Here is a 57,671-nt window from a genome sequence, read left to right on the forward strand (position 1 = left end):
GCGGTTGCTAACCAATTTAAAGTGTCTCGTGAAGACCAAGATGCATTTGCTTACAACTCACATATGAAGGCATTGAAAGCTTTAGCTGAAAATAGATTTCAAGACCAAATTGTTCCTATAAATGTGGAGCAAGTTTATATTGATGCAAACGGAAAAAAAGCAACGAAATCTTACACTGTAACTAAAGATGAAGGTCCTCGTACTGGAACTAGTCTTGAAGCTTTAGCTAATTTAAAGCCTGTTTTTGCTGCAGGTGGAAGCGTAACCGCAGGAAACTCATCACAAATGAGTGATGGTGCTGCTTTTGTAATGGTTATGAGTGAAGATATGATTAAAGAATTAAATCTGGAGCCTATTGCCCGTTTGGTAAGTTATGCCGCTGCTGGAGTAGAGCCCCGCATTATGGGTATTGGTCCTGTAAAAGCGATTCCAAAGGCATTAAATTTTGCGGGATTACAACAAAAAGATTTAGAACTTATCGAATTAAACGAAGCTTTTGCATCACAATCACTAGCCGTAATAAGAGAATTAAACCTCAATCCAGATATTGTAAATGTGAATGGAGGCGCTATTGCCTTAGGACATCCACTGGGTTGTACAGGTGCTAAATTATCGGTACAGCTATTTGATGAAATGCGCAAACGTAACATGAAAGGTAAATATGGCGCTGTTACCATGTGTGTGGGTACTGGACAAGGTGCTTGTGGCATTTTTGAATTTCTTAACTAAGCGTAAAGAAAAAAAGACTGTTAAGAATGGCTTTTAGAAAACGGCATAATTATAAAAATTTAAAAATTTGGCAACTTAGACTTGAAATAACTAATGATATTTCAGATACTTTAATAGAGTTCCCAAAACATGAACATTATGATTTGTCTTCACAAATGAGTCGATGTTCCGTTTCAATCCCTAGTAATATAGCAGAAGGTTCAGCTAAAACAGATAAATCTTTTAGTAATTATCTAGATATCGCTTTAGGATCTTCCTTTAAATCAGGAACACAATTATTGGTAGCAAATCACATAAAATATATTAATGCTGATATCTTAAAAAACTTGAAAATAAAATAGAAGAGTTTCAAAGAATGACCATGGGTTTTCAAAATGGTCTAAACAATAATAGCTAAAAGTCTATTATCTATATTCTTTTATCTCTTTTCTAAAACAAACAATTATGGAAGAAAAAAATATTTTGAGAGGCGGTCAATTTTTAGTTGTAGAATCAAAATGTGAAGACATTTTCACCCCCGAAGATTTCTCGGAGGAACAATCGATGATGAAAGAAGCTGTTACTGAGTTTGTTGACAGAGAAATATGGCCAAATAAAGCGCGCTTTGAAGCCAAAGATTATGCCTTAACAGAATCTTGCATGCGAAAAGCTGGCGAGATGGGGTTCTTAGGTGTTTCTGTTCCTGTTGAATACGGCGGTATGGGAATGGGGTTTATAGATACCATGTTAGTGTGTGACTATATTTCTGGTGCCACAGGATCTTTTAGTACCGCTTTTGGCGCACACACTGGTATTGGTACCATGCCAATAACACTATACGGAACCGAAGAACAAAAACAAAAATATGTGCCAAAATTAGCTACTGGTGAGTGGTTTGGCTCGTATTGTTTAACAGAGCCTAGCGCAGGTAGTGATGCTAATTCTGGAAAAACAAAAGCTGTTTTATCTGCTGATGGTAAATCATATAGCATCACAGGACAAAAAATGTGGATTTCTAATGCAGGATTTTGTAGCCTAATGATTGTATTTGCACGTATTGAAGACGATAAAAACATTACAGGTTTTATTGTTGAATACGATAAAAACAACCCTAATGGCATTACTATGGGTGAAGAAGAACACAAACTAGGCATTCGTGCATCTTCAACTAGGCAAGTGTTTTTTAATGATACCGTTGTTCCTGTTGAAAATATGCTCTCTACTAGGGGCAACGGATTTAAAATAGCTATGAACGCCTTAAATGTGGGTAGAATTAAACTAGCTGCAGCTTGTTTAGATGCTCAACGTCGTACTATTACAGAATCTGTTAAATACGCCAATGAACGTATTCAGTTTAAAACACCTATTTCCAGTTTTGGGGCTATCCGTCAAAAAATAGCAGAAATGGCAACCAACTGTTGGGTTGGAGAAGCCGCAAGTTATCGCGCTGCAAAAAATATTGAAGACCGTATTGTTCTTCGCAAAAGTAATGGGAAAGACACCCACCAAGAAGCAGAACTTAAAGGTGTTGAGGAATATGCCATTGAATGTTCTATTTTGAAAGTAGCTGTTTCTGAATTCACTCAAAAATGTACAGACGAAGGTATTCAAATTTTTGGAGGTATGGGCTTCTCTGAAGAAACACCTATTGAATCGGCTTGGAGAGATGCGCGTATTGCTAGAATTTACGAAGGCACCAATGAAATTAATCGCATGCTAAGTATTGGCATGCTTATTAAAAAAGCCATGAAGGGCCATGTAGACTTATTGGGTCCAGCAACTGCTGTCGCTAATGAACTAACAGGTATCCCATCATTTGACACACCTGATTTTTCAGAATTATTTTCAGAAGAAAAAAGCATCATAGCCAATCTTAAAAAATTATTTTTAATGGTAGCTGGTGCTGCACTACAAAAATATGGCGAAGAAATTGAAAAGCATCAACAACTTATGTTAGCGGCCTCCGATATTTTAATTCAAATATATCTAGCTGAATCTGCTATCTTACGGGCAGAAAAAATCGCTAAGAAAGAAGGTGAAGCAAAAGCTAAAGAACATATCGCCATGGCAAAATTAAATTTATTCCATGCTATAGATGTTATTGAAACAGCAGGTAAACACTCCATAATTTCATTCTCAACTGGAGATGAACAACGTATGATGCTTATGGGATTAAAGCGTTACATTAAATATGTAAATATGCCAAACATTATCGAATTAAGGAATATTATAGCTAATAAAGTTATTAAAGAAAATAAATATTGCTTTTAAGAGCAATCAATTACAGTGACTAACTCAATTCTTAAAGCGTTTCAAAGATATATTTTTGAAACGTTTTTTAATTTTAAGTATTTTAGTAAAAAATAATAAATGAAGAAATCAAGTCTTATCGTTCTGCTTTTTATAACCATTTCAATTTATGCACAAGAAAAACAAGTACTTGACCTACATTGAAAAACATTGCTTGGATAGCAGGAAATTGGAAAGGTGAAGCATTTGGTGGATTAATCGAAGATAATTGGAGCGAACCTTCAGGTGATTCTATGATGGCAACCTTCAAATTAACAGTAAATAACAAAGTTGCTTTTTATGAAACAGAAATAATTAGAGAAGTAAATAACACATTAATTCTTCAATTAAAACATTTTAACAACAATTTAAAGGAATGGGAGACTAAAGATGAACAGTCGATTTCCATTAAAAGAAATTACAGTTAACAAAGTGGTTTTTGAAGGCATGGTTTTTGAAAAAATAAATGCCAATGAAATAAATATTTATGTAGACACCCATAAAGAAAATGGTACTATTGAAACTGTAAAATTCAATTATAAAAAATAACTTTTAAATCGAAAATATATTTTAAAATTCAGAAACAATCTTATGACACATCGTTTTTTAATAACCTTTCTACTCTTTTGTTTTTCACTCATTTCTGTAAAAGCGCAATTACTTTCAGAAAAAAACAATTTCACAAGGCAAGATAGCTTAAGAGGTAGCATTACCCCAGAGCGTGCTTGGTGGGATTTAACTTATTACCATTTAGATATTAAAGTAAATCCGGACGAAAAGTATATTTCTGGAAAAAACACCATTCAGTATAAAGTACTTGAAAGCAAATCGGTAATGCAAATTGATTTACAGCCACCTTTAAAAATCACGAAAGTAATTCAGAATAATAAAGAATTAGATGTAAAGCATGATGGCAATGCCCATTTTATAACCTTAGTAGACAGTCAAAACCCAAACGAAATAAATAGCATTGACGTCTATTATGAAGGCCATCCAAGAGAAGCGGTTAAAGCTCCTTGGGATGGTGGAATTTCTTGGAAAAAAGATACAAACGGCAATCATTTTATAGCCTCTTCTTGCCAAGGTTTGGGTGCCAGTGTTTGGTGGCCCTGTAAAGACCACATGTACGATGAAGTAGACAGTATGCTTATTAGCGTCAATGTGCCTGATAATCTAATAAATGTTTCTAACGGTAGGCTAAGAAGCATAGAGCAAATTGAAGATACCAAAACTTACTCATGGATAATAAAAAACCCTATCAATAATTACGGTGTTAACATCAATATAGGCGATTATGTGAATTTTTCAGAAGTCTATGATGGCGAAGGAGGTAATTTAGACATGAACTATTATGTACTAAGAGACAATCTTGAGAAAGCGAAAGAACATTTTAAAGATGCACCTAAAATGATGAAAGCTTTCGAGCATTGGTTTGGTCAATATCCATTTTATGCAGATAGTTTTAAATTAGTTGAAGTACCTTATTTAGGCATGGAGCATCAAAGTTCAGTCACCTATGGAAACCAATACAAAAAGGGGTATTTAGGGAATGATTGGTCTGGAACCGGATGGGGATTAAAGTTTGATTATATTATAATTCATGAGGCCGGACATGAATGGTTTGCAAACAACATCACTTATAAAGATGCGGCAGATATGTGGATTCATGAGAGCTTCACCTGTTATTCAGAAAGTTTATTTTTAGATTATCACTATGGCAACAAAGCTGCTTCGGAATATGTTATTGGGCTTCGTAAAAATATTGAAAATGACCGACCCATCATTGGTTTTTATAATGTGAATAAGGAAGGTTCTAGCGATATGTATTTTAAAGGAGCCAATATACTTCACACATTAAGACAGCTTATTGAAGATGATGAAAAATGGCGCCAAATATTACGAGGTTTGAACAGAACATTCTACCATCAAACCGTTACCACAAAACAAATTGAAGATTATATTTCAAAAGAAACAGGTATCGATTTAACTGAATTTTTTAATCAATATTTAAGAACCATTAAAATACCAACTTTAGAATATAAAATCGAGAACAAGGAACTAAAATACAGATGGACAAACATAATTGATAAGTTTGATATGCCCATTCAAGTAACTATAAATGGTAAAGAAGAATGGTTATTTCCAAAAGCCGACTGGAAAACTAAATCTTTAGATATTAAAAACACTTCTTTTGAAATAAATCCCGATTTTTATGTTAATTCTAAAAAACTTTAATTCGTTTGGAATTACCCGAGCTATATTTTAAAACAGATAAAGAATGGCGCGATTGGTTGCACAAAAACCACCAATATTACAAAGGTGCTTACCTCATCTTCTATAAAGTAGAGCACGAAAACGATTCTATGCGCTGGGAAGAAGCTGTAAAAGTAGCCCTGTGTTATGGTTGGATAGATTCTACTGTAAAAAGTTTGGGCAATGGGAAACGCAGACAATATTTTACACCAAGAAATGAAAAAAGTGTTTGGAGCGCTTTAAACAAAAAGCATTTAGAGGATTTAATTTCTGAAAACTTAATGCATGAAAGTGGTTTAAAAATTATTGAAATTGCCAAACAAAACGGTAGTTGGGAAGCCCTTGATGCTGTTGAAAATGGCATTATTCCAGAAGATTTACAAACTGAATTTGAGAAAAACCCAAAAGCTTTTGAAAACTACCAAAACTTTGCACCTTCTTACAGAAAAAGTTATTTATACTGGCTAAACCAAGCAAAACGAGAAGGAACAAGACAAAAGCGCATAACTGAAATTATTCAATTATGCGCTAATAATATTAAAAGTAGAGACAGTCGCTAAACCAAAAAAAAACATCATTCTAATTTGTATAAATATTTGACTCCATAGATTGTTGGTTAATGGAATTATCAAATATTTTAAGTATACGTTTTGCAATACCCGTCCAACCAAAATTACGACGTGCAAAACGAGCTCCTTCAACCGATAGTTCGTTTCTCATTTTTGGGTACAACAAAGGCATGGACAACATGGCTCCAAATTCTATGGGGCGATGCGGGTCGGCGAATAATGCTTGATTACCAAAATCAATTAAATCATATAAACCACCATGTACTGTCACCACACTTGGCGTACCACAGGCCATGGCTTCAATGGCTACCATTCCAAAAGGTTCGTACCTTGATGGCATCGCAAAAATATTAGCCGATCTATAAACGTTTGCTAAATCTTCATCTGCAATATAATTTTTCCATTTTATTTTATCTAAAACCCCTAACTCACCTGCTAAAGTTTTAAGCTTTTCAATACCTTGTTGGTCTTGTTCAGAATCGCCTCCAATGGCAGCTACCAAACGTGCTTCCGGGCAAAGCTCCAATACGGTAGGCAACGATTGCAAGAGTAAATCATATCCTTTATTATGCGCCATCCTACCAAGAGAAAGAATATCATTTGGATGTATATCGTACTTGGAGCGCACCTTATCATTTTCTTTAGAAGGTACGGGATAAAAACGATTTTCATCAATCCCAGGTGGTATCATACCACAGTTTCTAGGTAAAACATCATACTGCTTTGTAAGCAAATCTACTTGTGGTAAGGTTGTAGCTATTACAAAGTTGCACATTTGATAAACAAAATATTCTTTTCGAATACGTTCTTTAAAACGATAAGTTTTTTCCATTTCCTTTTCATCCATATCACTACCCATAGTGTGGCGTTTCCACCACCCAAGAGAATGTGGTGTATGTACATGGGAAATACCTAATTCTTCTGCAATTTTTTGTCCTGCCCAACCAGCATCCCAATAGTGGGTATAAACAATATCGTATTTCTTATTTTCTTTTTTTATAGCTGCTAAGGTATTAGTAACAAACTTCTTTAAATGATCGTGCATATCTTCTTTACGGATAAACTCTTTTCCTCCGAAAGGAATACGCCATACACTATAATTATCATCTACAATATCATATTCTGGCTGATCTTCAAATTGACGCGTTACTAAATCTACTTTTTTTCCAAGTCTACTAAAACGTTCTGCGAGTTCTAAAACATAAACAACTTGTCCTCCTGTATCTGGTTTTCCTAATTCGGCATTGGCTCCTACGTACCCGTGTAACGAGATCATTAAAATTGATTTCATGATTTTTAATTTTATATTATTTGTTAATTATTTTTAAGTCATGACAAGCTGAAATATATTGAGCGGCAGACCAAGCTTGGTATGCTTTTCCCATAGGTTTACCAGTAGTTCCATGTGCCCATTCTGTAAACTCCCATTCTTCATTAACACCTTCTTTATTTAATAAAGCCAGTTTATGTAATTCTACAGTAGCAACATCTTTAAACCCTAATTTATTTATAAACTTCACCCAAAATCCGCCAACAAAAGGCCAAATACCCCCATTGTGATAATGGTTGGGCAAATTAAGAAGGTTTACTGTGTAATACGGACGCCAATCAGGGTCTCCCGGACTTACAACAGGATAAACATTAGCCACAGGAAATGGGTCGTTAACACCTACACCTAACATAAACCTAAATGTTTGGTGGGCTTTTTCAGAATCGACCGCACCATGTAGGAATGCTAAAATATTCCCTAAAGTATCGCAACGCCAACTAAAGTCGAAAGGGGTTGTTTGCGCTATTAAATAAGATGTATCGCCTAAAGTAAATTGACGCTCTGCAAAGGAAACTCCCGAAAATAATTTCTGTTGTGTTGAAGGCCAAAAATTTTGAATAATCTCTTTTTTAATTACTTGAGACCATCTAATGTTCTCTCCTGCTTGCTCATAATCTCCTAACATTTCTAACATACGCCCAAAGCACACATTGGCTCGATACCACAAAATTTCATCATAAAGTATGTTATAGCTTCTTCCGAACAAATCTGTCCAATCACCTGCTTCTGGAATTTCAAGTAATGCATCATTGTTACTATCATGCGCCCCTAACCATCGCATAGTTTCTTTTATGTCTGCAATATGATCTCTAAGAAACTCCATATCCTTGGTAACATTTACATACTCATAAAATGCAATAACCACCCAAATACCACTATCTATGGAACAGATACCTCCTACTCCTGAGTAATCGGGCACATTGTCTTTTATGCGAACATTAGATGGAATTTGCCCATTACGCGAAATATGTTCAAATAAGGTTAAAAGTGTTTGACGTTGACATTTATGAATTTCTTCATCATGAATAAGAGGCAGCGACCCAATAACAGTTATAGCGCCATCTCTTGCCCATACACTGTGGTAGTTTTCATCGGTTCCATTTGGTATGTTATCTTTTATAGAACAAGCTGAAAACCCTAAAGGTGTAATATTTTTTCTTAAGGCTTCAATAGCTTTTTCATAACCTTCTTTAATTAAGGCTATCTTCTCGCCTTCATCTTCAGTTGCTATATTGTTTAGTTCTTGTTTAATAAAAAAGTCTTCTGCATGATCCTCAACACTACACACAAATGCCTCTTTTGGCAGCACGCCATAGTATACTAATCCCTCAACAACACCATCGCCATAGTCACATTCGGAATGATATACTTGTCTGTGCTTTGTAAATTTATAAAGCTCTTCATGAGCATTGGCCACCACAATTCCTTTCATATCTTCCATCTCGAACATAGCCGAATCGTTTCCGCTATCACCTGCAACCAAGGCATCTGATGTGTCGATATTCAGTTTTCTCAGTAACCATTGTAAAGCATTTCCTTTATTTGCCCATTTGGGCAAAATATCAAGATATTGTTCTCCAGAGTAAACAACATTTATGTGCATATTGGCGTCAATAAAATCCTGCTCAATATTATCTATAAGTTCTTGGGTTGCATTATGAAAAAAATAGCTTCGTTTGTAGGCGTGCTGAAACTTTGTAGGCTGATCACTAATAGGGTGGTTTATATTTTGAATAACATCTTCTACAGCCTTTAAATCCCAACCATCATCAAGTACATCATTAAACTCTTTAACAACAGACTTATCTTTACAGTTATAAATATGGGTTCCTACGCCAGAAATAATGTAATCTGGTTCGGGAAGAATGTTTTTATTAATTAAATTTAGAACGTCATCAATTAAACGTCCCGTATTGTAGGTTAGAATAATATTGTTTTGAGGTTTGTGTTCTTTCCATATTTTCGAAAAATTACTTTTGTGTGTATGAAAATCTATTAGAGTGTTATCAATATCAAAAGAAAGAAGCTTTATGTTGTATTGAATACTATCTTTAGTTTTATCCATAAATTTTTTGGTTTTTTATTAGAATTAAAGTATTGATTTCCCATAATTTACAATTTTTAAAAATAATACAAAAGAAATTACATACTATTATTATCAATATTCCTGATGTAACAAACAGACAAGTTATCAATAGGAATTTAAAAAATTAAACACTATGTTTTTATAGATTCAACAAAAACACAAACAAGCACTTTTCCAAATTAAAAAAAAACAACAGGTTTTCGATACTGCTTTAAAATCTTTAAATCCATGATTTTATAAAAAAAAAGAGAAGCGACTCGCCTCTCCTTTTCATTTATATATTTCATCTATATACCCCCAATGAAACTTCCATATGGGTCTTTAAATTGGGTACCTTCTAAAAAGCGGTGCTTGCTCAATAACTTGAATTCCACCAACGCCCAAAGCACAAATTCTTTTACAAAATAAGTATCGTCCTTACTCAAATTAGGTTGATATTTCCCTAACAAATCATCTAAAGGAGAAATGGCATCCAACATGTTTTTATATTCTTTATCTCGAATATCATCCAACAGTTCAAATCCATCTGTTTGGTTAAAAAACCAAGAGACAATATCATCGTAAGGACTTTCATCTGCTTGTTTTTTTAATTTTTCAATTTTAGGAAAAAACAGAGGGAACAACCTTTTTACAGCTTCTCCTATTAAATTATAAGCCACTATGGCAGCACCTTCCTGTTCGCCTTCGTAAACCAGCTCCACTTTTCCTGTAACCGACGGTATGATACCTACAAAGTCACTTAAACGTAATAAAGTGTGCTCATCACCAGTTTTTAAAGCACGTAATTCGGCGGTACTAAGTAAATTTTCTAGAGCGGTGATACTTAAACGGGCACTTACACCACTTTTTACATCAACAAAAACACTTTCCCTAGCTTCAAAAACAATTTGCTCCAATAGGTCTTTTGCCAAATCCGGGACTTGAATATTTTGTTTTTGCGATTCAACAATTTTTGCTTCTTGTTGCGTTATTAACCTAGCAGTTTTTATATCGGTAGGATAATGTGTTAAAATTTGCGATCCAATTCTATCCTTTAAAGGTGTTACGATACTTCCCCTATTGGTGTAATCTTCAGGATTTGCAGTAAATATAAATTGTATATCCAAAGGCAACCTAAGTTTGAATCCTCTAATTTGAACATCACCTTCTTGAAGGATATTAAAGAGAGCTACCTGAATCCTTGCTTGTAAATCGGGAAGTTCATTAATAACAAAAATGCAACGGTTAGCACGTGGAATCATACCGTAATGAATTACACGATCATCTGCATAACTTAATTTTAAATTGGCTGCTTTAATAGGGTCTACATCCCCAATAATATCGGCAACTGTTACATCGGGAGTTGCCAGTTTTTCAGCAAAACGATTGCTTCGGTGTAACCATGAAATTGGTGTAACATCTCCTTTTTCATAAATTAATTCCTTGGCATAACGTGAAATGGGTTTAAGTGGGTCGTCGTTAATTTCGGAACCTTCAATATATGGAATATATTCATCCAACAAATTAATCATCAAACGGGCCAGCCTTGTTTTTGCTTGACCCCGCAAACCTAAAAGATTGACGTTATGTCGCGATAAAATAGCACGTTCTAATTCTGGAATTACAGTATTTTCATACCCGTGTACACCTTCGAACGTGGTTTCTTTATTCTTTATTTTTTGAACAAGGTTATCTCTTAACTCATCTTTAATAGATTTGAATTGATAACCTGATTTTTTCAAGTCTCCTAGTGTCTTTATATTCTCTATTTTCATATTTTATTTAATTTGAAAAATTATACGTATGTTAACTTTTAATTTTTCACTTATAACTTATTTCACCCTCTAATTCTCTTTTTTCTATTGGTTTCGTAATCTTCAAAAATCATTTCACCTAATCCTTTGATACCTGTATAAAATGCTTTTCCTTGGTTTGCAAAAGTAAATTCTCGAACAAATTGCATTAAATACGAATCTTTTGCAATCATAAATGTGGTAATGGGGATGTGTAAACGTCGTGCTTGTTGTGCCATGGCATAGCATTTATTTACAATATGCCTATCCAATCCGTTACTGTTTTTATAATATTCGCCATCTGGCAATCGCAAACAACTTGGCTTACCATCTGTAATCATAAAAATTTGTTTGTTAGTGTTACGCTTTCTGCGCAGTAAATCCATTGCCAATTGTAAGCCTGCAACGGTATTGGTATGATATGGGCCTACTTTTAAATACGGTAAATCCTTTATTTCAATTTGCCAAGCATCATTACCAAAAACTAAAATATCTAAGGTGTCTTTAGGGTAGCGCGTTGTGATTAGTTCTGCCAATGCCATGGATACTTTTTTAGCTGGTGTAATGCGGTCTTCACCATAAAGTACCATACTATGGCTAATATCAATCATTAAAACGGTACTCATTTGCGATTTATGGAGTGTTTCCTCTACCACCAAATCTTCTTCTGATAGACTAAAATCGCTAATGCCGTGATTAATTTGCGCATTCTTCAAACTCTCGGTCATTGAAACTTTATCCAATGCATCACCAAACTGATAATTTCTAAAATCGCCCGTATGTTCATCTCCTATTCCTGGACTTTTACTCTTGTGGTTGCCTTGACCGCTACGTTTTATTTTTCCAAAAATATGGTCAAGTGCTTGTTGGCGAATGGCTCGTTCAGTTTTTGCTGTGATTGCCGTACCACCATTTCCGTCAGGGTCTATCTGTTCTTTTATGTAGCCCTTTTTCTTGAGATCTTCAATAAAATCGTCAATGGTATATTCTGAAGTGGTGAGTTTATATTCTTTATCCAATTCACGCAACCAATCAATGGCTTCGTCAAAATCACCAGAAGTGTGGGTAATAAGCTCTTTAAAAATATCAAAAAGTTTATCGAATAGTGCCTGTTGTGGAGCTTCGTATTTTTTAAAAACAAAACCTTTTCTTGAAGTAGTATATTTTGTCATAGCTGTATAAAAATACTGTTTTTTTATACAAAAATGAAGATACAGTAATTAGATTTATCTATACTTTAACATGAATAGCTTATAGATATTATTCTACACGTTTTAACCCTTCTAAATTTTCAATTCGTATTTGTTTTCCAACAACTGAAATTAAGTCTTCTTTTTTAAATTGAGATAAAACACGAATTGCAGACTCGGTTGCAGTACCAACAATGTTTGCAAAATCTTCGCGAGATAACAATATACTTAAGGTTCTATCTGAATTTACTCCAAAACTATCGTGGATATAAACTAAGGCCTCTGCTAAACGTTGCCTTACCGTTTTTTGAGCCATATTTACAATAATATTATCTGCTTCTTTTAAATCATGAGCCATTTCCTTTAAAACATCAAATGAAAATTTTGAGTTATTTTGTAAATCGTTAATTATTTGGCTTTTAGGAATAAAACAAACTTCCATATCGTTTAAAGCTATTGCCTGTAAATTCGAGGCTTCATCGGCAATAAGAGAACGTTGCCCCAATAATTGCCCTTTAACAACCATTTTAACTATTTGGTCTTTTCCATTTTCACTTAGTTTAGATAGTTTACAAATACCTTCTTTTACACAATAAACACCGTTAATTGTCTCCCCTTCATCAAAAATAACTTCTCCTTTTTTAAAAAACCTTGAAGTTTTACATCCTGAAATTCTAACAAGTTCTTCTTTACTTAAAGATTTAAGCGCATTAAATTGTTTAATAATACATTGTTCACACTTTCCCATTATTTTCGATTGAAAGGTTAAAAAAATAATTGAAGCTCTTTAAAAATATAGATTTAATGCAACACCAAAAAAGGTATATTCCTATAATAGCTAATGTTATTAACCGCAGGATGAAATAATATTTGCTGAAAATAATTTAGATTTTTAGCCAGCATCGTTATTAAATGAATCCCTTTATCATCTACAAATTGCTGAACCGCATTTTCAATGTATTTGTCTATTACAAAATGAAAACTATGCTCGTAGTTCGTAAAATAATCCGTTAAATATTCTTTGTTTCTTTGCTGATCTTCATTAAGTTCCAAACTATGTTTATTAACATACAATACGTTAACCTCTGCCTTATTTGCTTCAATAATATCTAATACAGGCTGTAGCGTTTCTGTGCGGTAAAAGATTGAAAAATCGGTTGGAAACGCCAGCTTTTTTAGTGCCCTATATTGAGAGTTTTCTGGAACTACAAGCGTTGCACATTTTACTTTTGTAATAACGTTACCTGTGTTACTACCAATGGAACGTTTGTTAAAACCCGAAGTTCCTTTAGCTCCCATTACAATAAAATCAATGCCATTTAGAACAACTTGTTCTCTAATAGAATTGATAATATAATTACTATCTGAAATAGTAAAAAACTTGTGTGTTGGATTTTTTGGTAATTGGTCATGAATCCGTTTTACGGTTTCTTGTAATAATTTTTTGATGGGTTTTGTTAAAATTTCTGAAGTACTACTTTTTTTATTTACATAAGCGCTTTCTTCAGTACCTAATGTACTGCTTGTATTAACGTGTAATAAATAAAAATTACATGACGATTTACTAAAAAAGTGCGATGCATATTGGATGGCATTCCACGCATTTTCAGAAAAATCTGTTGGTATTAAAATATTCTTCATGCTTTGTGTCTTCAAAAAACAAAAGTAAAAGCATGACAACTAATGAAATATGACCAAAATCATAATTTGCCTTTATTTCAACAAAATTAGCTTATTTGCTTAAGTTTATCGATGTCTAGAATTCTTATATTCCGACCCTCAATTTCAATAAGCCCCAAATCTTTAAAGCTTGAAAGCGTTCTAATTAAACTTTCTAAAGCAATGCCTGCTACACTAGCTAAATCGCTTCTTGAAATTCTAATGGCATCCTCAGGTTTGCGATTAAGCTTTTCGGCGAATTTTAATATCGTGGTTGCCGTTCTTTTTTTAACTGAACTGTATGCCATTTGCAGTAATTGATCCTTTACCGTACTAAGATCGTCGGTTAATAATTGTATCAATTCCAAGGTTACTTTATGGTTGCTGTTCAGTACATTTTTAAGTTCGTTTTTAGAAAGTGCTATCAGTTTTGAATCTTGTACAGCAGTAGCCGTTTCTTGATATGGCGTATTTTGTGTAAAGGAAGTGTAGCCAAACAAGTCGTCTTCTTTATAAAGTGCCGTTGTTAAATCTTTACCCTGTTCATCTAACTTATGACACTTTATTAAGCCCCCAGAAATTAAATATATGTGGTTAGAATGTTGTCCTTCTTCATAAACCACATCACCTTTAGCATAGTTTACTTCATCCCCATTATCATCAAAAAAATTCTTAAGGTCGTTAAGTGTTCGAAGTTCTTCATTTTCATCAGCAACCTCTAAAACGGTGCTTCTTTCTATTAAAATTGCTGCTTTGGCTAAACGGCTTTCTATGGCGCTTATAAGCTCATCCTCTTCAAAGGGCTTAGTGATATAATCATCTGCACCTAGATCCATACCTTTCCGAACATCTTTACGTTCGGTTTTTGCCGATAAAAATATAAAAGGAATGTGTTGTGTTTTTTCGTTTTTAGCCAAAGCTTCTAATACACCGTAGCCATCTAATTCAGGCATCATAATATCACAAACAATAATATCTGGCAAACTAGCTTTGGCTTTTTCCAATCCCGCTTTACCATTAGACGCGGTTACAACTTGGTATTCTGATAGTTCTAATAATTCAGCTGTGTTTTCTCTTAAAATAACATCATCTTCTATCAATAATATTCTTTTCATTATTCTGCTTTATTAGGTATTACAAATGTAAACATGCTTCCTTTGTTTTCTTCACTTTCAAAAGTTATAAAGCCTCCTAAATTCTCTAAATGGCTTTTTACAATATTCAACCCAATACCTGTTCCTTGAGTAAGAAGTGCATTTTCTGCTCTAAAATAGCGATTAAATATCATTTTTTGATCTTTTGCCGGTACCCCTATTCCGTTATCCTTAATTGTAAAAGTAGTATGCTTAATGTCTTGTTCTATTTGAATATCCACCAAAGTGTTTTCAGATGAATATTTAATGGCATTATGCACTAAATTAGACAACGCCAACTCTACAATTTTTTCATCTTGAAACATGGAGTAGTCATCAATATTTTCAGGATAGTTTATTTTTTGTCCTTCTTTTAAAAGCATATTGGCATTGTAAACCACTTCATTAACCACCTTGCTTATTTTAAATGTGCTGAACTTATAACTAATTTTGCCGGTTTCTAATTTCTCAATGGATAAAAAATCGTTCAAAATATTATTCAGGTAATGTACTTTATCAGTAATTGTTTTTACGTGTTTATCACGTTTTTCCTGTTGTTCTGCCAACTTATATTTTCCCAACAACATAGCCGAAGTTAAAATACCACTTAAAGGTGTTTTAAATTCATGAGACACTAGCGATAAAAATTTTGTTTTTAATTCATTAAGTTCCTTTTCTTTTTTAAGGGCATCTTTGGTTTCATTTTGAGCTTCAATACGTTTTTTAATTTCGGTATCGCGTTCTAAATTTACAGTTTTTAATGCTTCAACCGTATTACTCAACTCTTTGGTACGCTCCACAACTTTTTTTTCCAATTGGGTATTAAGCTCTTGTAATTGAAGTTCCTGTTCTTTACGTATAGAAATATCTATAACCAAAGCCATCACATACGACTCGCCATTAATTTCCAAGGGATTCAAACCTGCTTCAACCGGAAACACACTACCATTCTTATGAGCTCCATACAAATCTCGACCACGTCCCATTTGTCTACTTTTCTTTTGCTCCATAAAACCGTCTACATGCGTACTATGGGTAGCCCGGTATTTTTGCGGTATTAAAATAGTAAGATCTTGGTTTACAATTTCCGTTTTACTATAACCAAACATGCATTCGGCCGAAGCATTGGTAGCTACAATTTTTTGATGACTGTCTACTACAATAACACCTTCTGATACAGCTTCAAAAAGCACCTTAAACACATCTTTATCGTTCTGAAACATTAAAACAAAAGCTTTTTAGAATTGATTGAATGTATACAAAAACCAGCGATTAGCAAACGCTTAAAGAAGCTATATTGAATTACCTTAAATAGATGGGATGTACACATACTTAAAATTGAAGTTTGGTAAAAATAAAGAAAACATGACAAATATCATACTTAAAAAGCACTTCAATTCAAACCTTTGCATTAGGTATAATCGAGCAAATAAAAATGGGTAAAAGTACATGCTATCATTGTGGTTTAGATGCCACATTGGCCAATATTACGTTTGATGAAAAACTATTTTGTTGTAATGGTTGCAAAACGGTATACGAAATTTTCTCTGTAAATGATCTAACCTGTTATTACGATTTAGAAACCGCACCTGGTGCCACACCTAAAGACATAGAAGGCAAATACAACTTTTTAGAAAATTCTAAAATTATTGAGCAGCTTCTAGAGTTTAATGAGAATAACACACAAATAATTACACTTTACATTCCCCATATTCATTGCAGCTCCTGTATTTGGATTTTAGAAAACCTCAACAAATTAAGCCCTTCAATAAGCACTTCTATTGTAAATTTTGGAAAAAAAACAGTTCGGGTTAATTTTAATGCCAAAACACTGTCGTTAAAAAACCTAGTAACTTTATTAAGCAGTATTGGCCACGAACCTTATATAAGTTTAGACGATTACAGCATTGGAAAAAAACATATTGATAGGTCGTTAATATACAAACTGGGTATTGCCGGTTTTGCTTTTGGCAACGTTATGTTTTTATCCTTTCCAGAATACTTTGAAGTGGGCGAATTTTGGCTAGAGCAATTTAAACCTTTGTTTAGATGGCTTATGTTTACGTTTTCTGTTCCGGTAGTTTTTTATTCGGCTCAAGATTATTTTATTTCAGCATATAAAGGACTTCGTTCTAAAATTTTAAATATTGATGTGCCAATAGCACTAGGGGTTTCTGTTTTATTCTTTAGAAGTACTTTTGAAATTATTTTCGATGCCGGTTCTGGTTTTTTCGATAGTTTAACAGGACTTATTTTCTTTTTATTACTCGGAAAATTTTTTCAACAAAAAACCTATTCCTTTTTATCGTTTGAACGCGATTACAAATCATATTTTCCTATTGGAATTACCAAAATCAACACCAACGGAAAAGAAGAATCAGTTCAAATTTATGATATTGAAAAAGGTGACCGTCTTTTAATTAGAAACGAAGAACTAATTCCTGTTGATTGCATTTTGACAAAAGGCAATGCACGTATTGATTATAGCTTTGTTACAGGCGAATCCAAAACGGTTTCAAAACAATCGGGCGACAAACTATTTGCAGGTGGTAAACAATTGCACGGCAGTATTGAGGTTGATGTTCTAAAATCTGTTGAACAAAGTTATTTAACCCAGCTTTGGAGTAATGATGTGTTTAAAAAAGACAAATCGATGGCTTTTACAAATATTACCAACCAAATTAGCAAACGCTTTACCATAAGCATTTTAATAATTGCTTTATTGGCAACCACCTTTTGGCTAGTCGCCGATCCTACAAAAGCCACAAACGTTTTTACTTCAGTATTAATCATTGCATGCCCTTGTGCTTTAGCGTTAGCTGCCCCTTTTACTTTCGGTAACGTGCTTCGTATTCTTGGGAAGAAAAAATTCTATCTAAAAAACGCAAGTGTTATTGAACAGCTTGCTAAAATAAACACCATTATTTTCGACAAAACCGGAACCATTACCGTCAACAAAGAAAGCGCCATTACTTATGAAGGCTTAGAACTTTCAAAAGAGGAAACATTGCTTTTAAAAAGCACATTACGGGGCTCTAACCATCCGCTAAGCAGGTCATTATACTCGATTTTAAATGAACACAACATTCTAACCTTAGATGCTTTTGAAGAACATTTAGGAAAAGGTATTGAAGCCACTTACAATAACTACCAAATAAAAGTTGGGTCGGCTCCTTTTGTAGGTTTAACTTCCGAAACAGCTTTACTAAATACAACAGTCCACGTTAGTACAAATAATCAATATAAAGGAAGATTTACATTTTATAATGACTACCGAAAAGGACTTCCCAACCTATTCAATTCATTAAAAATAGAATATGACTTAGTGATTCTTTCCGGAGATAATGAAGGCGAAAAAGAAAACCTTACTAAGTTACTTCCAACAAAGACAAAATTACTTTTTAACCAAAAACCAAAAGACAAACTAGAATACATAAAACACCTCCAACATGAAGGCTCCAATGTTTTAATGATTGGAGATGGGCTGAATGATGCAGGGGCCTTAGCGCAAAGTAACGTTGGTATTGCTATTTCAGAAAATGTCAATGTGTTTTCTCCTGCTTGCGATGCCATTTTAGACGCTTCAAAACTCAACCAATTACATAATTATATAAAAGTTTCAAAAACTGCCATAAAAATCATCAAATGGAGTTTTGGGCTTTCATTCATATACAACTGTATTGGGCTTTACTTTGCTGTTTCTGGGCAACTATCACCTGTAGTTGCAGCCATTTTAATGCCATTAAGCTCCATTAGTATTGTAGCGTTTACAACACTTGCAACCAATTTATCCAAAAGAAAATTAGAATAAACTCGATACATGACAAATGTCATATTTTAAGTTACACCATGAAAGTAATTTTGGACCATAACTTCAAGTAGGTATGAGTGTTATTTATGTTTTATTAACCATAAGCATTATTGTTGCTATTTGCTTTTTTGCGGCCTTCATTATAGCTCTAAAAAAAGGACAATTTGATGATAGTTACACTCCTTCAGTGCGTATGCTTTTTGAAGACGAACTTATTAAAGAAAACACCAAAAAATCAATACTAACCAAAAAAGATTAACCACAATTCTATGGAAATGCAACAATTTCACTACGATAATAAAATCGTTAAAAACTTTATTTATGCCACCACGCTTTGGGGTGTTGTAGGCATGACGGTAGGATTACTATTGGCATTCATGTTTTTGTTCCCAAATTTAACAGATGGTATTTCATGGCTTAGTTTTGGCAGGTTACGCCCCTTACATACTAATGCTGTAATTTTTGCATTTGTTGGAAATGCTATTTTTGCAGGAGTTTACTACTCTACCCAACGATTACTTAAAGCCAGAATGTTTAGCGATACGCTAAGTAAAATAAATTTCTGGGGATGGCAATTTATTATCATCGCTGCCGCTATTTCACTTCCTTTAGGCTATACCTCATCCAAAGAATACGCTGAACTCGAATGGCCAATTGACATCGCTATTGCAGTAGTATGGGTCGTTTTTGGTTGGAACTTAATTGGTACTATTTTAAAAAGAAGACAACGCCACCTATATGTTGCAATTTGGTTTTACATTGCCACGTTTGTAACCGTTGCTGTACTTCATATTTTTAATAGTTTAGAACTGCCTGTTAGCGGTTTAAAAAGCTACTCGGTATACGCCGGCGTTCAAGATGCTTTGGTACAATGGTGGTACGGACATAATGCTGTTGCCTTCTTTTTAACAACACCTTTTTTAGGTTTAATGTATTATTTTGTACCCAAAGCAGCTAACAGACCCGTTTACTCCTATAGACTATCTATTGTTCACTTTTGGTCTTTAATCTTTATATATATTTGGGCTGGTCCACACCATTTATTATACACTGCTCTACCTGAGTGGGCACAGAATCTAGGCGTTGCATTTTCTGTTATGCTGCTAATGCCTTCTTGGGGCGGTATGATAAACGGTCTATTAACCCTACGTGGTGCCTGGGACAAAGTACGTATAGATCCTGTATTAAAATTTATGGTAGTAGCCATAACAGGGTACGGCATGGCTACTTTTGAAGGCCCCACATTATCGCTAAAAAATGTAAATGCCATCGCACATTTTACCGATTGGATTATTGCACACGTACACGTTGGAGCTTTAGCATGGAACGGCTTCTTAACATTTGGTATGATTTACTATTTAGTACCTAAACTTTTCAAAACAAAATTATATTCAACAGCATTAGCTAATTTGCACTTCTGGATTGGTACACTGGGCATCATAATGTATGCCTTACCAATGTATGTTGCGGGATTTATACAAGCCAGTATGTGGAAACAGTTTAATCCAGATGGCACATTAACTTACGGAAACTTTTTAGAAACCGTTACCGAAATTATACCAATGTATTGGATGCGTGCTATTGGAGGTACATTATTCATTATAGGAACGCTCGTAATGGTATACAATATTATTGCAACCATTAAACAAGGCAGCACTGTTGAAAATGAATTGGCTGAAGCCCCTGCTTTAGAGCGTGTATCTAAAAAACGTACAGCTGGTGAAGGATGGCATACTTGGCTAGAACGCAAACCAATTCAATTAACTATTGGTGCTACTATTGCTATTTTAATTGGTGGTATTATTCAAATTGTACCAACTATTATGGTAAAATCTAATATCCCAACCATTGCCAGTGTAAAACCATACACACCATTAGAACTTGAAGGACGAGACATTTATATTAGAGAAGGATGTGTGGGCTGCCATTCACAAATGATTCGTCCGTTTAGAAGTGAGGTTGAACGCTATGGCGACTACTCCAAGGCAGGTGAATACGTTTACGACCACCCATTTTTATGGGGAAGCAAACGTACTGGTCCAGATTTACATAGAATTGGTGGAAAATACTCTGACAATTGGCACTTTAATCACATGTACGACCCACAAAGTACTTCGTCAGGCTCAATTATGCCCCGTTACCAATGGTTGATTAAGAACGAATTGGACAAATCTCAAACTGAAGCAAAAATGAAAGCCATGGTATCTCTTGGAGTTCCTTATTCCGAAAAAGAAATTGCCAATGCCAAAAAAACGATGTTAGCACAAGGAACTAAAATTGAAGAAAACCTTTATGCCGACCCTGACTTTGCAAAGAACTACGAAACCGACAAAAAATATGCCCAAGAAAATGGAGAAGCTTTTATTGAAATGAAAAACAGGGAAATTGTTGCCATTATAGCTTATTTGCAACGTTTAGGAACCGATATTAAAGTAGAAACAGCTCAAAATTAACCATCAAAAGAACAATCATGTTAAAGTTTGTAAAAAATTATATGGATAGTATCTCAGGAATAGAGGTATACCCCATCATATCATTATTAATATTTTTCACATTTTTTGTAGTGCTTTTTTGTTGGGTATTTACAGCAAAAAAAGAATATATAAAAACAGTTAGTAACCTACCATTAGACAACCAAAACAACGATATATTATGAGACATTTAATTCCATCCTGGGTACGTGTTCCTGTTGTATTTTTTCTAATTTTCGGATTTACAGAATTCATTATCGATTCCGGCGAAAAACCAGCATTTATAGAATACCCTGTTGTGTTATTATTTCTTTTACTAGTATTAATTATCTTAACTTCCATTGAAGTAATAATAAGTGCTTTAGAAAATGTTATGCTTCACAAACTTGACAAAGAAGCGAAAGCACGTTTTTTAGCAAAAAAAGAAAATACCTATAAATTTATTTGGATTAAAAAGACCTACAAAAAGCTTTTAGGGTCTAAACCAATTGAAGAAGAAGGTGAAATCATTCTAGACCATAACTACGATGGCATAAAAGAATTAGACAACAACTTACCACCTTGGTGGCTTTACGGGTTTTACATCTCTATAATATTTGGAGCAGTTTATCTATTAAGATACCATGTGTTCAATGGTGCAAATCAATACACTGAATTAGAAACCGAATTAGCTAATGCACAAAGCGCTATCGAAGCCTACAAAAAAAACGCTAAAGACTTGGTAGATGCCAACACCGTTACATTACTTACTGACACATCCGATTTAAGCGCAGGAAAAACCATTTTCGAAACTAATTGTGTCGCCTGTCACATGGCAGATGGCGGTGGAGGCATTGGCCCTAACCTAACTGATCAACATTGGATTTTAGGTGGAGGTATAAAAAATGTATTTCAAACTGTTTCTGAAGGTGGACGTTCTGGCAAAGGCATGATTGCATGGAAAACACAATTAAAACCAGCTCAAATTGCACAAGTAGCCAGCTATGTATTAAGTTTTCAAGGCACTACACCTGCAAACCCAAAAGACCCAGAAGGCGATATCTGGACCAATACTACAAATAGCACACAAACAAAAGAAAAAGAAACTAACATTTCACAAACAGATCGTTAAAAACTATCAACTAATTTCAGCATGAACCCAGAACTGAAGCAACCCTTTTACTTTTCTTCTTGGTTCTATTTTTAAAGTAAAACAAATGGAAACCCAAGAAAACGAAGTTTTTAGAGATTCTATCAGTACAATTACAGAAGAAGGTAAGCGTGCTTGGGTATTCCCTAAAAAACCAAGTGGCTCTTTTTATAAATACCGAAAATTAGTAAGCTATTTTCTATTGGCGTTTTTATTCTTGTCGCCATTTATAAAAATTAACGGCAACCAGTTTTTATTGTTTAATGTGGTTGAACGCCGCTTTAATATTTTCGGATTTCCTTTTTGGCCACAAGATTTCTACCTGTTTGTTATATCAATGCTAATAGGGATAGTATTCATCACACTATTTACGGTAGCATTTGGTCGGATTTTTTGCGGATGGATTTGTCCCCAAACCATTTTTATGGAAATGATTTTTAGACGTCTTGAATATTGGATTGAAGGAGACAGAGGCAAACAAATCCGTTTGGCAAAACAAGCTTGGAATACAGAAAAAACCAAAAAAAAAGGACTCAAATTTATAATTTTCTTATTCATTTCTTTCCTTATCGCCAACGTGTTTTTGGCATATTTAATAGGTAGCGACAAACTAATAAAATATATAACAGATGGACCTTTAAAACATAAAAACACTTTAATTTCTTTATTGATTTTCACAGCTGTTTTTTATTTTGTATTTGCTTGGTTTAGAGAACAGGTTTGCATAATTGCCTGTCCTTACGGCCGCTTACAAGGTGTTTTATTAGACAACCAATCGATTGTTGTTGCATACGACCACAAACGAGGTGAATCTGAAAATGGCAGAAAGAAATATAAAAAAAATGAAGACAGACAAGCCTTAGGGTTTGGCGACTGTATAGATTGTTTACAGTGCGTACATGTTTGCCCAACGGGTATAGACATTAGAAACGGCACCCAACTAGAGTGCATTAACTGTACTGCTTGCATTGATGAGTGCGACCATATTATGAAAAGTATTAAATTACCTAAAGGCTTAATTAGATACGCAAGCGAAGACAATATTGAAAAGAAAATACCTTTTAAATTAACCGCAAGGATGAAAGGCTATATTGCAGTCCTTACTATTTTAACCGGATTACTTGTAGGAATGCTTTTTTTAAGAAATGATATTGAGGCAACACTTTTAAGACTGCCCGGACAATTATACGAGCACAAAGAAAACAACATTATCAGCAATGTTTTTACTTATAATTTAGTTAACAAGACAACCGAAGATATTGACAATATAAGTTTAAAATTACTATCACACAAAGGCACTTTAAAGTTAGTCGCTACCAGCAATAGCTTTACGGTTCCAAAGGGCGGTATCACAAAAGGAACACTATTTATTGAAATAGATAATTTGGCACTAACAGGTGATAGAAACAAAATAAGAATTGGTATTTACCAAAACGGTAAACTCATTGAAACCACTACGGCTAATTTTCTGGGACCAAGAAGCTACCGATGAAAAGGATAAAGTATCATGCCAGAAGCAAAAAAATCGATAAATTAACATATTAGGCATTATCAGTGGGTTCAAATTAAATCAATGAAACCATAAATAAATTGCACTTAATACATTATTAGGGCTACTTAAAAAAACGCTTCCCTTAAGGGAAGAATAAAAATTATAAATTATGAAAATAAACTGGGGCACAGGCATAGTGATAGCATTTATAGGCTTTATAAGCTTTATCATGTTTTTTATCATAACCATGAACGTAGATAGCAAGTATGACTACGATTTGGTAACCGAGGATTATTATGGAGAAGAATTGACCTATCAAAATGATATTGACAAATTAAATAACTCCAAGAACCTAAACCACGATATTACATATAAAAAAACAGCTGAGGGATTAGCTATTCATTTCCCAAGTGAGGTAGACTTAAAAAAAATCACGGGTAAAGTGTTCCTATACAGACCATCTAACAAACAATTGGACTTTGAAACTAATATTTCATTGTCCGAACCTTTTTTGCTCATACCTGACAAACGTTTGGTAGGTGGTCGTTGGAACATTAAAGTAGATTGGAAATATAACAACCAATTATATTTATATAAAGAAACCATAAATTATTGATATGCTTATTTCTGCATTTGTTTTAGGTCTATTAGGTAGTTTTCATTGCATTGGCATGTGCGGACCAATCGCTTTTATGTTACCAGTAGATAGAACAAATACTTTTAAAAAAATTTCTGAAATTGCTATTTATCATTTAGGAAGACTACTAGCATACAGTTCAATAGGCTTAATTTTTGGACTTATCGGCAAAAGCTTTTATCTATTCGGCTTTCAGCAGCAACTATCGATTATTACTGGAGTTTTTATGATTGTTTTTATAATAATCCCGCAATATACATTAAACAAATACAACCTTTCTAAACCCATTTACAAACTTATAGGCAAAGTTAAATCTGCTTTAGGAGTGGCATTAAAGAAAAAGACCTCAGATACTTTTTTAACAATTGGTTTTCTTAATGGATTATTGCCTTGCGGTTTGGTTTACGTGGCTGTATTTGCGGCCATTGCAAGTGGAAATGCCTTGAATGGAAGTATCTATATGGCCACATTTGGATTAGGGACAATTCCATTAATGACTACCGCTATTTACTTTAGTCAGTTTTTAAAAGGGAATATTAGACAAAACATACAGAAAGCTATTCCCATTTTTATAATAGTAATTGGAATATTATTTATTTTACGTGGCTTAGGATTGGGCATTCCCTTTATTTCTCCTTCCCCAATACACGACACAATTTCAAGCCAAATAAACTGCCATTATTTTTTCAATTCTAAACAAACTTAAAAAATTCACCCTTAATAATTTAAGTGTTTTTTCATATTGGCTTAAAACCAATTTCATTGATAATCAGCAATTTTCTAAAAAAAAATAAATAAAATAAAAGCTATACTCTTGTTTTTAATAGTAATACTATTATATTTGCAATTAAATTAAATATTTATGCATACTTTACTGTCTAATTTAAAAATTGCTGTTCCAGAAAAAATTTATGTAAAAGATCCCGAATCTTCTACTCTTGGAAAAAGGATTATTGAACATAGCATTCTTTTAATTGATGAAATAGGATTTGACACTTTTACTTTTAAAAAGTTAGGTGATAAAATAGGTTCGAACGAAAGCTCTATTTATCGCTATTTTGAAAGTAAGCATAAATTATTATTGTACTTGTCTTCTTGGTACTGGGCTCGCATCGAGTATCAATTAGTTTTTGAAACACACAGTATTCCTAACCCCAAAGAAAAGCTAATAAAAGCCATAGAGATTGTTTCAAGAACAGGAGAAAGAGATTCAAATTTCAGCCATATTGATGCCATCGTTCTAAACAACATTATTATTAACGAAAACTCAAAATCTTTTCTAACAAAAGAAGTTGACAAAGAGAACAGAGAGGGATATTTTGTTATTTACAAACGTATTGTACAACGGTTACGCGATATGATACAAAATGCTCAACCAAACTATGCATACGCTTCTTCTCTAGCAAGCACTGTAATAGAAGGTAGCTTACACCAATATTTTTTAAAAGACCATTTCCCTTCAATAACCGATTGTAAATCCAATACCAAACCCTCGGATTTCTTCACAAACCTAACCTTAAACACCTTAAAAATATAACTATGGAACAACCAAACATGTCTCCTTGGCAACGCTTTATGGGGTTACTACAACTTGAAAAAAGGGATATTCTTCAAGTGTTTTACTACGCCATTTTTTCTGGTATCGTAGCACTTTCGCTACCTTTAGGTATTCAAGCTATTATCAATTTAATACAAGGTGCACAAATTTCCACATCATGGTTTGTATTGGTTACATTAGTAACGATTGGTGTTGCGTTTTCAGGAGCTTTACAGCTGATGCAATTGCGTATTATTGAAACTATTCAACAACGTATTTTTACGCGTGCATCATTTGAGCTGAGTTACCGTTTTCCAAAAATCAAGATGACCGAACTCCGCAATTATTATCCACCAGAATTGGCGAACCGTTTTTTTGATACTTTAACCATCCAAAAAGGACTATCAAAAATACTTATAGACATTCCAACAGCTATTTTACAAATTATATTTGCACTCATTTTACTATCATTTTACCATCCATTCTTTATCATATTTGGTGTTTTACTCTTAGTGTTAATATTTATCGTATTTAAGTTCACTGCAAAAAAAGGATTGGAAACCAGCCTCCAAGAATCAAAAAACAAATACAAAGTTGCCCATTGGATACAAGAAATAGCCAGAAGCGTAGTTAGTTTTAAATTATCAGGAAACACAAATTTAGCGCTAAGTAAAAATGATGATTTAGTTTGTAAATACCTAGAATCCAGAGAAAGCCATTTTAATATTTTAGCTGCTCAATTTATTCAAATGATAAGTTTTAAAGTTATTGTAACCGCAAGTTTATTACTTATTGGAGGCGCCTTAGTCCTCAATCAAGAAATGAACATCGGACAATTTGTAGCCGCTGAAATTATCATTTTATTGGTTATTGCTTCTGTAGAAAAATTAATTCTTGGACTAGAGCCTTTCTACGACGTGCTCACATCTATAGAAAAACTAGGCCAAATAGTAGACAAAGAATTGGAAGAGCAAGCAGGTGAAAAACCAATATTTAAAGATTTTGTCAATTTAGAATTAAACGAAGTCTCTTATCGGGTACCCGATAAAGACAGTCCAATTATATATAATATTTCACTTAATGTAAAGCCAGATAGTAGAATTTTGATTCTTGGAGAAAGCGGTTCTGGAAAATCTACACTGCTACGCCTTATCTCTGGCATTACAGAACCCACTGCAGGACACATTTATATTAATAACCTATCAATAAGAAGCTTAAACTTAAATCACTACCGTTCCCAATTGGGCCTATCCCTAACAGAAGAAACGCCGTTTGAAGGATCAATAAAAGACAATTTAACTTTTGGAAACCAAAGCATATCAGATGAAGAAATTTTCGATACTCTGAACAAAGTAGGTTTGACTGAGTTTATAAAAGAACAATCTAAAGGACTAAAAACGGTATTACATCCCGATGGAAAACAAATGTCGCATACAGTTTCTAAAAAAATTATTCTGGCCAGAGCCATTTTAAAAAAACCAAAAGTGCTTATTTTAGAAGATGCACTAGACCGATTTAACCCAACCGAAACCAATGCCATCATAAACTACTTAACACACAAAGACAGGCCATGGGCTTTAATTGTTGTAAGTGGCAACGATGCATGGAAACCAAAAAGCACACAAATACTAACACTAGAAAAAGGAGAAATTAAAAACACCTACCATGCTTAATATATCACACAATAAATTAAACAGGAAAGTATCCCTTTTGAACTACAAATCAACAGAGAAAATCTTCAACAAAACATACTACAAACTATTCAATAAATTTCTATTGATAGCTGCCGCCATTATATTTATTGTAATGTTTCTTCCTTGGACACAAAACATTAGCGGTCAAGGACAAGTTACCACTCTAAAACCAAACCAGCGTCCTCAAACCATCCAGTCTCAAATACCTGGACGCATTGAGGAATGGTTTGTTCAAGAAGGCGATTTTGTAAAAAAAGGCGATACTATTTTAAGAATTTCAGAAATAAAAAGCGAGTATTTTGATGACAAATTAGTAGAAAGAACAAATGAGCAAATTGAAGCAAAATCGTCGTCTGTAGACGCCTATCAAGGCAAAGTAGAAGCACTAAATAGACAAGTAGCAGCACTGCATAATGAGCAAAGTTTAAAACTCCAGCAAACACAGAACAAGTTGATCCAAGCTCGATTAAAAGTAAAAAGTGACAGCATCGATTTACAAGCTGCTAAAACGAACATCGAAATTGCAGAACGTCAGTTTAAACGAATTCAAACCTTAGAAGAAGAAGGTTTAAAAGCCATTAAAGATGTTGAAGAAAAACGCTTAAAACTTCAAGAAACCCAAGCTAAATTGATTTCTCAAGAAAACAAATACCTAACAAGTAAAAATGAATTTATAAATGCTCAAATAGAACTATCTAGAATCAATGCTGAGTATACTGATAAAATTTCTAAATCAGAAAGCGATATGTTTACAGCAAAATCTAGTGGTTTTGAAGCGAAGGCACAAGTCACAAAATTAGAAAATGCTTATACAAATTATAAAATAAGAAATAGTTTATTGTATGTAACAGCACCCCAAAATGGCTATATAAACAAAGCACTAACAGGTGGTATAGGTATTACCTTTAAAGAAGGTGAGGCTTTAGTAGGCATTATGCCCGAACAATTTGATTTGGCCGTAGAAACTTTTGTAAAACCTTTAGACCTACCACTTTTACATATTGGAGAAAAAGTACGTATTCAGTTTGATGGTTGGCCAGCCATTGTATTTAGCGGGTGGCCCAACGCAAGTTACGGTACTTACGGTGCTAAAGTGGTTGCCATAGAAAACTTTATTAGTGACAATGGTAAATATAGGGTTCTTTTAGCACCAGATGCTAACGACCACGAATGGCCTAAAGCAATACGTGTTGGTTCAGGGGCACATACTATTGCACTATTAGAAAATGTTCCCATTTGGTATGAATTGTGGCGACAAATTAACAGCTTCCCTCCCAACTATTACCAACCACAAGACAAATATGGAACTTCAACAAAAAAAGATAAAAAATGAGAGTTTTTTTATTGAACATATATCTTTTTACTAGCCTTTTTTCGTTTGCTTCTGCACAAGACAGTACTTCGGTAATTAGCCTATCTGAATATTTGGGGTATGTAAAATCTTTTCACCCTATTGTAAAACAGGCCAACCTAATTATTAACGAAAGTGAAGCTAAGTTAATGAAAGCCCGTGGTGCTTTTGACCCCAAAATAGAAGTAGATTATGATAGAAAAAAGTTTAAAAATACCGAGTACTATGATAAACTTAATGCTTCCTTTAAAATACCCACTTGGTATGGCATTGAACTAAAAGCCAATTTTGAGGAAAATGATGGTCTATATTTGAACCCAGAAGCTACAATTCCCGAAGACGGATTATATAGCGCAGGTGTTTCCGTGTCGTTAGCTCAAGGCTTTTTGACCAATAAGCGGATGACAATACTAAAACAAAGTAAGTTATATGTAAAACAAGCCAAAACAGACAAACAACTACTTACAAACAATATTCTATATGAAGCAACCATAACCTACTTTAATTGGCTTAGAACCTATAAAGAAAAAAAGGTTTATGAAAGTTTTCTTGAAAATGCTCAAATACGATTTAACGGTATAAAAAAGAATTATGAAGTAGGCGAAATGTCGGCCATAGATACATTAGAAGCCCGAATTACGCTAAGCGACCGAAAATTGAACCTTGAAAAATATCGTATAAAATATATTAAGGCTACTTTGGAGCTATCAAACTATTTATGGCTAGACAACAATACCCCTGTTGAAATTAAAGACCATATTACACCAGACACCAACACCTTTATAATCATTGACGAAACGCTTAACACATCAGCTCTGAATATTGAAAATTTAAACTTGGAAACCCATCCAAAACTTCAATCCTTAGATTATAAATTCCAAAGTTTAACACTAGAAAAACGATTACAACTTAACAATTTACTCCCAACAGTTGATTTACAATACAACTTTTTATCTCAAACCCCTGAAGTAACACAATCGTTTAGCACTTCAGCATACAAAAGTGGATTAAATATTAGTTTTCCTTTATTTTTAAGAAAAGAACGTGCCGATTTAAAACTTGCAAAACTAAAATTACAAGACACTGAATTTGAGATAAAAGCTACCAAAGTAACACTAAAAAACAAAATTTATGCTATTAACAGAGAGTTAGAATCATTCAATATTCAAAGCACATTTACAGCCTCCATAGTAAATGACTACAAAACCATGCTCAATGCTGAAGAACGTAAATTATTTCTGGGGGAAAGCTCCTTGTTTTTGGTAAATTCTAGAGAATCAAAACTCATAGATGCCAAACTTAAAGCTATTGAGCTTGAAAACAACTACCTGAATACCAAGGCCAATTTGTTCAATGTGCTATCTCCTACTATTGAATAAAAAGAGAATCACTGTTACACTAAACAATCACTAAAAAAACACCCTATAAATACCCCTAAATTTTAAAAGTCATTACTGGTAGGTTGGCGTGATTTGCGACGTCTTCTCCAATACTACCTTCAAAAAAATGTGCCAATCCTTTTTTACCATGTGTTGGCATGGCAATAATATCGGCACCCACTTTTAAGGCAAAGGTAATAACGCCATCCTCAACAGTATAATCGGACACATAATGAACCGCTTCCATTCTATCTAAATTTCTATCGGCTTTAGTAAAAAAATTAACCACAAGTTTTTCTATTTCAATAGAACTTTTAAAACGTTCATTGGGTAAATTCACATTAACCATAAGCATTTTCATATTCATTGCCTCAAACATTTTAACCGCCTTCCTATAAGCCTCAATGGATTCTTCTGAGAAATCGGAAGCAAAAACTACCGTTTCAAAATTAATATCCCTTAGTTTATTTTTTACGACTAACACAGGTATTTCAGCATTTCTTACCACACGCTCTGTATTAGAACCAACAAAAAATTCTTTAACACCACTAACACCATGAGACCCCATAACAATAAGGTCGGCATCGTTTTTCTGGGCTACATCATTAACTTCACTAAAAACTTTAAAGTGCTTAATTACAGGTGTTACTTTCACCTCTTTTAAATAATCTTTCTTTAAAAAAGTTTCAAATCTCTGTTCGGATAACTTGAAAAAATATGCTGCTTTTTCATATTGTAGCCCTTCTGATGCCGTTAACATAAGATCGGACATTTCTAGCATATGCAATACCAAAACCTCAGCGCCATACCTCTTAGCAAGTTTTGCCGCTGTATTTAGCGCATATTCTGAGTGTTCAGAAAAATCTACTGGTACAATAATTTTTTTCATCTGATTTCGTTTTTAAATTAAACAGTCATAGAAAACAACTGTGTATCAGGCTGTTTTCTTTGTAAATACAAATCGAAAGCCATACATATATTTCTAACAAACGGCTGTCCTTTTGCTGTTACTTCTATACTATTTGGATCTATAAAAAGCAGTCCATCTCTCTCCATTTCCTGTAATCGCGATTGCACTTCTGTAAGTGAGTCAAAATAAAGCGAATTATTAGACCAACATGTTTCAAACTGGCACATTAAGTTAAGAATATGTTTTCGTATTATCAAATCTTCTTCATTTAGAATATGCCCTCGGTAAACAGGCAAAATATTTTCAGCTAACAAATGGTAATAAGCCTCAATACTTTTTTCGTTTTGTGCAAACCCATACCAACTATCACTAATTGCGGATGCACCTAAGCCTATCATAGTTTGAGTTTTTGATGCTGTATAACCCATAAAATTTCTATGCAACTTACCATTTTGCATCGATTTATAAAGTGAATCGGTCTGTAAAGCGAAATGATCCATGCCAATTTCGTGGTAACCCACTTCACCAAGCAATTGTTTACCTAAATCATATTGTTGCCTTTTCAATGCTCCCGAAGGTAAATCGGAATCATTAAACCCACGTTGTCCGTTTCCTTTTAACCAAGGTACATGGGCGTAACTATAAAAAGCCAACCTATCGGGCAACAACGCTTTGGTTTTTAAAATGGTTTCTTTTACATGCTCTAGAGTTTGAAATGGCAATCCAAAAATAATATCATGACCAACAGAGGTGTAACCTACTTCTCTTGCCATTTCAGTAGCACGTTTTACGTTTTCAAAAGGCTGAATTCTATGGATGGTTTTTTGCACCGTTTCATTATAATCTTGCACACCATAACTTACCCGTCTAAAACCTATATTGTAAAGTGTTTCTAAATGTGCTTTTGTGGTATTATTTGGGTGGCCTTCAAAACTAAACTCAGAATCATCGGAAACTAAAGCTAGTTTTACAATGCCTTTTATAAGTCGGGTTAAACTTTCAGGACTAAAAAAAGTAGGTGTACCACCACCAAGGTGCAACTCTTTTATAATTGGTTTTTCATCAAACAAATCCAAATACAAATGCCATTCTTTTAAAACCGCATCTATATAAGGTGTTTCTACGCTATGCTGCTTGGTTATACGTTTATTGCATCCGCAAAACGTACACAAGCTTTCACAATAAGGTAAATGGATGTATAAGCTAATACCTTCTCCTGCATTACTTTCCTTAAAAGACTTAATTAATGATGCTTTCCATTTTTTTAATGAAAACGTATCTTGATTCCAATACGGAACGGTTGGATAACTTGTATAGCGTGGTCCCGCTATATTATATTTATTTACTAACGAACTTAACATATCTAACATTTATAACTCAAAAGTAGTGAGACACTACTGTTAAAAAAATGATATATATCATATATGAAATATGCAATTTGTATATTAGTACTTTAAATTTCCTGTAAATTAAAATTATAAAAAATGAAAAAATTAAGCATTCTATTAATCACCTTAGCTGTAAGTATTATTTCTTGTAAAAACGAAAAAAAAACCACCGAATCAACTGAAGTTGAAACTATAGAAAAACAAGTAGCAGAACCTAAAAGTGTTACTGTAGAACTATCTGCTAAAAGCGAAAGTAGCGTTAGTGGAACCGTAATTTTTACGGAAAAAGAAGGCAAAGTAAGCATGTTAGCTACTGTAAACGGACTAGAACCGGGTGAGCATGCCATACATATACACGAATCGTCTGATTGTTCTTCACCTGACGGAAAATCTACCGGCGGTCATTGGAACCCAACAAACCAACCACATGGGAAATGGGGTATTGAAACTGGTTACCACAAAGGTGATATAGGAAACTTTACTGCCGATGAAAATGGCGATGCTAGCATTTCGATTTCAACCAATGAATGGTGCATTGGTTGTGATGATGAAACCAAAAACATTATAGGTAAAGGTATCATTGTACATGCTGGTGTAGACGACTTTACAACCCAACCGACTGGTGACGCTGGTGGTCGTGTAAGTTGTGGCGGTATCATTCAATAAAACAAAAAAATATTTCTTTATAAAAGCTACTTTAAAACAGTAGCTTTTATCTTTTTAATTTATTACATTCGAGAACTTAAAATCCTGTATGCAATTAGAAATTCTAATAGAAAAATTTAAACAGAAAGACGAAAAGGCTTTTGAAACGTTATACAGCATGTATAGTGATAGTATGCAAGGTGTTATATATAATATTGTTCGTGATTCTGATATAGCTGAAGAAATTATGCAAGATGTTTTTATAAAAGCTTGGCATAATGCTAGTACGTATTCCGCCGAAAAAGGACGTTTTTTTACATGGATTTTAAACATTGCCAGAAATGCCGCCATAGATAAAACACGTTCAAAATCCTTTAAAAACTCTAAACAAAACCTTGATGCTACTTTTTTCGTAGATATACTTGAAACCAATGAAAGTTTAGACAATAAAACCGATTCCATTGGTATTGCAAAATTTGTGGGCAAGCTGGCAAAAAAATGTATAGAAGTTATTGAACTCTTATATTTTAAAGGCTATACACAAACAGAAGCTTCTGAAGCGCTTGATATGCCTATTGGCACTATTAAAACAAGAAACAGAAACTGTATACAAGAATTAAGAAACATGGTATTAAATTAAAATGGATATTAAAGCATACATAGAATCTGGAGTTTTAGAGCTATACGTAGCGGGTTCTCTTTCTGAAAAAGAAAATCAGGAAGTGTATGAACTTATGCAACAACATCCTGAAATATTACAAGAAGTTTTAAACATTGAAGCTGCCATTATCAAACTTACAGCAGCAGCAGCCACCAATAAAAACACAAACTCGTTACAAACTATAAAAAACAAGTTAGGTTTTAATAATAATGATGAACCAAAAGTAATTTCTATTGCTAAACCTAAATACAACTGGATAACCTACACAGGTTGGGCTGCCTCTATTATTTTAGCCGTTGGTTTATTTTGGACTTCGAACCAAAACAACCAATTAAAATCTGATATACAAATATCCAAAACCCAGCAATCTTTATTGGAAACTCAAATAGCCAATTCCAAAAACAGTTTGGAGGAAGCTAATACTTTAATTAGCGTTTTACGTGATGATAATATTGCAAAAATACCTTTAGCTGGACAAGGCAATTTTGCAAGCACTTATGCTAAAGTGTATTGGGACAAAAACACGCAACGTATTTTCTTAGATGCTCAAGGGTTACCAGACCCTCCAGAAGGAAAGGTGTACCAAGTATGGTCGTTAAAATTAAGCCCATTAACACCTACAAGTTTAGGAACTATCGATAATTTCACATCAGATAGCAACAAGATTTTTGAAATTGAAAATGCTAACGACAGTGAGGCCTTCGGTATTACTTTAGAGCCTGCAGGTGGTAGCAAAACACCAACCATGGAACAACTTTATACACTTGGAGTGGTTTAATGGTAAAAAAAGATTCGGTTTTTATTATAAATAACCTGTTGGGTGTATTTATTTTCAAAGCCAATTTTATACTTAATTGTCACATTAAGCTTGTCGCAATGCAACTTTTATAAAGTCTTCGACAAGCTCAGACTGACATTTAGATTCAAATTGGCTGTAAAGTTGAAAGTAAAAAAATATTCCAATAAAATTTTCATTAATACACCCAACGGGTTAATAAACAATCTTATTCCTCAGCGCCTTGGTGTTTTGAATAGCTTTTCCATTTCTCAATACATTGAACCATATCGTCTGGAATCGGTGTATCAAAACTCATAAACTTTCCGGTTTTAGGGTGCACAAACCCCAATGTTTTGGCGTGTAGTGCTTGCCTGGGTAGTACTTTAAAGCAATTATCTACAAACTGTTTGTATTTTGTAAAGGTGGTTCCTTTTAATACTTTTTCGCCACCATAACGTTCATCGTTAAATAACGTATGACCAATGTGTTTCATATGAACACGTATTTGGTGTGTACGTCCTGTTTCAAGTTTACAAGATACCAAGGTAACATACCCCAAACGCTCCATAACTTTATAGTGGGTTACGGCTGGTTTTCCTTTATCGGCATCGTCACCAAGAAATACGGTATTTTGTAAACGGTTTTTCGGGTGACGACCAATATTGCCTTCAACCGTGCCTTCCTCCTCTTCTATATTTCCCCAAACAATAGCCACATACTCGCGCTCACTTGTTTTTTCAGCAAATTGAAGCGATAAATGCGTCATAGCTTGTTCGGTTTTCGCAATAACCAAAAGTCCGCTCGTATCTTTATCAATTCTATGAACCAAACCTGGGCGTTCACTAGAGTTGTTAGGTAAATTTTCGAATCGATAAATCAACGCATTTATTAACGTACCCGAATAATTTCCGTGTCCGGGATGTACCACCATACCTGCTGGTTTGTTTACAACCAATAATTCATCATCTTCATATACAATATCAAGCGGAATATCTTCACCAACCAATAAGTTTTCATGTGGAGGATGTGTAAATAACACCCTGATTTTATCAAAAGGTTTTACTTTGTAATTCGATTTTACCGCTATTCCGTTTACAAAAATGCTTCCGTTTTTTGCAGCTGCTTGAATTTTGTTACGTGTAGCATTTTCTACAAAATTCATTAAATACTTATCAATTCGCAATGGCTTTTGTCCTTTTTCTACATCAAAAGCATGATGTTCATAAAGGTCACTTTCATCATCAATATAATCGGGGGTATAATCTTCCATTGGAATTTATTAACCGCAGTAAACCACAGTAGTTGTTGTTGTTATTTAAAAATTTAAATCGGAAGCGGGAGCAGCATCTTCAGATTGGTTGTCAGGCAAACTATCTCCTTCTTCAGTTGACTCAGATCCGGGTCTATTACCATTTCCAAGCACCAAATCTATAGCAGTTGTTTTTGGCAGCTTATCTCCCGATTTTATTTGCTTTCCTTTATAGGTCATATCCAAAACCAAATCTTTAGCAATATTATTTACATAGGTAAGCTTACCTACTTTAAAACCAACCGCTTCCAACGTTGGTTTTGCTTGTCTAAAGGTACGTTCTTTTAAATCTGGAACAGTAATTTTTCGATATCCCGAAGGATTTACGGTTATATATATTTTTCGGTCTTCTTTTACTTTAGTCCCAGCTACAGGCGCTTGATCTATAACCGAAAATTTAGGATAATCAGGATTGTAATTTGCCGAATCTTGAACTTGCATTTCTAAATTATTTTCATCTAACTCTATTGATGCAACGCTTAAAGATTTCCCTTTTAAATCGGGAACGGTTTCAAATTCACCATGGTTTGTTGTAAAGCTTAACCACCTTAAAATGATAAAACTCACTACAACCACAGCACCAACAGCTAATAATAATTGTTTAAAAAACACTTTACTGGTTAGAAATTTAATAACGCTCATGTATAAAATTTTCGGTTAGGCAAATATATAAAAACAGAACTGTTTTTTCTTTTGCAATTTAAGTGATATTTTAGCTTAACTAATAATAGATACGTTTTATTGTGGTTTTTAGACTGACACCTTAATTATTTCAACACAGATGAAAAAAAATATTGCGATCATCATGGGCGGTTATTCAAGCGAATACCAAATTTCATTAAAAAGCGGACAAGTGGTTTTTGAAACTTTAGATGCTTCAAAATATAACGCTTACAGAATTCATGTTTTCAAAGAAAAATGGGTGTATGTTGATAGCAATAATACTGAATTTCCTATTGATAAAAATGATTTTTCGGTTACTTTAAATAACAAAAAAATCACTTTTGATTGTGTATTTAATGCCATTCATGGGTCGCCCGGTGAAGATGGGTTTATGCAAGCATATTTTAAGTTACTCAACATCCCGCAAACAAGTTGCGACATGTATCAAGCTGCACTAACCTTTAATAAGCGCGATTGTTTAAGTGTTTTAAAACCGTATGGTATTAAAACTGCTGAATCGTTTTACATAAATTTAGGCGACACTATTAATGAAGATAGCATTGTCTCCAAAGTAGGTTTACCTTGCTTTGTTAAAGCCAATAAAGCCGGCAGTAGTTTTGGAGTTACCAAAGTGCACAAAAAAGAAGATATAAAAAACGCTATCGAAGTGGCCTTTAAAGAAGATGATGAAATTATAGTTGAATCGTTTTTAGATGGCACCGAAGTATCTATAGGTGTTATAAACTTTAAAGGTGAAACCAAAGTATTGCCCATTACCGAAATTGTAAGCGAGAACGATTTTTTTGATTATGAAGCTAAATATTTAGGCAAATCGCAAGAAATAACACCTGCCCGATTAACAAAAGATGAAGAAACCAAAGTCACAGCTATTGCCAAAAAAGTGTATGAAGTTTTAAAAATGAAAGGTTTTAGCAGAAGCGAATATATTTTTAAAAATGGCGAACCGCATTTATTGGAAGTTAATACTGTACCCGGATTAACATTAGCTAGTATCTTACCCCAACAAGCGAAAGCTGCCGGAATAACCTTGGTTGAGTTATTTGATAATGCTATTGAAGAAGCTTTAAAATAAAAAGTGTATTTTTAAATTATGAAACGAGCCATATTCCCAGGATCTTTTGACCCATTAACTTTAGGACATTACGATATTATAAAACGTGGTGTGACTCTTTTTGATGAAGTGATTGTGGCAATTGGTGTGAACTCAGACAAAAAATACATGTTCGCTCTTGATGAACGAACTGCATTTATAGAAAAAGCTTTTGCAGATGAACCAAAAGTAAAAGTAGTGACTTACAAAGGATTAACCGTAGATTTTTGCAAAGAAATTGATGCCAAATTTATTTTACGTGGGTTACGCAATCCTGCCGATTTTGAGTTTGAAAAAGCCATTGCACATGCCAATAGGCGCTTAGCTACTATTGAAACGGTGTTTCTATTAACAGCTGCAAGAACGTCCTATATATCATCTTCAATAGTTCGAGATGTAATTAAAAATAATGGAGATTACACTAAGTTTGTGCCGGATAGTGTTAAGATTAAATAGGCATTAGGCATTAGGCAAAAGTTTTTTTTGAACTTTCAACTTTTCAACTTTATACTTTCTAACACAACTAAAACTTATACTCCTTTAATGGTTTTGGGAATTTTTCTGGGTTTTCGGCTAAATAATAACGTGGATCATCAACAGCTTCTACAATAACTTCTCTAAATTTAGGACTCGCTTTATAAAGCAATATTTTACAATCTTCGCTTAAATGTTTCAGTTTTATTGTTTTCCCTTCAGCTTCGTACTTATTCACCAAATTAAAAATAGCTTCCAACGCCGAATGATCGCTTATTCGAGATTCAACAAAATCAATTTCTACATTTTCAGGATCATTTTTTACATCAAACTTATCATTAAAAGCTAGAATAGAACCAAAAAATAAAGGGCCCCAAATTTCGTAGGTTTTGGTTTTTCCATCTTCAGAAAAACGTTTTCTTGCTCTAATTTTTTTGGCATTTTCCCAAGCAAAAACCAATGCCGAAATAATAACACCTACAAATACAGCGATGGCTAAATCGTAAATTACGGTTACCGCCGATACTGTAATCAATACAAAAGCATCCGCCATTGGTATTTTTCTAAGAATTCTAAAACTAGACCATGCAAAAGTTTCAATCACCATCATAAACATCACACCTATTAAAGCGGCAATAGGCACTTGTTCAATATATTTATCGGTAAACAAAATAAAGGTTAACAAAGTTACTGCCATCATAATTCCAGATAATCTACCACGGCCACCAGCATTAATATTGATAACCGTTTGCCCAATCATACCACAACCACCAGTTCCACCAAACAAGCCGCTTACTATATTGCCTGCTCCTTGAGCAACACATTCTCGGTTTCCATTTCCCCTAGTTTCGGTTAATTCATCCACTAAATTCATAGTCATTAACGATTCAATTAAACCAACTGAAGCTGCTAAAAATGCATATGGCAATATAAATTTTAAAGTATCTAAATTGAACGGTAAATATTGCCACAATTCTAAATTAGGTGTTGGAAACTCGCCTTTTAATCCAGTTCCGCCACCTTCAACAATATAAGACCCAACGGTACTCACATCTAAACCACCAAACACCACAATACCTGTTGTTACAAGAATAGCCGTTAAAGCCGCTGGAATTTTGGTTGTTATTTTAGGCAATAACCAAATAATACCCATGGTAAACAAAACCAACCCAAGCATAACGTACAGCTCAGAACCTTGCATGGGGATATTGATATATTCTTTAACGCCTTCATCTGAAACTTCTAACTTTTTATGAGAAAACATACGCACTTGCGCTAGAAAAATAACGATTGCCAATCCATTCACAAAACCCATCATCACAGAATGCGGAATTAATCTAACAAAACGTCCTAATTTGAATAAACCTGCACTAATTTGAAATACCCCCATTAACACAACTGCTGCCAATAAATAGAAATACCCCATGTTTTCAACAGGCGTATCGAATAGCATGCCCTTGGCATGACCTTCCGAAATTAAATGCACAAAAATGACTGCAACAGCGCCTGCTGCTCCCGAAATTAAACCAGGTCTTCCTCCAAAAATTGCCGTAATCAAACCTATTATAAAAGCACCTGAAAGGGCTACTAAAGGATCTATTTGAGCCACAAAAGCAAATGCTACTACTTCAGGAATCATAGCTAACGATGTTGTAATACCTGCCAATACATCATCTTTCGCATTTGGTATTATCTTCCTTACAAATTCTGTCATGGGTTGTTTTTTGAAAGGCAAAATTAATACTAATAAATAAGTATATCCAACACAAACCTAATTTTAACCTCAGAATCTAACTAAAACGTTTGAGAAACCGATTGAATTTTAATTACTTGATAGAATACAGCCAACTTAAAGCCTCTTCTCTTTTATGAAATAATAGAATATTCCAGTTGTTGTTTTCATTCATCTTAATTAAAGTTTCAGTGGACATTAAACCTCCGCTAGTACCTACAACTACAGCCATAGCATTTATTTCCTTTAAATTCACAATCATTTTTTGGGCCTTAAAATTATAACTGTATGAATTTAATTTGTTAATTAATAACGAAAAAGGAACTTCTAAATAATTAAGCAAAAAATCATGATACTCATCTACCATAACTTCATCCATTTCTACACCGTCATTAACAATAACTTCTGCTATATTACTTTCTATAATTGAGATTGTACCAAATGATAACTTATAGGTTTTCATGTAATTTTTTTATTTTTGAGAGATTAAAAAATTACAACACTTCTTTAGATGATTTTAATAGCAATTAAGAAACAAGAATGATTGTTTCTTCAATTTACGCATTTTTTAAATTTAATAAAACTAAATTAACGACTTGATATTTGCATAAGAATTGTTAAGCGCTTCAAAAACTGCTTCTTGACTAAGCCACTCAACCTTAGTAATGCCTTCTTCTTCTTGGGCGTACAATACCCCTTCAAAAGTGGTTTTCATTTCAAACCAGTAGGTAACTTTTATTCTATGATTTCCGTTTCGTTTAAAAATATGATAAGTCGTTTCTAAAGGTTTGGTGATTTCTAATCCAGCAACGCCAGTTTCCTCCATAACTTCTCGCAAAGCGGTTTTTTCAATAGATTCGTTACCTTCTATTTTTCCTTTAGGCAAATCCCATTTATCATTTCGATATATAAATAATATATCGTTGTTATTATTATATACTTTTCCACCACCTGCAACCACATTTGGCAGCTTCTTTAAAAACTTTTTCAAAAGCTTTTCTGCATTTTTATGAATAAGTCGAACTTCTTCTAATTTAGTAGTATTTAGTTCTTTTATAACCTTTCCAATATTAACTGTATCAAGTAGATAGTTTTTAAAATTAGTCTCTTGCTCAACAATAGTTGTTAAAATAATAGGTTTGTCTCCAACAAAAACTTTATACATTCCTTAGTTAATAATTACAATTTTTGTAAAAATATCATTTTTAGTTACAAACTATGCATTGTTAAAAAAAATATTTTTTATTCAATGCCTATCCAACATGTAAAACTAAATTTATGTTTATTTTTGCTCCTATGATTTTTAATAAAGATACCGCTAGAAAAACTGCTGAAGTTTTATTGCAAGTTAATGCAATAAAACTTAGTCCTAAGGAGCCTTTTACTTGGGCTTCTGGATGGAAATCACCTATTTATTGCGATAATCGCATCGTATTATCATTTCCTCCCATTCGAAATTACATTCGTGAAACCATGGCGAAGCAAATTGAAAAACAATACGGGAAGCCCGATGTAATTGCTGGTGTAGCCACAGGCGCAATAGGAATTGGCATGTTGGTAGCCGAATATATGGGACTACCATTTATTTATGTGAGACCAGATGCTAAAGGACACGGCCGCAAAAACCAAATTGAAGGGTTTATAGAACACGGACAAAATGTAGTGGTGGTCGAAGATTTAATAAGCACTGGCGGCAGTAGTTTAAATGCTGTAAAGGCTTTAAAAGAAGCTCGTGTTAACGTAAAAGGGATGATAGCTATTTTTACTTATGGTTTTGATGTCTCAGTTAAAAATTTTGAAACAGAAAACATTAAACTACAAACCTTAAGTGATTACAACAGTTTACTTGAGCAGGCACTTAAAACAAATTATATTTCAGAGAAAGAATTAAAAACTTTATTGGAATGGAACACCAATCCTAGTGAATGGAACGCTAATTGATATATAACCGTGAGGTTGATTAATTGAATACCATTACTACAACTTAACGACTTACAACAAACAACAAAATGAATTTAGAATCTCCAAAAATAAGCGTTAGCAAATCTCCAGAACATGTTTTTGATTTTTTATCCGATGTTAAAAATTTTGAATCGTTGATGCCAGAAAACATTAGCAAATTTGAAGTTTTAAGTGAAGACTCCTTTGTATTTGCTCTAAAAGGTATGCCTGAAATAATTTTAAAAAAGAAAGAAGTGGTGCCCCCTAATAAAATAGTTTTAGGTGCCGCTGGTGGAAAAATAGATTTTTCGCTTATTTGCAATATAACCAAGCTAAACGAAACTTCAAGTGAAGTTCAATTACAGTTCTCGGGCGACTTTAACCCAATGATGGCTATGATGATAAAAGGTCCTATCAGCAAATTTATAGAAACACTCGCTACAAGTATTCCTAAAGCCATTTAATATAAAAGCGTAATTGTTTTTAAATCGAATTCCTTTATAACTTCATCTTCAAGTAATATTTGAAGGTTACCAAAATCGGAAACCCCCTTTATAAAACCAGAAAACACCAAACCTTCGGCATCTTGAAATGTTGAAGGTTTATTTTTTCTAAAAAGAGACAACTCATATTTTGCTTTTAAAACATCTACCTGTCCTTTCTTCAAAATATTAAAATAATGTTTTAAATTGTTAATAATAACGTTTGTTACTTCATCTAAGTTAAAAATATGTCCTGAAACCAGCCTTAATGAAGATGCTTTAGGCAAATTATCAAATTCAACTTGGTTTACATTTAGCCCAATGCCAATAATAGAACTGCTAAAATTATTTTGTTTAACCACATTTTCTATTAAAATACCACATACTTTCTTGTTTTCTGACAAAATGTCATTAGGCCATTTCACACTTAATTTAGGAATAGAAAAAAATCTTAAGGTCCTCAATATTGCCAATGAAATTACTATACTTATGTAAAAAGGATGTTTTAAATTATATTCCGAAATATCCTTATAAACACTGAATGTAAGGTTTTTAGACGACTGCGAACTCCAAATTGTCCCCATTTGTCCTCTTCCATTTGTTTGCTTCTTAGCCACTACCGCTGTATAATCGGCAACACACTCATTAGCACAAAGTGTTTTTAGATAACTATTTGTAGAATCGGTGGCATTAAGTTTGATTATATGCATTAAAGGTTATTATTAATCAATAAAATCTTATGATAATTTTAAACCATAAAGAACTAAAAAAATAATAACTTTGCAAAAATTTAAAAAATTTTAATGGCGAAAGAAAATATAAGTGCAGACCAATTAATATCAGTTATAATTAGTGGCATTGAAGACGTTAAAGGGAAGGAAATAAACATTCTTGATTTAAGAGAGATTGAAAATACGGTTTGCGATTATTTCATAATTTGCGAAGGAACTTCAAACACGCAAGTTAACGCTATAGTTAATTCTGTTCAGAAAAAAGTAAGCAAAGAACTTAAAGATCACCCTTGGCACATAGAAGGCATGGATAATGCCGAATGGGTACTTATGGATTATGTTAATGTTGTGGTACATGTGTTTCAAAAACAAATAAGACAGTATTACGACATTGAAAGTCTTTGGGGCGATGCAAAAACAACAGTTATACAAACTAGTTACTAAAATTAAGGATGGCAAACGATAAAAAAAATATAAATGACAACAAGCCAAAATTCAGTCCGTATTGGATTTATGGCATACTAATAGCCTTATTTTTAGGGTTTCAATTGTTTAGTAACAACTCTTATCAAGATGGAAGTGCTACAACACCTTCAGAATTTTTTAAGTTTTTAGAAAATGGCGATGTTGCTCAAGTTGATATTATAAAAAACACACGAGTAGCCAAAGTTTATTTAACTTCAGATGCTGAAACTAAAGAGGTACATAAAAAATCGAAGCCTACATCATTTCTACCATCGGCAACAAAGTTACCAAACTATAAATTTGAGTTTGGCGATCTTCAAAATTTTGAAAACCAGTTAAATGAAGTTGCTAAAGATTTACCTAGTAAACCTGTTATAAAATTTGATACTGAAACCGATAATTGGGGAAACCTCTTAATGAGCATATTGCCATTTATTTTACTTATAGGCGTGTGGATCTTTATTATGCGACGCATGTCTGGTGGCGCTGGAGGCGGTGGAGGCGGTCAAATTTTCAACATAGGAAAATCGAAAGCAAAACTTTTTGACCAAAACACAGAAGTTAAAACTACTTTTAAAGATGTTGCCGGTTTAGAAGGTGCCAAAGAAGAAGTTCAAGAAATAGTTGATTTCCTTAAGTTTCCAGAAAAATACACATCTTTAGGTGGAAAAATACCAAAAGGAGCCTTGCTTGTAGGCCCTCCAGGAACAGGAAAAACCTTATTAGCTAGAGCCGTTGCTGGTGAAGCTAAAGTGCCTTTCTTTTCACTATCTGGATCAGATTTTGTTGAAATGTTTGTGGGTGTAGGTGCTTCTCGTGTTCGAGATTTATTCAAACAAGCAAAAGAAAAATCGCCTTCAATCATATTTATTGATGAGATTGATGCCATTGGGCGTGCTAGAGGAAAAAACGCTATGTCTGGAAGTAATGATGAACGTGAAAACACCTTAAATCAATTACTAACAGAAATGGATGGTTTTGGCACAAATACGAATGTTATTGTGCTTGCTGCAACCAACAGAGCTGATATTTTGGATACCGCTTTAATGCGTGCAGGCCGTTTTGACAGACAAATTTATGTTGATTTACCAGATGTTCGAGAGCGAAAAGAGATTTTTGAAGTGCATTTAAGACCTCTTAAAAAAACAAAAGATCTAGACCTTGATTTTTTATCAAAACAAACTCCAGGATTCTCTGGTGCAGATATTGCAAATGTTTGTAACGAAGCCGCTTTAATAGCTGCAAGGAAAGGTAAAAAATCTGTTGACAAGCAAGATTTTCTTGATGCCGTAGATAGAATTATTGGTGGTTTAGAAAAGAAAAATAAAATTATTACTCCAAGCGAAAAAAGAGCTGTGGCATTCCACGAAGCTGGACATGCAGTGGTTAGTTGGATGTTGGAACATGCTGCTCCATTGGTTAAAGTAACTATTGTGCCACGTGGGCGTTCTTTAGGTGCTGCATGGTATTTGCCAGAGGAACGTTTAATTGTTCATCCAGAGCAAATGCTAGACGAAATGTGTGCTGCTTTAGGTGGGCGTGCTGCCGAAAAAGTTATTTTCAATAAAATATCTACAGGTGCATTAAGCGATTTAGAAAAAGTAACAAAGCAAGCAAGAGCAATGGTTACTATTTACGGGCTAAGTGATAAAATTGGCAACTTAACTTATTACGATTCTTCTGGACAAAACGAATATGGCTTTACAAAACCGTATAGCGAACAAACGGCCGAATTAATTGATAAAGAGATTTCTGATATTATTGAAACACAATATAACCGCGCTATAAAATTACTTGAAGATAATAGAGATAAACTTACTGAACTTGCAGAAGTTCTTCTTGAAAAAGAAGTGATTTTTAAAGACAACTTAGAAAAAATATTTGGTGAACGAACCTTTGAAAAAGAAGACGTTGAAAATCAATAAAAACGAATTGTCAACTATATTGACTAGATAAATAGTAAAAATCTTAAATTAGACACGTGTTTAATTTAAGATTTTTTATATTTGATAACCTCAAAATGAATTATATTAATAGCAGCTTACTAAATGAGCCTTTTTAGAAAAATTTTCGGACTGAAACCAGATCAATCAGATGAAGGTACAAAGTCTACTGAAAGAGGCAAATATATGCCTGAAATAAAACTACCAATAGACGAAAAGTTTACTATAAACTTTAAAGGCAATGGTGGAAAGTTTTTGTATTGTGAAAATTTAAATGAAATATTTCAGAATTTACAGCACATTATTGAGGAAAACAATTGGGATGACAAGGAAACACTGATATTAGACGAAAACATAAAAGATAAATTTAAAAATTCAAATTTAAAGCCTACTAATAAAATTAGCGATTCCACTCTTTTCTTAACTACTTGCGAGAATTTAATAGCAAATGATGGCTCGTTACTTATTTCCTCAAAACAAATTTTTGAAAAAAAATTACCCGAATTGCCTACAAACTTTATTGTTTTTGCAACAACAAGTCAAATTGTTGAAAATATTGGTGAGGGTTTAAGAGGCATTAAATCTAAAAACAAACAAAAAATCCCAACAAACATTACAACTATAAAGCATTTTAAATCTAACGACGAAAAAGATTTTTTAAGTTATGGTAGTAGTGCCAAAAACCTATACCTACTCCTTTTAGAAGACTTATAAGATGAAACGAGCATGTTAAAAAGTTTATCCCCAAAAAGAATGATTAATAGCGAACAGCATGTGTCCATAAAAAGGCAATAAATATACACATGAAAGAAATTCTTATTCGATCACTTTCTGGCTTACTTTATGTTCTGCTTTTAATACTATGTGTAAGCCACCAACAATCTTTAATTGCTTTGTTCTTTGTTTTTGGTATCATTTGTTTAACCGAATTTAAAAAGCTTATTCAGCTTAAAAGCATCATACCCTATTTTATTTTTGGTATCCTATATGCTTTTTTTGTGTATTGGCAATTCATTTTAAACACAAGCATGGGCATTGACGAAGCGATTCAAATATTAATGGTGCTAACCATATTTATTGAATTGTTTTTAATTAAAGACTTATTTTCAGAAAAAACAACGCCACTATTTAGTTCTAAACGTTTTATACTAACTACCTTTTACATTTCAAGTGCCTTTGTTTTTTTGGTTTTAATAGCCGATTATCATAAAAGTTACAATCCGAACATTCTATTAGGAGCTTTTATTTTAGTATGGGTTAACGATTCTTTTGCCTATTTGGTTGGCAAAAATTTTGGCAAGCAAAAGCTATTTGAAAAGATTTCACCAAAAAAAACTGTAGAGGGTTTTCTAGGTGGTTTATTTTTTTCATGCATAGCAAGCTATTTTATTGCTACCTTTACACAAACTTTAGATTTTACAAGTTGGCTTGTTTTAAGTATTATAGTATCTGTATTTGGAACTTTAGGCGACTTAATCGAATCTAAGTTTAAAAGACATGCAAACGTAAAGGACAGTGGTGCCATTATGCCTGGTCATGGAGGTCTGTTAGACCGATTGGACAGTATTATATTTGCAGCACCCTTTATATATTTATTTTTAAGAATTTTACACTATGTTTCATAAAGAAGGACATAAAATTATATTTCTGACATTTGTATTTGTTGTTGGCTGCTCTTTATTAGCTGATAGCTTTATACCCTTAGATTGGTTAAGAACCATTGTTTTAATTGTATTATTAGCGTTTTTAATAATTATTCTTCAATTTTTTAGAAACCCAAAACGACGTACTGCTTTAAACAACAAACAAGTTGTATCTCCTGTTGATGGTAAAGTAGTTGTTATTGAAGAAGTTTTTGAAAAAGAATATTTTAACGACAAACGCTTGCAGGTAAGTATTTTTATGTCTCCAATAAATGTTCATGTTACACGTTATCCTATTGGTGGTAATGTGATATTTAGCAAATACCATCCTGGTAAATTTTTAGTAGCATGGCATCCTAAGGCAAGTGAAGAAAACGAACGTACAACCGTTGTTGTAGAAAACGAAACTTATGGCAAAGTGTTATACAGGCAAATAGCTGGAGCCTTAGCAAAGCGTATAGTAAACTATGCTAAAATAAACGACAAGGCAACCCAAGGCGGAGAGTCTGGATTTATAAAATTTGGTTCTAGAGTTGATTTATTTTTACCACTTGATACAAAAATAAAAGTACAACTTAACCAAAAAGTTCGTGGAGGCGAAAGTATTATTGCAGAAACAAATGACTAATGAAGAATTAGAAATAGAATTTCAAGATGCGGTTGAACGCGTAAATGCATACACCGAACCTTTCCCTGCCGATGTACTTTTGAACCTGTATGCTTACTACAAAAAAGCAACAAATAATTATGGTCGTCCAGGTAGTAAAAAAGCCATTATAAATGCTTTTAAAACCAATGCCTTATTTCAGGTAAAAGACATTTCTCCAAACGAAGCAAAACGCTTGTACATTGACTTAGTGAATAAGTACTTTTTGTACGGAAAATAAAAAGTTCACTTTCTTAAATACTATTACATACGTTCAGGAACCTGTATTCCTAAAACACTGAATGCATTTTTAATTGTTTGTGCCACTTTATTTGATAACTGTACTCTAAACACTTTTTCATTTTCATTATCTGCACCTAAAATGGATACATTTTGATAGAATGAATTAAATTCTTTCACCAAATCATAGGTATAGTTAGCTACCAATGCAGGACTGTGTTGTGATGCTGCGTTTTGAATAACCTCAGGAAATAATTCCAATTGCTTTAAAAGCTCTTTTTCTTTAGGATGTAAAGACCTTTCGACTGCGCTCAAAGTCACATTCCAATCAAAATCTGCCTTTCTTAGTATAGCTTGAATTCTCGCATATGTGTACTGTATAAACGGCCCTGTATTCCCTTGAAAATCAATAGATTCTTTTGGGTCAAACAAAATGCGCTTTTTAGGGTCTACTTTTAGAATGTAATATTTTAAAGCACCTAAACCAATGGTTTTATAAAGTGATTGTTTTTCTTCTGTAGTATAACCATCAAGTTTCCCTAATTCTTCTGAAATTTCACCAGCAGTTGAAGCCATTTCATCAACTAAATCATCGGCATCTACCACAGTACCTTCTCTACTTTTCATTTTTCCACTAGGTAAATCGACCATACCATAACTTAAATGATATAGATTTTTAGCCCATTCAAACCCCAGTTTTTTCAAAATTAGAAACAATACTTGAAAATGATAGTCTTGCTCGTTACCAACGGTGTAAACCATACCGCCCACATCAGGAAAATCTTTAATACGTTGTATAGCTGTACCAATATCTTGCGTCATATATACTGCTGTTCCATCGGAGCGTTGTACTATTTTTTTATCTAATCCATCTTCTGTTAAATCGCACCAAACAGATCCGTCTGCTTCTTTTACAAAAACACCCGATTTCAAACCTTCAGCAACAAACTCCTTTCCTAATAAATAGGTATCACTTTCATAATATAAAGTATCAAAATCAACTCCTAAATTTTTATAAGATTCGTTAAAACCTTCATATACCCAACCGTTCATCATTTTCCAAAGTGAAACAACTTCTTCATCACCAGCTTCCCATTTTTGAAGCATATTTTGGGCTTCCAATAAAAGTGGTGCATTTTTTTTAGAATCATCTTCGGTTTTACCAGAAGCTACTAGTGCTTCAATCTCTTTCTTATATTCTTGGTCAAACTTTACATAATAATTACCAACCAACTTATCGCCTTTTAAACCGGTGCTATCTGGTGTTTCACCGTTACCAAAACGTTTCCAAGCCAACATACTTTTGCAAATATGGATTCCTCGGTCGTTAATAATTTGTGTTTTGTAAACTTTTTTACCAGATGCTTTTAAAATTTCGGCAACACTATAGCCCAAAAGATTATTTCTAACGTGCCCTAAATGCAGTGGTTTATTAGTGTTTGGCGACGAATATTCAACCATAATAGCGTTAGCAACTTCCTTTGGATACACAAAACCATAGGTTTCTTCATTTTTTATGCTATTAAAAAAGTTAATATAATAGGCATCACTTATTTCAACATTTAAAAAACCCTTTACAACATTAAACCCTTTTACTTCTTCAAGGTGTTCTACCAAATAATTACCAATAGTTTCACCTATTTGAACAGGGTTGCCTTTAATAAAGCGTAACATGGGGAATATCACTATGGTAATATCACCAGCAAATTCTTTTCTGGTGGCTTGAAATTCTACCGATTCTAATTGAATATTAAATGATGCTAAAACGGCTTGTTTAACTTGGTTTGATAAAGTCTCTTGAAGGCTCATTAATCTTACTGTTTTTAAGTGACCAAAGATAAAACTTTTATTAAAGGATTATTGCAAAATTTGATTTAATAAAAACTAACAAAATAGTTTACCATGCTTATTTAAGTTTACTTTTTTTTGAATTTCAAACAAAATACCTATTTATAAAGCTTAAAAAAATTCAATAAAATATGCGTGTATTTTGTCGACAAAAGCGCTCTTTTTCTATGATTTTTGCCGTTAATCTATTCGTCGGATTTTTGTCATTTTGAGCATTATCCTTTTATCTAATTTATTGGTAGAAAAACGCAGAAATTAGATTTTAAAGATGCTTTTTCCAACTTTTGCTACGTAAAGCTATTAACATCCATTTAATGGATTTTTTTTAACCAACAAAAAACATTACAGCTTAATAGGTAATACTTATTTCCCTCAAATAAGACATACTTAATAATAAGTTTTATTACTTGTTGTAATATAATGTATAGTATGAGGAAAATAATTACTCTAATTATTCTTTTATCTGTATTCTTAGGTTTCTCTCAAACCAAAGAATTAGATAGTCTTTCCATACAACTTGCTTTTGAAACTCAAGATTCTTTAAAAATAAAGACTTCTTTAAAGCTTATCAAATCGCTTTATGAAATTAACGATTATGATAGAGCTTTAAAATATATTATTGAAAGCGAGAAACTTTCAACCAACCTAAATTACACTAAAGGAATTGCCGAAACAACTTATTTTAAGTCGCTTATTTACGCACAAAAAGGAGACTATATTAATGCGGTAAGTGGGTATGAAAAATCTAAAATTCTATTTAAACATTTAAAGGATACACTTGGCATTGCTAAAGTTAATAACAGTATCGGCTTAATTGAAATTAAACGAGGTAATTACTCAAAAGGTTTGCAATATTCGTTGGCAGCCATTAAAGAATTAGAAAAACAAAACCTTAAAAAAGACCTTAGTTTGGCTTATAGTAATTTGGCCAAAGCATACCAAAAAATAAATGCTGTTGATAGAGCTATTGAGTTTAACTTAAAAGCTGTAGATGTTCAAAAACAATTAAGTGACAATATTGCACTTACACAATCTTACAACCAATTAGCCGAGCTATATTCATCTAAGAATGAAAACAGAAAAGCCATTGAATATTACCTAAAAGTTTTAAACGGGAAAAACACAAGTGCTGACTCATTACAAGGTATTATTTATCCAAAACTGGGTGCCGAATACTTAAAATTCAACGATTACGAAAAAGCTTCACGATACTTAATTCAGGGATTAAATATTAACAGAAAGTCTAACAATCAAGATGGTGTTTTATTGGCTTTAAACAGTCTTGGAGAATTAAATTTACAAACCAACCGATTGGTTTTAGCCGAACAGCATCTTTATGAGGCAGGTGTTATCGCCAAAAACGTTAATAACAAACCAGAGTTACTTAAATATTATAAGTTAATGATGGTTTTAGACTCTACAAAAAACAAATTTGATAGAGCGTTTATGTGGCAACGCCACTATTATAACTTAAAAAGAAGCCTTAATAAAGATGATATAAAGAATTCAGATTCTGTTCAATTAGATTTCAACCCAAATTTTGAAAAAGATTTAGCAAACAACACTTCAACAGAAGCTATTAATGGTACCTTTTATGAATCTAAAGCAGAGTTTGATAAGTTTCAGTTAATTTTTTACGGCCTTTTGGCTGCTCTTGCTATTGTTTCAACCTTTTTAATATTAATTTATTTAAAAAGAAGCACTAACATAAAGTACACCCAAGAATTAGAAGAAAAAAACCTAAAAATTGAATTACAGAACGAAGCCTTTTTAGAGCAAACAAAACATCTTGAAAACGTTAATAATGTAAAAGACAAACTGTTTTCAATTGTATCTCACGATTTAAAAGATTCGCTTTCTTCAATAAATGGTTTTATTGATTTATTAAAAGACGGTTCGTTATCTAGAGAAGAATTCGATAATTTAATTCCAGAATTGAGTGAAAATGCCAACAATGCATCCCTGCTTTTATTCAACTTGCTTAACTGGTCTAAATCGCAAATGCAATCTTTAGAACCTAAACCAACCCTGTTTGATATACAAGAAGTTTTTGAAGATAAAGTTAGGCTGATTGAACAACGTATGGAAAACAAAGGCATCGAATTAATTGACCATTCCTTACGAGATTTTGCCTATGCCGATAAAAGCATGTTCGAAATTGTTGTACAAAACTTGCTTGCCAATGCTTTAAAATTCTGTAAAAGTGGCGATACCATTACTATTTCAAACCATATAAGCAATGGTAGTTGTATTGTTAGTATTGCCGATACTGGAATAGGCATTTCTAAACAGAACATAGAAAAACTATTCAAAAACAGCTCATTTACAACCGTAGGCACTAATAACGAAAAAGGCACTGGTTTAGGCCTATCAATCTGTAAAGAATTGGTAGAACTAAACAACGGTAAAATTTGGGTAGAAAGCACCCTAAACGTTGGTAGTACATTCTATATTCAGTTACCAAAATCTAGACCATCATAATATTTATTCTGGCGTTACCCTAAAGGGTCGGGCTATTCGTTACAATCTTTTTGCTCGTACCTCACAAAAAGGATTTTCTCTACTATCCCTAACGCAAAAAAAACGAGTTTCAATTCAACTTTAAGCTTTTGGCAAAAAAACTTCCGCCATCATACAACGGGCACTACCGCCACCGCAAGCTTCAATAATATCTAAAGAGCTAGAAAGTATATTAGTATGCTTTTTAAGTCTTTCTATTTGACTTTCTGATAAAGAATCATAAGCTGCTTGACTCATTACTAAATACAATTCATCATTAACTCCTTTAACTTGCAACATATTACCCGCAAAATTATTTAACTGTGCCTCGGTAATATCTATTATCTCCTTACCATCTTCTTTTAAATGGCCTATTACATTTCTGAGTTCCTTTTTGTCGTCAATACTACTTAAGCAAATAACGGCAAAAGTTTCGCCAATACACATCATCACGTTTGTGTGGTAAATGGCTTTTCGTCCCCCATTTACGGTTTGGCTGGCATTGAAAATTACCGGCATGTATTCAAAATCTTCGCAAAACTCAATAAACAAATCTTCATCGGCTCTGGGCGATAAGGCACAGTACGCTTTGCGATTTACCCTATCTAAAACGACACTTCCCGTACCTTCAAGAAATACACCTTCTTCCTCAGCGTCTGTATAATCAATAATATTATTAATAACAAAGCCACCATGCTCAACTGCTTCCAGAATATTCTCACTACGCTCTAAGCGCCTATTCTCTGCAAACATTGGATACAAACCAACATCGCCATTTTCGTGAAATGACACCCAATTATTAGGAAAAATAGAATCGGGTGTATCAAACTCATCGGTATCGTTAACAACTATAACATTAACACCAATGCCCCTAAGCTTTTCAACATACCTATCAAACTCCTGTTGTGCTTTGGTACTAACGTTTTGTGATAGCACATTATCCATTACTTTTTGGTAATAATTATTAACTGCCGTTTGCTCGTTCATCCTAAAGTTTATAGGACGAATCATTAAAATAGTATTTGTGGTTTGTTGCATAACATAATTTATATTACAAAAATATGATTATTTGTGTGATAAAAACAAATTACAATTATTACTCTTATGCAAAAAAAGTGATAACTTCGTTAATAGCCAATATACTGTTATATCATTATATATAAGCATTATATAGAGTCATTTTTATCTAAAAACTTAAAATGAAAAAATCGATTTTACTAATTTTAATGTGTCTTACCTTATTAACCACACATGCCCAAGTTAATACTGAATTTTGGCGGGTTGACAACCTTTCTTTAATTGGTGGAAATAATATACAGGTAATTGGCAACCCTAAGATAATAAATACAGAAATAGGTGATGCTGTTGAATTTAATGGTATTAATGATGGCTTAATTGTAAACAACCATCCTGTATCTGGGGCAACGGCATTTACTATAGAAATTATTTTCAAACCTTACTCTGGTGGAGCTATTGAGCAACGTTTTCTTCATTTACAGCAAGATGATAATAATAGAATACTTATAGAGTTACGAAATAACAATAATGCAAACTGGAGTCTTGACACTTTTATAAAGTCTGGAAGTTCCAGTCAAGCATTATTAGATTACGCTTTTGTTCACAACTTGAATGAATGGGTTCACGCAGCTTTAGTGTTTAAAGACGGCAGAATGGCACATTATATTAATGGAGAAAAAGAGCTGGAAGGAACTGTAAATTATCAAGTTGTAAACTCTGGACAGACCTCATTAGGAGTTAGAATGAATCAGGTATCATGGTTTAAAGGAGTGATACATACCGTAAAAGTAACTCATGAAGCACTTAATCCTGAAGGTTTTATGGAAATAGGAGAAAATTTAAGCGTTGAAAATATAGAAGACAATCAACCTATAATTGAAATAGTCCCTAATCCTATGGAATCTTATGGTTTGCTGAAATACAAATTAGCAGAATCTTCAAACATTTCAATTAAATTGATTAATATCTATGGGGCAGAAATAGCGAATGTTTTTGAAGGTTTCAAAAGTGCAGGCACACATGAATTAGAAATTACTCGTAACAATATAAATACCGGGATGTATTTTGTTGTGATTAATTATATGAACAAGAACTTTGCGCAAAAAATGATTGTCACTAATTAATTTTAAATTAATCCCTAATTAAAGGCATTGTAGTACAACGCAATAAACCTTCCTGTTTTGAAATTTCAGAATAAGGCACTTCTTCAACAATAAACCCTTGTTTATTTAACCAGGTATTTAATCGCGTAAAGGTTTTTTCAGAAATAATAACATCTTCAGAAATAGAAAAAATATTACTGTTCATATTGTACATTTCTTCTTTGTTAATTTCAAAAACATTCTCTTTTCCAAAGAAATTCACTAACCAATTATACTCTCGCTCAATAAGAAATCCGTTTTTATGAATAATAGCTTTCCCTTTTCCAATAGGCTGAAAACAGCAATCTAAATGCAGTGCGTTTTCGCGGGCATTTGTGTTGGATTTTCTAAGTTCAAACGACTTCACCGTTTTATTTGGGAACAATTCCTGAATGGCAATAACCGCATCCATATTAGTACGTGCCGTAATTAATTCTGGATAATCTTCTCCCGAATAGGTTCCTATAAAAATATAATCGTTCCAAGGCATAACATCGCCGCCTTCTACATGGCATTCTGGAGGCAATACAATTCTATTTTTTCTATCCACTTGATTCCAAACATACCTAATAGCTTCAACTTCAGCTTCTCTGTTTGGTAAAATATTGGCTCTAATAATCTTATCTTCTATAACAAAAGCAATATCACGTGAAAATATTTGATTACAATCTTTTATAACGTGGGGTCTAAAAACCTGAACATCGTACTTTTTAAAAACAGCAGCCACAGCATCCATTTCTAGAATCATATCGGCTTCTTTAGGATACGTTCCAGCTAATACGTGCTCGATACTTTTTGGGTCATAGCAATCCTCAACACTTGGTGGTGATCCATTACTTTCGGCTGTTCCTAAAATAACAGCTCTTAACCTAGAGGTTTCGTTTTTTACATTCAGTTTTAGCATGTTGTAAATATAAAAAAGCTTCATAATGTTTAGTTATGAAGCTTCATTTATTTTTACACTTGAAAGTTTATCTTTTTTCTATTGGCACAAAAGATCTTTCGGTAGCACCAGTATAAACTTGTCTTGGTCTTCCAATTGGCTCTTTGCGTAAACGCATTTCACGCCATTGTGCTATCCAACCCGGTAAACGTCCTAAAGCGAACATTACCGTAAACATATCTGTTGGTATGCCCATACCTCTATAAATAATACCTGAATAGAAATCTACATTAGGATATAATTTTCTATCTACAAAATATTTATCTTCTAAAGCTTCTTTTTCAAGTCCTTTAGCTATATCTAAAATAGGGTCTTCAACACCTAAATTCCCTAATACTTCATCGGCAGCTCTTTTAATGATTTTAGCACGCGGATCGAAGTTTTTGTATACACGGTGACCAAAGCCCATTAAACGGAACGGATCTTCTTTGTCTTTAGCTTTAGCCATGTACTTTTTAGTATCACCCCCATCTTCTTTAATTGCTTCCAACATTTCCAACACTGCTTGGTTAGCACCTCCATGGAGTGGACCCCAAAGAGCAGAAATACCTGCAGAAATAGACGCGAATAAACCAGCATGCGATGACCCTACAATTCTAACCGTAGATGTTGAACAGTTTTGTTCGTGATCTGCATGTAAAATTAGGAGCTTATCTAAGGCGTCTACTAATATTTTATTTTGAACATATTCACTATTAGGCTGTCTGAACATCATTTTCAAAATATTTTCTACATAGCCTAAATTTTTATCACCGTAATCTAGTGGTAAACCTTCCTTTTTACGAAGTGTCCAAGCAACTAATACTGGGAATTTACCTAATAAACGCACTACAGATTTATACATATCAGCCTCAGAATCAACATTTACTGAAGATGGGTTAAATGCTGTTAATGCACTGGTTAATGACGATATAACCCCCATAGGGTGAGCTGACTTAGGGAAAGCATCTAGAATCTTTTTTACATCTTCATCTACTACAGATTGCGCTTTTATATCATTATGAAATTTTTCGTTTTGCTCTTTTGTTGGAAGTTCTCCAAAAATCAAAAGGTAAGCTACTTCTAAAAAATCTGCTTTTTCAGCTAATTCTTCAATAGAATAACCTCTATATCTTAAAATACCTTTTTCTCCATCTAAAAACGTAATAGCACTTTCGCAAGAACCTGTGTTTTTATAACCAGGATCCATAGTAATAACACCTCCTGATGCATTCCTAAAACTAGAAATATCAATAGCTAATTCTTTTTCTGTTCCTTCTATTACGGGAAGTTCTATTTTTTTTCCGTTTACTTCAATGGTAGCAGTATTCGCCATAAATGTGAGTGATTTTTTTAATTCTTAAATTGGATTGCTAATTTACAAAATATCCCTTTATTAATATATGTGTTGAAAGCAAAGATTTAATCAATTAACAAATTGTTTGAAATTAATGCAAAAAAAAAAGCGATTATTAAAATAATAACCGCTTTTTAAAAAAAATTAATTTTCTTATTTTATTTTGAATGCTTTCTCTTGAGGAAAATAAGCCATTTCTCCCAATTGTTCTTCAATACGAAGCAATTGGTTGTATTTAGCCATACGGTCGCTACGAGAAGCAGAACCTGTTTTTATTTGCCCGCAGTTTAAAGCCACTGCTAAATCAGCAATGGTGTTATCTTCAGTTTCACCAGAACGGTGAGACATCACAGACGTGTAACCTGCATTTTTAGCCATATTTACGGCTGCAATAGTTTCAGTTAACGATCCTATTTGGTTTACTTTAATTAAGATTGAATTAGCTATACCGTTGTCAATACCTCGAGATAATCGCTCTACATTAGTTACAAATAAATCATCACCAACTAGTTGTACTTTATCACCAATTTTATCGGTTAATAATTTCCAACCTTCCCAGTCGTTCTCATCCATACCATCTTCAATAGAAATGATTGGGTATTTAGCAGCTAATTCAGCTAAATACTCAGCTTGT

At 33.4% G+C, this 57,671-nt stretch carries 55 protein-coding genes (2 of these 55 only partly in view); 34 read left to right on the plus strand and 21 right to left on the minus strand.

Annotation, left to right across the window (positions count from 1 at the left end):
• The 7 genes from VP395_RS03215 to VP395_RS03245 form a co-directional block, all read left to right on the plus strand.
• Positions 1-729 carry the 3' portion of an acetyl-CoA C-acyltransferase gene (locus tag VP395_RS03215; RefSeq protein ID WP_346240266.1) on the plus strand. Its footprint begins 462 nt before the window's first position, so the window shows 729 of its 1,191 coding nt (coding positions 463-1,191); its start codon lies beyond the left edge, outside the window; the stop codon is at positions 727-729.
• A gap of 26 nt (positions 730-755) precedes the next feature.
• A complete protein-coding gene (locus tag VP395_RS03220; RefSeq protein WP_346240267.1) occupies positions 756-1,070 on the plus strand; it encodes a four helix bundle protein in 315 nt (104 codons plus the stop codon).
• A gap of 103 nt (positions 1,071-1,173) precedes the next feature.
• Complete coding sequence (locus VP395_RS03225; protein ID WP_346240268.1) at positions 1,174-2,979, plus strand: acyl-CoA dehydrogenase family protein; 1,806 nt, start codon at positions 1,174-1,176, stop codon at positions 2,977-2,979.
• Positions 2,980-3,158: 179 nt separating this feature from the next.
• Positions 3,159-3,425, plus strand: a complete 267-nt coding sequence (locus tag VP395_RS03230; RefSeq protein ID WP_346240269.1) for a DUF6265 family protein — start codon at positions 3,159-3,161, stop codon at positions 3,423-3,425.
• The gene (locus tag VP395_RS03235; protein WP_346240270.1) at positions 3,388-3,546 is read left to right on the plus strand and encodes a hypothetical protein; all 159 of its coding nucleotides are present in this window, start codon (positions 3,388-3,390) and stop codon (positions 3,544-3,546) included. The genes VP395_RS03230 and VP395_RS03235 overlap by 38 nt, the downstream gene beginning before the upstream one ends.
• A 42-nt stretch (positions 3,547-3,588) precedes the next feature.
• Positions 3,589-5,232 (plus strand): M1 family metallopeptidase, encoded by a 1,644-nt coding sequence (locus VP395_RS03240; protein WP_346240271.1) that lies wholly within the window; start codon positions 3,589-3,591, stop codon positions 5,230-5,232.
• A 5-nt stretch (positions 5,233-5,237) separates the two neighbouring features.
• Positions 5,238-5,810 carry a YdeI/OmpD-associated family protein gene (locus tag VP395_RS03245; RefSeq protein WP_346240272.1) on the plus strand — a complete coding sequence of 191 codons (573 nt, stop codon included), beginning with the start codon at positions 5,238-5,240 and terminating at the stop codon, positions 5,808-5,810.
• A gap of 19 nt (positions 5,811-5,829) precedes the next feature.
• On the opposite strand, the gene VP395_RS03250 is transcribed toward VP395_RS03245, so the two are convergent.
• From VP395_RS03250 to VP395_RS03285, 8 genes are all read right to left on the minus strand, one after another.
• A complete protein-coding gene (locus tag VP395_RS03250; RefSeq protein WP_346240273.1) occupies positions 5,830-7,110 on the minus strand; it encodes a glycosyltransferase in 1,281 nt (426 codons plus the stop codon).
• 16 nt (positions 7,111-7,126) lie between these two features.
• The gene (locus VP395_RS03255; protein WP_346240274.1) at positions 7,127-9,214 is read right to left on the minus strand and encodes an HAD-IIB family hydrolase; all 2,088 of its coding nucleotides are present in this window, start codon (positions 9,212-9,214) and stop codon (positions 7,127-7,129) included.
• Between the two features lie 308 nt (positions 9,215-9,522).
• Entirely contained in the window at positions 9,523-10,989 is a 1,467-nt protein-coding gene (locus tag VP395_RS03260) for a sigma 54-interacting transcriptional regulator (RefSeq protein ID WP_346240275.1), read from the minus strand.
• A gap of 62 nt (positions 10,990-11,051) precedes the next feature.
• The gene (locus tag VP395_RS03265; RefSeq protein WP_346240277.1) at positions 11,052-12,179 is read right to left on the minus strand and encodes a vWA domain-containing protein; all 1,128 of its coding nucleotides are present in this window, start codon (positions 12,177-12,179) and stop codon (positions 11,052-11,054) included.
• An 88-nt stretch (positions 12,180-12,267) separates the two neighbouring features.
• Positions 12,268-12,945, minus strand: a complete 678-nt coding sequence (locus tag VP395_RS03270) for a Crp/Fnr family transcriptional regulator (protein ID WP_346240278.1) — start codon at positions 12,943-12,945, stop codon at positions 12,268-12,270.
• Between the two features lie 53 nt (positions 12,946-12,998).
• Entirely contained in the window at positions 12,999-13,838 is an 840-nt protein-coding gene (locus VP395_RS03275; RefSeq protein WP_346240279.1) for a universal stress protein, read from the minus strand.
• Positions 13,839-13,924: 86 nt separating this feature from the next.
• The gene (locus VP395_RS03280; RefSeq protein WP_346240280.1) at positions 13,925-14,971 is read right to left on the minus strand and encodes a response regulator; all 1,047 of its coding nucleotides are present in this window, start codon (positions 14,969-14,971) and stop codon (positions 13,925-13,927) included.
• On the minus strand, positions 14,971-16,212 hold the full coding sequence (locus VP395_RS03285; protein ID WP_346240281.1) for a PAS domain-containing sensor histidine kinase: 1,242 nt from the start codon (positions 16,210-16,212) through the stop codon (positions 14,971-14,973). Before VP395_RS03285 ends, VP395_RS03280 begins: the two co-directional genes overlap by 1 nt.
• 212 nt (positions 16,213-16,424) lie before the next feature.
• Here VP395_RS03285 and VP395_RS03290 point away from each other — a divergent pair, with 212 nt between their 5' ends.
• From VP395_RS03290 to VP395_RS03345, 12 genes are all read left to right on the plus strand, one after another.
• Positions 16,425-18,800, plus strand: coding sequence for a heavy metal translocating P-type ATPase (locus VP395_RS03290; protein WP_346240282.1), 2,376 nt, complete (start codon positions 16,425-16,427; stop codon positions 18,798-18,800).
• Positions 18,801-18,873: 73 nt separating this feature from the next.
• Positions 18,874-19,059 carry a cbb3-type cytochrome oxidase assembly protein CcoS gene (gene ccoS, locus VP395_RS03295; protein WP_346240283.1) on the plus strand — a complete coding sequence of 62 codons (186 nt, stop codon included), beginning with the start codon at positions 18,874-18,876 and terminating at the stop codon, positions 19,057-19,059.
• Between the two features lie 10 nt (positions 19,060-19,069).
• Complete coding sequence (gene ccoN / locus VP395_RS03300) at positions 19,070-21,253, plus strand: cytochrome-c oxidase, cbb3-type subunit I (protein ID WP_346240284.1); 2,184 nt, start codon at positions 19,070-19,072, stop codon at positions 21,251-21,253.
• Between the two features lie 17 nt (positions 21,254-21,270).
• On the plus strand, positions 21,271-21,456 hold the full coding sequence (locus VP395_RS03305; protein WP_346240285.1) for a CcoQ/FixQ family Cbb3-type cytochrome c oxidase assembly chaperone: 186 nt from the start codon (positions 21,271-21,273) through the stop codon (positions 21,454-21,456).
• Positions 21,453-22,382: a cbb3-type cytochrome c oxidase N-terminal domain-containing protein gene (locus tag VP395_RS03310; protein ID WP_346240286.1), complete on the plus strand. Its 930-nt coding sequence runs from the start codon at positions 21,453-21,455 to the stop codon at positions 22,380-22,382. Before VP395_RS03305 ends, VP395_RS03310 begins: the two co-directional genes overlap by 4 nt.
• 85 nt (positions 22,383-22,467) lie before the next feature.
• On the plus strand, positions 22,468-23,892 hold the full coding sequence (ccoG, locus tag VP395_RS03315; RefSeq protein WP_346240287.1) for a cytochrome c oxidase accessory protein CcoG: 1,425 nt from the start codon (positions 22,468-22,470) through the stop codon (positions 23,890-23,892).
• A 169-nt stretch (positions 23,893-24,061) separates the two neighbouring features.
• Positions 24,062-24,508: a FixH family protein gene (locus VP395_RS03320; RefSeq protein ID WP_346240288.1), complete on the plus strand. Its 447-nt coding sequence runs from the start codon at positions 24,062-24,064 to the stop codon at positions 24,506-24,508.
• A gap of 1 nt (position 24,509) precedes the next feature.
• Positions 24,510-25,235 (plus strand): sulfite exporter TauE/SafE family protein, encoded by a 726-nt coding sequence (locus VP395_RS03325; RefSeq protein ID WP_346240289.1) that lies wholly within the window; start codon positions 24,510-24,512, stop codon positions 25,233-25,235.
• Positions 25,236-25,391: 156 nt separating this feature from the next.
• Positions 25,392-26,066 (plus strand): TetR/AcrR family transcriptional regulator, encoded by a 675-nt coding sequence (locus VP395_RS03330; protein ID WP_346240290.1) that lies wholly within the window; start codon positions 25,392-25,394, stop codon positions 26,064-26,066.
• A gap of 2 nt (positions 26,067-26,068) precedes the next feature.
• A complete protein-coding gene (locus VP395_RS03335; protein WP_346240292.1) occupies positions 26,069-27,739 on the plus strand; it encodes a peptidase domain-containing ABC transporter in 1,671 nt (556 codons plus the stop codon).
• Positions 27,732-29,093 (plus strand): HlyD family secretion protein, encoded by a 1,362-nt coding sequence (locus VP395_RS03340; protein ID WP_346240293.1) that lies wholly within the window; start codon positions 27,732-27,734, stop codon positions 29,091-29,093. The genes VP395_RS03335 and VP395_RS03340 overlap by 8 nt, the downstream gene beginning before the upstream one ends.
• Positions 29,090-30,490, plus strand: a complete 1,401-nt coding sequence (locus VP395_RS03345) for a TolC family protein (RefSeq protein WP_346240295.1) — start codon at positions 29,090-29,092, stop codon at positions 30,488-30,490. Before VP395_RS03340 ends, VP395_RS03345 begins: the two co-directional genes overlap by 4 nt.
• A 55-nt stretch (positions 30,491-30,545) precedes the next feature.
• On the opposite strand, the gene VP395_RS03350 is transcribed toward VP395_RS03345, so the two are convergent.
• Positions 30,546-31,379 (minus strand): universal stress protein, encoded by an 834-nt coding sequence (locus VP395_RS03350; RefSeq protein WP_346240296.1) that lies wholly within the window; start codon positions 31,377-31,379, stop codon positions 30,546-30,548.
• Positions 31,380-31,396: 17 nt separating this feature from the next.
• Entirely contained in the window at positions 31,397-32,761 is a 1,365-nt protein-coding gene (gene hemN / locus VP395_RS03355; RefSeq protein WP_346240297.1) for an oxygen-independent coproporphyrinogen III oxidase, read from the minus strand.
• A 123-nt stretch (positions 32,762-32,884) separates the two neighbouring features.
• Here hemN and VP395_RS03360 point away from each other — a divergent pair, with 123 nt between their 5' ends.
• The 3 genes from VP395_RS03360 (at position 32,885) to VP395_RS03370 (ending at position 34,872) form a co-directional block, all read left to right on the plus strand.
• Positions 32,885-33,454 carry a superoxide dismutase family protein gene (locus VP395_RS03360; protein ID WP_346240298.1) on the plus strand — a complete coding sequence of 190 codons (570 nt, stop codon included), beginning with the start codon at positions 32,885-32,887 and terminating at the stop codon, positions 33,452-33,454.
• An 88-nt stretch (positions 33,455-33,542) separates the two neighbouring features.
• On the plus strand, positions 33,543-34,073 hold the full coding sequence (locus VP395_RS03365) for an RNA polymerase sigma factor (protein ID WP_346240299.1): 531 nt from the start codon (positions 33,543-33,545) through the stop codon (positions 34,071-34,073).
• 1 nt (position 34,074) lies between these two features.
• Positions 34,075-34,872, plus strand: coding sequence for an anti-sigma factor (locus VP395_RS03370; RefSeq protein ID WP_346240300.1), 798 nt, complete (start codon positions 34,075-34,077; stop codon positions 34,870-34,872).
• 226 nt (positions 34,873-35,098) lie between these two features.
• On the opposite strand, the gene VP395_RS03375 is transcribed toward VP395_RS03370, so the two are convergent.
• Entirely contained in the window at positions 35,099-36,142 is a 1,044-nt protein-coding gene (locus VP395_RS03375; protein WP_346240301.1) for an RluA family pseudouridine synthase, read from the minus strand.
• Between the two features lie 45 nt (positions 36,143-36,187).
• Complete coding sequence (locus VP395_RS03380) at positions 36,188-36,823, minus strand: PASTA domain-containing protein (RefSeq protein ID WP_346240302.1); 636 nt, start codon at positions 36,821-36,823, stop codon at positions 36,188-36,190.
• A gap of 139 nt (positions 36,824-36,962) precedes the next feature.
• Here VP395_RS03380 and VP395_RS03385 point away from each other — a divergent pair, with 139 nt between their 5' ends.
• Together VP395_RS03385 and coaD are read left to right on the plus strand one after the other, a co-directional pair.
• Entirely contained in the window at positions 36,963-37,937 is a 975-nt protein-coding gene (locus VP395_RS03385; RefSeq protein ID WP_346240303.1) for a D-alanine--D-alanine ligase, read from the plus strand.
• A gap of 18 nt (positions 37,938-37,955) precedes the next feature.
• The gene (coaD, locus tag VP395_RS03390) at positions 37,956-38,411 is read left to right on the plus strand and encodes a pantetheine-phosphate adenylyltransferase (RefSeq protein ID WP_346240304.1); all 456 of its coding nucleotides are present in this window, start codon (positions 37,956-37,958) and stop codon (positions 38,409-38,411) included.
• Positions 38,412-38,478: 67 nt separating this feature from the next.
• Here coaD and VP395_RS03395 read toward each other — a convergent pair whose 3' ends face one another.
• The 3 genes from VP395_RS03395 to VP395_RS03405 form a co-directional block, all read right to left on the minus strand.
• Positions 38,479-40,143 (minus strand): SulP family inorganic anion transporter, encoded by a 1,665-nt coding sequence (locus tag VP395_RS03395; protein WP_346240305.1) that lies wholly within the window; start codon positions 40,141-40,143, stop codon positions 38,479-38,481.
• Between the two features lie 112 nt (positions 40,144-40,255).
• Complete coding sequence (locus VP395_RS03400; RefSeq protein WP_346240306.1) at positions 40,256-40,624, minus strand: hypothetical protein; 369 nt, start codon at positions 40,622-40,624, stop codon at positions 40,256-40,258.
• A gap of 120 nt (positions 40,625-40,744) precedes the next feature.
• On the minus strand, positions 40,745-41,326 hold the full coding sequence (locus VP395_RS03405) for an NUDIX hydrolase (protein ID WP_346240307.1): 582 nt from the start codon (positions 41,324-41,326) through the stop codon (positions 40,745-40,747).
• A gap of 131 nt (positions 41,327-41,457) precedes the next feature.
• On the opposite strand from VP395_RS03405, the gene pyrE reads away from it, so the two are divergent.
• Both pyrE and VP395_RS03415 read left to right on the plus strand, forming a co-directional pair.
• Positions 41,458-42,102, plus strand: a complete 645-nt coding sequence (pyrE, locus tag VP395_RS03410) for an orotate phosphoribosyltransferase (RefSeq protein ID WP_346240430.1) — start codon at positions 41,458-41,460, stop codon at positions 42,100-42,102.
• A gap of 68 nt (positions 42,103-42,170) precedes the next feature.
• Positions 42,171-42,566, plus strand: a complete 396-nt coding sequence (locus VP395_RS03415; protein WP_346240308.1) for an SRPBCC family protein — start codon at positions 42,171-42,173, stop codon at positions 42,564-42,566.
• Here the strand turns inward: VP395_RS03415 and VP395_RS03420 are convergent.
• Positions 42,563-43,294: a biotin--[acetyl-CoA-carboxylase] ligase gene (locus tag VP395_RS03420; protein ID WP_346240309.1), complete on the minus strand. Its 732-nt coding sequence runs from the start codon at positions 43,292-43,294 to the stop codon at positions 42,563-42,565. The genes VP395_RS03415 and VP395_RS03420 overlap by 4 nt on opposite strands.
• 93 nt (positions 43,295-43,387) lie before the next feature.
• Here VP395_RS03420 and rsfS point away from each other — a divergent pair, with 93 nt between their 5' ends.
• From rsfS to VP395_RS03450, 6 genes are all read left to right on the plus strand, one after another.
• Positions 43,388-43,759 (plus strand): ribosome silencing factor, encoded by a 372-nt coding sequence (rsfS, locus tag VP395_RS03425; RefSeq protein ID WP_346240310.1) that lies wholly within the window; start codon positions 43,388-43,390, stop codon positions 43,757-43,759.
• Between the two features lie 8 nt (positions 43,760-43,767).
• Complete coding sequence (gene ftsH, locus VP395_RS03430; protein WP_346240311.1) at positions 43,768-45,705, plus strand: ATP-dependent zinc metalloprotease FtsH; 1,938 nt, start codon at positions 43,768-43,770, stop codon at positions 45,703-45,705.
• 123 nt (positions 45,706-45,828) lie between these two features.
• Complete coding sequence (locus VP395_RS03435) at positions 45,829-46,437, plus strand: LUD domain-containing protein (RefSeq protein WP_346240312.1); 609 nt, start codon at positions 45,829-45,831, stop codon at positions 46,435-46,437.
• Positions 46,438-46,526: 89 nt separating this feature from the next.
• The gene (locus tag VP395_RS03440; RefSeq protein ID WP_346240313.1) at positions 46,527-47,348 is read left to right on the plus strand and encodes a phosphatidate cytidylyltransferase; all 822 of its coding nucleotides are present in this window, start codon (positions 46,527-46,529) and stop codon (positions 47,346-47,348) included.
• Positions 47,338-47,994 (plus strand): phosphatidylserine decarboxylase family protein, encoded by a 657-nt coding sequence (locus tag VP395_RS03445; protein WP_346240314.1) that lies wholly within the window; start codon positions 47,338-47,340, stop codon positions 47,992-47,994. The genes VP395_RS03440 and VP395_RS03445 overlap by 11 nt, the downstream gene beginning before the upstream one ends.
• On the plus strand, positions 47,987-48,253 hold the full coding sequence (locus VP395_RS03450) for an acyl-CoA-binding protein (protein ID WP_346240315.1): 267 nt from the start codon (positions 47,987-47,989) through the stop codon (positions 48,251-48,253). The genes VP395_RS03445 and VP395_RS03450 overlap by 8 nt, the downstream gene beginning before the upstream one ends.
• Positions 48,254-48,276: 23 nt before the next feature.
• Here the strand turns inward: VP395_RS03450 and argS are convergent, their stop codons facing one another.
• Positions 48,277-50,061: an arginine--tRNA ligase gene (gene argS, locus VP395_RS03455; protein ID WP_346240316.1), complete on the minus strand. Its 1,785-nt coding sequence runs from the start codon at positions 50,059-50,061 to the stop codon at positions 48,277-48,279.
• A gap of 468 nt (positions 50,062-50,529) precedes the next feature.
• On the opposite strand from argS, the gene VP395_RS03460 reads away from it, so the two are divergent.
• Positions 50,530-52,581 (plus strand): tetratricopeptide repeat-containing sensor histidine kinase, encoded by a 2,052-nt coding sequence (locus tag VP395_RS03460; RefSeq protein ID WP_346240317.1) that lies wholly within the window; start codon positions 50,530-50,532, stop codon positions 52,579-52,581.
• A 120-nt stretch (positions 52,582-52,701) separates the two neighbouring features.
• Here the strand turns inward: VP395_RS03460 and ctlX are convergent, their stop codons facing one another.
• The gene (gene ctlX / locus VP395_RS03465) at positions 52,702-53,637 is read right to left on the minus strand and encodes a citrulline utilization hydrolase CtlX (protein ID WP_346240318.1); all 936 of its coding nucleotides are present in this window, start codon (positions 53,635-53,637) and stop codon (positions 52,702-52,704) included.
• Positions 53,638-53,798: 161 nt separating this feature from the next.
• On the opposite strand from ctlX, the gene VP395_RS03470 reads away from it, so the two are divergent.
• Entirely contained in the window at positions 53,799-54,740 is a 942-nt protein-coding gene (locus tag VP395_RS03470) for a LamG-like jellyroll fold domain-containing protein (protein WP_346240319.1), read from the plus strand.
• Positions 54,741-54,747: 7 nt separating this feature from the next.
• On the opposite strand, the gene VP395_RS03475 is transcribed toward VP395_RS03470, so the two are convergent.
• From VP395_RS03475 to eno, 3 genes are all read right to left on the minus strand, one after another.
• Positions 54,748-55,662, minus strand: coding sequence for a dimethylarginine dimethylaminohydrolase family protein (locus tag VP395_RS03475; protein WP_346240432.1), 915 nt, complete (start codon positions 55,660-55,662; stop codon positions 54,748-54,750).
• Positions 55,663-55,729: 67 nt separating this feature from the next.
• Positions 55,730-57,016: a citrate synthase gene (locus VP395_RS03480; protein ID WP_346240320.1), complete on the minus strand. Its 1,287-nt coding sequence runs from the start codon at positions 57,014-57,016 to the stop codon at positions 55,730-55,732.
• A gap of 174 nt (positions 57,017-57,190) precedes the next feature.
• Positions 57,191-57,671 carry the 3' end of a phosphopyruvate hydratase gene (gene eno, locus VP395_RS03485; protein WP_346240321.1) on the minus strand. It continues 812 nt past the right edge of the window, so 481 of the gene's 1,293 nt are visible here — the last part of the coding sequence; its start codon lies off the right edge, out of view — the gene reads right to left on this strand; it ends in the stop codon at positions 57,191-57,193.

This window comes from Mariniflexile soesokkakense, assembly GCF_039650365.1.
Lineage (GTDB): Bacteria > Bacteroidota > Bacteroidia > Flavobacteriales > Flavobacteriaceae > Mariniflexile > Mariniflexile soesokkakense.

Excerpts from the sequence above, each read along its gene's own strand:
- VP395_RS03220 (WP_346240267.1), top strand. The coding sequence starts at position 756 with ATGGCTTTTAGAAAACGGCATAATTATAAAAATTTAAAAATTTGGCAA.
- VP395_RS03225 (WP_346240268.1), top strand. The coding sequence starts at position 1,174 with ATGGAAGAAAAAAATATTTTGAGAGGCGGTCAATTTTTAGTTGTAGAA.
- VP395_RS03235 (WP_346240270.1), top strand. The coding sequence starts at position 3,388 with ATGAACAGTCGATTTCCATTAAAAGAAATTACAGTTAACAAAGTGGTT.
- VP395_RS03240 (WP_346240271.1), top strand. The coding sequence starts at position 3,589 with ATGACACATCGTTTTTTAATAACCTTTCTACTCTTTTGTTTTTCACTC.
- VP395_RS03250 (WP_346240273.1), bottom strand. The coding sequence starts at position 7,110 with ATGAAATCAATTTTAATGATCTCGTTACACGGGTACGTAGGAGCCAAT.
- VP395_RS03255 (WP_346240274.1), bottom strand. The coding sequence starts at position 9,214 with ATGGATAAAACTAAAGATAGTATTCAATACAACATAAAGCTTCTTTCT.
- VP395_RS03260 (WP_346240275.1), bottom strand. The coding sequence starts at position 10,989 with ATGAAAATAGAGAATATAAAGACACTAGGAGACTTGAAAAAATCAGGT.
- VP395_RS03265 (WP_346240277.1), bottom strand. The coding sequence starts at position 12,179 with ATGACAAAATATACTACTTCAAGAAAAGGTTTTGTTTTTAAAAAATAC.
- VP395_RS03270 (WP_346240278.1), bottom strand. The coding sequence starts at position 12,945 with ATGGGAAAGTGTGAACAATGTATTATTAAACAATTTAATGCGCTTAAA.
- VP395_RS03275 (WP_346240279.1), bottom strand. The coding sequence starts at position 13,838 with ATGAAGAATATTTTAATACCAACAGATTTTTCTGAAAATGCGTGGAAT.
- VP395_RS03280 (WP_346240280.1), bottom strand. The coding sequence starts at position 14,971 with ATGAAAAGAATATTATTGATAGAAGATGATGTTATTTTAAGAGAAAAC.
- VP395_RS03285 (WP_346240281.1), bottom strand. The coding sequence starts at position 16,212 with ATGTTTCAGAACGATAAAGATGTGTTTAAGGTGCTTTTTGAAGCTGTA.
- VP395_RS03290 (WP_346240282.1), top strand. The coding sequence starts at position 16,425 with ATGGGTAAAAGTACATGCTATCATTGTGGTTTAGATGCCACATTGGCC.
- ccoS (WP_346240283.1), top strand. The coding sequence starts at position 18,874 with ATGAGTGTTATTTATGTTTTATTAACCATAAGCATTATTGTTGCTATT.
- ccoN (WP_346240284.1), top strand. The coding sequence starts at position 19,070 with ATGGAAATGCAACAATTTCACTACGATAATAAAATCGTTAAAAACTTT.
- VP395_RS03305 (WP_346240285.1), top strand. The coding sequence starts at position 21,271 with ATGTTAAAGTTTGTAAAAAATTATATGGATAGTATCTCAGGAATAGAG.
- VP395_RS03310 (WP_346240286.1), top strand. The coding sequence starts at position 21,453 with ATGAGACATTTAATTCCATCCTGGGTACGTGTTCCTGTTGTATTTTTT.
- ccoG (WP_346240287.1), top strand. The coding sequence starts at position 22,468 with ATGGAAACCCAAGAAAACGAAGTTTTTAGAGATTCTATCAGTACAATT.
- VP395_RS03320 (WP_346240288.1), top strand. The coding sequence starts at position 24,062 with ATGAAAATAAACTGGGGCACAGGCATAGTGATAGCATTTATAGGCTTT.
- VP395_RS03325 (WP_346240289.1), top strand. The coding sequence starts at position 24,510 with ATGCTTATTTCTGCATTTGTTTTAGGTCTATTAGGTAGTTTTCATTGC.
- VP395_RS03330 (WP_346240290.1), top strand. The coding sequence starts at position 25,392 with ATGCATACTTTACTGTCTAATTTAAAAATTGCTGTTCCAGAAAAAATT.
- VP395_RS03335 (WP_346240292.1), top strand. The coding sequence starts at position 26,069 with ATGGAACAACCAAACATGTCTCCTTGGCAACGCTTTATGGGGTTACTA.
- VP395_RS03340 (WP_346240293.1), top strand. The coding sequence starts at position 27,732 with ATGCTTAATATATCACACAATAAATTAAACAGGAAAGTATCCCTTTTG.
- VP395_RS03345 (WP_346240295.1), top strand. The coding sequence starts at position 29,090 with ATGAGAGTTTTTTTATTGAACATATATCTTTTTACTAGCCTTTTTTCG.
- VP395_RS03350 (WP_346240296.1), bottom strand. The coding sequence starts at position 31,379 with ATGAAAAAAATTATTGTACCAGTAGATTTTTCTGAACACTCAGAATAT.
- hemN (WP_346240297.1), bottom strand. The coding sequence starts at position 32,761 with ATGTTAAGTTCGTTAGTAAATAAATATAATATAGCGGGACCACGCTAT.
- VP395_RS03360 (WP_346240298.1), top strand. The coding sequence starts at position 32,885 with ATGAAAAAATTAAGCATTCTATTAATCACCTTAGCTGTAAGTATTATT.
- VP395_RS03365 (WP_346240299.1), top strand. The coding sequence starts at position 33,543 with ATGCAATTAGAAATTCTAATAGAAAAATTTAAACAGAAAGACGAAAAG.
- VP395_RS03370 (WP_346240300.1), top strand. The coding sequence starts at position 34,075 with ATGGATATTAAAGCATACATAGAATCTGGAGTTTTAGAGCTATACGTA.
- VP395_RS03375 (WP_346240301.1), bottom strand. The coding sequence starts at position 36,142 with ATGGAAGATTATACCCCCGATTATATTGATGATGAAAGTGACCTTTAT.
- VP395_RS03380 (WP_346240302.1), bottom strand. The coding sequence starts at position 36,823 with ATGAGCGTTATTAAATTTCTAACCAGTAAAGTGTTTTTTAAACAATTA.
- VP395_RS03385 (WP_346240303.1), top strand. The coding sequence starts at position 36,963 with ATGAAAAAAAATATTGCGATCATCATGGGCGGTTATTCAAGCGAATAC.
- coaD (WP_346240304.1), top strand. The coding sequence starts at position 37,956 with ATGAAACGAGCCATATTCCCAGGATCTTTTGACCCATTAACTTTAGGA.
- VP395_RS03395 (WP_346240305.1), bottom strand. The coding sequence starts at position 40,143 with ATGACAGAATTTGTAAGGAAGATAATACCAAATGCGAAAGATGATGTA.
- VP395_RS03400 (WP_346240306.1), bottom strand. The coding sequence starts at position 40,624 with ATGAAAACCTATAAGTTATCATTTGGTACAATCTCAATTATAGAAAGT.
- VP395_RS03405 (WP_346240307.1), bottom strand. The coding sequence starts at position 41,326 with ATGTATAAAGTTTTTGTTGGAGACAAACCTATTATTTTAACAACTATT.
- pyrE (WP_346240430.1), top strand. The coding sequence starts at position 41,458 with ATGATTTTTAATAAAGATACCGCTAGAAAAACTGCTGAAGTTTTATTG.
- VP395_RS03415 (WP_346240308.1), top strand. The coding sequence starts at position 42,171 with ATGAATTTAGAATCTCCAAAAATAAGCGTTAGCAAATCTCCAGAACAT.
- VP395_RS03420 (WP_346240309.1), bottom strand. The coding sequence starts at position 43,294 with ATGCATATAATCAAACTTAATGCCACCGATTCTACAAATAGTTATCTA.
- rsfS (WP_346240310.1), top strand. The coding sequence starts at position 43,388 with ATGGCGAAAGAAAATATAAGTGCAGACCAATTAATATCAGTTATAATT.
- ftsH (WP_346240311.1), top strand. The coding sequence starts at position 43,768 with ATGGCAAACGATAAAAAAAATATAAATGACAACAAGCCAAAATTCAGT.
- VP395_RS03435 (WP_346240312.1), top strand. The coding sequence starts at position 45,829 with ATGAGCCTTTTTAGAAAAATTTTCGGACTGAAACCAGATCAATCAGAT.
- VP395_RS03440 (WP_346240313.1), top strand. The coding sequence starts at position 46,527 with ATGAAAGAAATTCTTATTCGATCACTTTCTGGCTTACTTTATGTTCTG.
- VP395_RS03445 (WP_346240314.1), top strand. The coding sequence starts at position 47,338 with ATGTTTCATAAAGAAGGACATAAAATTATATTTCTGACATTTGTATTT.
- VP395_RS03450 (WP_346240315.1), top strand. The coding sequence starts at position 47,987 with ATGACTAATGAAGAATTAGAAATAGAATTTCAAGATGCGGTTGAACGC.
- argS (WP_346240316.1), bottom strand. The coding sequence starts at position 50,061 with ATGAGCCTTCAAGAGACTTTATCAAACCAAGTTAAACAAGCCGTTTTA.
- VP395_RS03460 (WP_346240317.1), top strand. The coding sequence starts at position 50,530 with ATGAGGAAAATAATTACTCTAATTATTCTTTTATCTGTATTCTTAGGT.
- ctlX (WP_346240318.1), bottom strand. The coding sequence starts at position 53,637 with ATGCAACAAACCACAAATACTATTTTAATGATTCGTCCTATAAACTTT.
- VP395_RS03470 (WP_346240319.1), top strand. The coding sequence starts at position 53,799 with ATGAAAAAATCGATTTTACTAATTTTAATGTGTCTTACCTTATTAACC.
- VP395_RS03475 (WP_346240432.1), bottom strand. The coding sequence starts at position 55,662 with ATGCTAAAACTGAATGTAAAAAACGAAACCTCTAGGTTAAGAGCTGTT.
- VP395_RS03480 (WP_346240320.1), bottom strand. The coding sequence starts at position 57,016 with ATGGCGAATACTGCTACCATTGAAGTAAACGGAAAAAAAATAGAACTT.